This is a genomic window from Halobaculum roseum, assembly GCF_019880245.1.
Taxonomy (GTDB): Archaea; Halobacteriota; Halobacteria; order Halobacteriales; family Haloferacaceae; genus Halobaculum; species Halobaculum roseum.
In genome coordinates, this window is sequence record NZ_CP082289.1 from 111,763 (window position 1) to 161,865 (window position 50,103).

The 50,103-nt window shown below is 59.6% G+C and carries 58 protein-coding genes and 3 pseudogenes; 42 read left to right on the plus strand and 19 right to left on the minus strand.

The features are described 5' to 3' along the window. Positions 1-48 precede the first annotated feature (48 nt). Complete coding sequence (locus K6T36_RS18535; RefSeq protein ID WP_004594516.1) at positions 49-909, plus strand: hypothetical protein; 861 nt, start codon at positions 49-51, stop codon at positions 907-909. 231 nt (positions 910-1,140) lie between these two features. Beyond that, complete coding sequence (locus K6T36_RS18540) at positions 1,141-2,478, plus strand: AlbA family DNA-binding domain-containing protein (RefSeq protein ID WP_011222445.1); 1,338 nt, start codon at positions 1,141-1,143, stop codon at positions 2,476-2,478. Between the two features lie 5 nt (positions 2,479-2,483). On the opposite strand, the gene K6T36_RS18545 is transcribed toward K6T36_RS18540, so the two are convergent. Beyond that, positions 2,484-3,233: a hypothetical protein gene (locus tag K6T36_RS18545; RefSeq protein WP_011222446.1), complete on the minus strand. Its 750-nt coding sequence runs from the start codon at positions 3,231-3,233 to the stop codon at positions 2,484-2,486. Between the two features lie 221 nt (positions 3,234-3,454). Between K6T36_RS18545 and K6T36_RS18550 the strand changes: the two genes are divergently transcribed. The 3 genes and pseudogenes from K6T36_RS18550 to K6T36_RS18560 form a co-directional block, all read left to right on the plus strand. After that, positions 3,455-4,375, plus strand: coding sequence for a transcription initiation factor IIB (locus K6T36_RS18550; protein WP_049938512.1), 921 nt, complete (start codon positions 3,455-3,457; stop codon positions 4,373-4,375). Positions 4,376-4,638: 263 nt separating this feature from the next. Continuing rightward, positions 4,639-5,508 (plus strand): biosurfactant protein 1, encoded by an 870-nt coding sequence (locus K6T36_RS18555; RefSeq protein WP_011222448.1) that lies wholly within the window; start codon positions 4,639-4,641, stop codon positions 5,506-5,508. A gap of 93 nt (positions 5,509-5,601) precedes the next feature. Continuing rightward, positions 5,602-5,762: pseudogene (locus tag K6T36_RS18560) on the plus strand (transcription initiation factor IIB family protein); the annotation flags it as partial. On the opposite strand, the gene K6T36_RS19110 reads toward K6T36_RS18560, so the two are convergent. Beyond that, entirely contained in the window at positions 5,759-6,247 is a 489-nt protein-coding gene (locus K6T36_RS19110; protein ID WP_011222449.1) for a hypothetical protein, read from the minus strand. The pseudogene K6T36_RS18560 and the gene K6T36_RS19110 sit on opposite strands and share 4 nt — an antisense overlap. Positions 6,248-6,264: 17 nt before the next feature. Beyond that, positions 6,265-6,816 carry a DUF7342 family protein gene (locus tag K6T36_RS18570; RefSeq protein WP_049938513.1) on the minus strand — a complete coding sequence of 184 codons (552 nt, stop codon included), beginning with the start codon at positions 6,814-6,816 and terminating at the stop codon, positions 6,265-6,267. Positions 6,817-6,951: 135 nt separating this feature from the next. Between K6T36_RS18570 and K6T36_RS19260 the strand changes: the two are divergent. The 12 genes and pseudogenes from K6T36_RS19260 to K6T36_RS18625 form a co-directional block, all read left to right on the plus strand. After that, positions 6,952-7,084 (plus strand): annotated as a pseudogene (locus tag K6T36_RS19260) (biosurfactant protein 1); the annotation flags it as partial. Positions 7,085-7,151: 67 nt separating this feature from the next. Continuing rightward, on the plus strand, positions 7,152-7,340 hold the full coding sequence (locus K6T36_RS18575) for a DUF8012 family protein (RefSeq protein WP_004594506.1): 189 nt from the start codon (positions 7,152-7,154) through the stop codon (positions 7,338-7,340). Positions 7,341-7,426: 86 nt separating this feature from the next. Further along, complete coding sequence (locus K6T36_RS18580) at positions 7,427-7,807, plus strand: hypothetical protein (protein WP_004594505.1); 381 nt, start codon at positions 7,427-7,429, stop codon at positions 7,805-7,807. Positions 7,808-7,874: 67 nt separating this feature from the next. Next, a complete protein-coding gene (locus tag K6T36_RS18585) occupies positions 7,875-8,537 on the plus strand; it encodes a DUF6735 family protein (RefSeq protein ID WP_004594504.1) in 663 nt (220 codons plus the stop codon). 37 nt (positions 8,538-8,574) lie between these two features. Then, entirely contained in the window at positions 8,575-8,859 is a 285-nt protein-coding gene (locus tag K6T36_RS18590; RefSeq protein WP_004594503.1) for a DUF7967 family protein, read from the plus strand. 61 nt (positions 8,860-8,920) lie between these two features. Beyond that, complete coding sequence (locus tag K6T36_RS18595) at positions 8,921-9,670, plus strand: helix-turn-helix domain-containing protein (protein ID WP_004594502.1); 750 nt, start codon at positions 8,921-8,923, stop codon at positions 9,668-9,670. 59 nt (positions 9,671-9,729) lie between these two features. Further along, the gene (locus K6T36_RS18600) at positions 9,730-12,093 is read left to right on the plus strand and encodes a heavy metal translocating P-type ATPase (RefSeq protein WP_222923974.1); all 2,364 of its coding nucleotides are present in this window, start codon (positions 9,730-9,732) and stop codon (positions 12,091-12,093) included. A gap of 120 nt (positions 12,094-12,213) precedes the next feature. Then, entirely contained in the window at positions 12,214-12,636 is a 423-nt protein-coding gene (locus K6T36_RS18605) for a DUF8025 family protein (protein ID WP_011222452.1), read from the plus strand. Between the two features lie 108 nt (positions 12,637-12,744). After that, positions 12,745-13,245, plus strand: coding sequence for a DUF7995 family protein (locus K6T36_RS18610; RefSeq protein WP_011222453.1), 501 nt, complete (start codon positions 12,745-12,747; stop codon positions 13,243-13,245). A gap of 6 nt (positions 13,246-13,251) precedes the next feature. Then, positions 13,252-13,617 carry a DUF7568 family protein gene (locus K6T36_RS18615; RefSeq protein ID WP_135306299.1) on the plus strand — a complete coding sequence of 122 codons (366 nt, stop codon included), beginning with the start codon at positions 13,252-13,254 and terminating at the stop codon, positions 13,615-13,617. A gap of 72 nt (positions 13,618-13,689) precedes the next feature. After that, positions 13,690-14,085 (plus strand): DUF7567 family protein, encoded by a 396-nt coding sequence (locus tag K6T36_RS18620; RefSeq protein WP_011222455.1) that lies wholly within the window; start codon positions 13,690-13,692, stop codon positions 14,083-14,085. An 82-nt stretch (positions 14,086-14,167) separates the two neighbouring features. After that, on the plus strand, positions 14,168-14,743 hold the full coding sequence (locus K6T36_RS18625) for a hypothetical protein (protein WP_128904646.1): 576 nt from the start codon (positions 14,168-14,170) through the stop codon (positions 14,741-14,743). Between the two features lie 13 nt (positions 14,744-14,756). Here the strand turns inward: K6T36_RS18625 and K6T36_RS18630 are convergent, their stop codons facing one another. Beyond that, on the minus strand, positions 14,757-16,121 hold the full coding sequence (locus K6T36_RS18630; protein WP_128904647.1) for a restriction endonuclease: 1,365 nt from the start codon (positions 16,119-16,121) through the stop codon (positions 14,757-14,759). Positions 16,122-16,243: 122 nt separating this feature from the next. Here K6T36_RS18630 and K6T36_RS18635 point away from each other — a divergent pair, with 122 nt between their 5' ends. The 9 genes from K6T36_RS18635 to K6T36_RS18675 all read left to right on the plus strand — a co-directional run bounded on the left by K6T36_RS18635 (position 16,244) and on the right by K6T36_RS18675 (position 21,167). After that, positions 16,244-16,648, plus strand: a complete 405-nt coding sequence (locus K6T36_RS18635; RefSeq protein WP_128904648.1) for a DUF6166 domain-containing protein — start codon at positions 16,244-16,246, stop codon at positions 16,646-16,648. Between the two features lie 19 nt (positions 16,649-16,667). Next, positions 16,668-16,946 carry a DUF7389 domain-containing protein gene (locus tag K6T36_RS18640; protein WP_128904649.1) on the plus strand — a complete coding sequence of 93 codons (279 nt, stop codon included), beginning with the start codon at positions 16,668-16,670 and terminating at the stop codon, positions 16,944-16,946. Positions 16,947-16,985: 39 nt separating this feature from the next. After that, positions 16,986-17,657, plus strand: coding sequence for an IclR family transcriptional regulator (locus K6T36_RS18645; protein WP_128904650.1), 672 nt, complete (start codon positions 16,986-16,988; stop codon positions 17,655-17,657). Positions 17,658-17,730: 73 nt separating this feature from the next. Further along, on the plus strand, positions 17,731-17,952 hold the full coding sequence (locus tag K6T36_RS18650; RefSeq protein ID WP_128904651.1) for a DUF8129 domain-containing protein: 222 nt from the start codon (positions 17,731-17,733) through the stop codon (positions 17,950-17,952). A 53-nt stretch (positions 17,953-18,005) separates the two neighbouring features. Beyond that, complete coding sequence (locus tag K6T36_RS18655) at positions 18,006-18,305, plus strand: hypothetical protein (protein ID WP_128904652.1); 300 nt, start codon at positions 18,006-18,008, stop codon at positions 18,303-18,305. A 155-nt stretch (positions 18,306-18,460) separates the two neighbouring features. Further along, positions 18,461-19,147, plus strand: a complete 687-nt coding sequence (locus K6T36_RS18660; RefSeq protein ID WP_128904728.1) for a DUF6166 domain-containing protein — start codon at positions 18,461-18,463, stop codon at positions 19,145-19,147. Then, positions 19,147-19,302, plus strand: coding sequence for a hypothetical protein (locus tag K6T36_RS18665; protein ID WP_164932745.1), 156 nt, complete (start codon positions 19,147-19,149; stop codon positions 19,300-19,302). The genes K6T36_RS18660 and K6T36_RS18665 overlap by 1 nt, the downstream gene beginning before the upstream one ends. Beyond that, a complete protein-coding gene (locus K6T36_RS18670) occupies positions 19,299-19,835 on the plus strand; it encodes a hypothetical protein (RefSeq protein ID WP_128904653.1) in 537 nt (178 codons plus the stop codon). Before K6T36_RS18665 ends, K6T36_RS18670 begins: the two co-directional genes overlap by 4 nt. A 171-nt stretch (positions 19,836-20,006) precedes the next feature. Further along, positions 20,007-21,167 carry a hypothetical protein gene (locus K6T36_RS18675; protein ID WP_128904654.1) on the plus strand — a complete coding sequence of 387 codons (1,161 nt, stop codon included), beginning with the start codon at positions 20,007-20,009 and terminating at the stop codon, positions 21,165-21,167. Positions 21,168-21,209: 42 nt separating this feature from the next. On the opposite strand, the gene K6T36_RS18680 is transcribed toward K6T36_RS18675, so the two are convergent. Further along, the gene (locus K6T36_RS18680; protein ID WP_135306298.1) at positions 21,210-21,764 is read right to left on the minus strand and encodes a peroxiredoxin; all 555 of its coding nucleotides are present in this window, start codon (positions 21,762-21,764) and stop codon (positions 21,210-21,212) included. 101 nt (positions 21,765-21,865) lie between these two features. Then, positions 21,866-22,210: a winged helix-turn-helix transcriptional regulator gene (locus K6T36_RS18685; RefSeq protein ID WP_128904656.1), complete on the minus strand. Its 345-nt coding sequence runs from the start codon at positions 22,208-22,210 to the stop codon at positions 21,866-21,868. Positions 22,211-22,288: 78 nt separating this feature from the next. Here K6T36_RS18685 and merA point away from each other — a divergent pair, with 78 nt between their 5' ends. After that, complete coding sequence (gene merA, locus K6T36_RS18690; RefSeq protein WP_134671652.1) at positions 22,289-23,743, plus strand: mercury(II) reductase; 1,455 nt, start codon at positions 22,289-22,291, stop codon at positions 23,741-23,743. Between the two features lie 2 nt (positions 23,744-23,745). On the opposite strand, the gene K6T36_RS18695 is transcribed toward merA, so the two are convergent. After that, positions 23,746-24,300: an ArsR/SmtB family transcription factor gene (locus K6T36_RS18695; RefSeq protein WP_128904658.1), complete on the minus strand. Its 555-nt coding sequence runs from the start codon at positions 24,298-24,300 to the stop codon at positions 23,746-23,748. Between the two features lie 131 nt (positions 24,301-24,431). Between K6T36_RS18695 and K6T36_RS18700 the strand changes: the two genes are divergently transcribed. After that, the gene (locus tag K6T36_RS18700; RefSeq protein ID WP_128904659.1) at positions 24,432-26,708 is read left to right on the plus strand and encodes a heavy metal translocating P-type ATPase; all 2,277 of its coding nucleotides are present in this window, start codon (positions 24,432-24,434) and stop codon (positions 26,706-26,708) included. On the opposite strand, the gene K6T36_RS18705 is transcribed toward K6T36_RS18700, so the two are convergent. Then, positions 26,705-26,911, minus strand: coding sequence for a heavy-metal-associated domain-containing protein (locus K6T36_RS18705; RefSeq protein WP_128904660.1), 207 nt, complete (start codon positions 26,909-26,911; stop codon positions 26,705-26,707). The two genes, K6T36_RS18700 and K6T36_RS18705, sit on opposite strands and share 4 nt — an antisense overlap. A 285-nt stretch (positions 26,912-27,196) precedes the next feature. Here K6T36_RS18705 and K6T36_RS18710 point away from each other — a divergent pair, with 285 nt between their 5' ends. The 3 genes from K6T36_RS18710 to K6T36_RS18720 all read left to right on the plus strand — a co-directional run bounded on the left by K6T36_RS18710 (position 27,197) and on the right by K6T36_RS18720 (position 29,663). Beyond that, complete coding sequence (locus K6T36_RS18710; RefSeq protein WP_128904729.1) at positions 27,197-28,198, plus strand: DUF6610 family protein; 1,002 nt, start codon at positions 27,197-27,199, stop codon at positions 28,196-28,198. Between the two features lie 75 nt (positions 28,199-28,273). Beyond that, a complete protein-coding gene (locus tag K6T36_RS18715) occupies positions 28,274-28,621 on the plus strand; it encodes a DUF8013 domain-containing protein (RefSeq protein ID WP_128904661.1) in 348 nt (115 codons plus the stop codon). A 112-nt stretch (positions 28,622-28,733) separates the two neighbouring features. Beyond that, positions 28,734-29,663, plus strand: coding sequence for an ArdC-like ssDNA-binding domain-containing protein (locus tag K6T36_RS18720; protein WP_128904662.1), 930 nt, complete (start codon positions 28,734-28,736; stop codon positions 29,661-29,663). A gap of 124 nt (positions 29,664-29,787) precedes the next feature. Here K6T36_RS18720 and K6T36_RS18725 read toward each other — a convergent pair whose 3' ends face one another. Together K6T36_RS18725 and K6T36_RS18730 are read right to left on the minus strand one after the other, a co-directional pair. Next, positions 29,788-30,483, minus strand: coding sequence for a nucleotidyltransferase domain-containing protein (locus K6T36_RS18725; RefSeq protein WP_092893729.1), 696 nt, complete (start codon positions 30,481-30,483; stop codon positions 29,788-29,790). Next, a complete protein-coding gene (locus K6T36_RS18730) occupies positions 30,480-31,151 on the minus strand; it encodes a helix-turn-helix domain-containing protein (protein ID WP_135306301.1) in 672 nt (223 codons plus the stop codon). The genes K6T36_RS18725 and K6T36_RS18730 overlap by 4 nt, the downstream gene beginning before the upstream one ends. Before the next feature lie 228 nt (positions 31,152-31,379). Between K6T36_RS18730 and K6T36_RS18735 the strand changes: the two genes are divergently transcribed. The 3 genes and pseudogenes from K6T36_RS18735 (at position 31,380) to K6T36_RS18745 (ending at position 33,385) form a co-directional block, all read left to right on the plus strand. After that, positions 31,380-32,198: a hypothetical protein gene (locus K6T36_RS18735; RefSeq protein ID WP_103992931.1), complete on the plus strand. Its 819-nt coding sequence runs from the start codon at positions 31,380-31,382 to the stop codon at positions 32,196-32,198. Between the two features lie 172 nt (positions 32,199-32,370). Continuing rightward, positions 32,371-32,694: a DUF6788 family protein gene (locus K6T36_RS18740; protein WP_004594473.1), complete on the plus strand. Its 324-nt coding sequence runs from the start codon at positions 32,371-32,373 to the stop codon at positions 32,692-32,694. Positions 32,695-32,787: 93 nt separating this feature from the next. Then, positions 32,788-33,385, plus strand: a pseudogene (locus K6T36_RS18745) (DUF8170 family protein). A 454-nt stretch (positions 33,386-33,839) separates the two neighbouring features. Here the strand turns inward: K6T36_RS18745 and K6T36_RS18750 are convergent. Both K6T36_RS18750 and K6T36_RS18755 read right to left on the minus strand, forming a co-directional pair. Continuing rightward, a complete protein-coding gene (locus K6T36_RS18750) occupies positions 33,840-35,096 on the minus strand; it encodes an orc1/cdc6 family replication initiation protein (protein ID WP_004594472.1) in 1,257 nt (418 codons plus the stop codon). Between the two features lie 637 nt (positions 35,097-35,733). Further along, positions 35,734-36,762 (minus strand): Cdc6/Cdc18 family protein, encoded by a 1,029-nt coding sequence (locus K6T36_RS18755; RefSeq protein WP_222923975.1) that lies wholly within the window; start codon positions 36,760-36,762, stop codon positions 35,734-35,736. Positions 36,763-37,121: 359 nt separating this feature from the next. On the opposite strand from K6T36_RS18755, the gene K6T36_RS18760 reads away from it, so the two are divergent. After that, on the plus strand, positions 37,122-37,874 hold the full coding sequence (locus K6T36_RS18760) for a hypothetical protein (RefSeq protein ID WP_222923976.1): 753 nt from the start codon (positions 37,122-37,124) through the stop codon (positions 37,872-37,874). Between the two features lie 7 nt (positions 37,875-37,881). Here K6T36_RS18760 and K6T36_RS18765 read toward each other — a convergent pair whose 3' ends face one another. Next, positions 37,882-38,082, minus strand: a complete 201-nt coding sequence (locus K6T36_RS18765) for a hypothetical protein (RefSeq protein ID WP_222923977.1) — start codon at positions 38,080-38,082, stop codon at positions 37,882-37,884. 462 nt (positions 38,083-38,544) lie between these two features. Between K6T36_RS18765 and K6T36_RS18770 the strand changes: the two genes are divergently transcribed. Genes K6T36_RS18770 through K6T36_RS18785 form a run of 4 tightly spaced genes read left to right on the plus strand, consistent with a single transcriptional unit; the run spans position 38,545 to position 41,865 of the window. Then, positions 38,545-38,928: a histone-like protein gene (locus K6T36_RS18770; protein WP_222923978.1), complete on the plus strand. Its 384-nt coding sequence runs from the start codon at positions 38,545-38,547 to the stop codon at positions 38,926-38,928. Then, positions 38,918-40,408, plus strand: a complete 1,491-nt coding sequence (locus tag K6T36_RS18775) for a hypothetical protein (protein ID WP_222923979.1) — start codon at positions 38,918-38,920, stop codon at positions 40,406-40,408. The genes K6T36_RS18770 and K6T36_RS18775 overlap by 11 nt, the downstream gene beginning before the upstream one ends. Continuing rightward, positions 40,392-41,591, plus strand: a complete 1,200-nt coding sequence (locus tag K6T36_RS18780; RefSeq protein WP_222923980.1) for a hypothetical protein — start codon at positions 40,392-40,394, stop codon at positions 41,589-41,591. Before K6T36_RS18775 ends, K6T36_RS18780 begins: the two co-directional genes overlap by 17 nt. A gap of 40 nt (positions 41,592-41,631) precedes the next feature. Then, positions 41,632-41,865: a hypothetical protein gene (locus K6T36_RS18785; RefSeq protein ID WP_222923981.1), complete on the plus strand. Its 234-nt coding sequence runs from the start codon at positions 41,632-41,634 to the stop codon at positions 41,863-41,865. A 5-nt stretch (positions 41,866-41,870) separates the two neighbouring features. Here K6T36_RS18785 and K6T36_RS18790 read toward each other — a convergent pair whose 3' ends face one another. The 3 genes from K6T36_RS18790 to K6T36_RS18800 are packed head-to-tail and all read right to left on the minus strand — an operon-like array spanning position 41,871 to position 45,910. Beyond that, positions 41,871-42,419 (minus strand): TATA-box-binding protein, encoded by a 549-nt coding sequence (locus tag K6T36_RS18790; RefSeq protein ID WP_222923982.1) that lies wholly within the window; start codon positions 42,417-42,419, stop codon positions 41,871-41,873. 2 nt (positions 42,420-42,421) lie between these two features. Next, positions 42,422-42,934, minus strand: coding sequence for a hypothetical protein (locus K6T36_RS18795; RefSeq protein WP_222923983.1), 513 nt, complete (start codon positions 42,932-42,934; stop codon positions 42,422-42,424). 33 nt (positions 42,935-42,967) lie between these two features. After that, entirely contained in the window at positions 42,968-45,910 is a 2,943-nt protein-coding gene (locus K6T36_RS18800; RefSeq protein ID WP_222923984.1) for a type I restriction-modification system subunit M, read from the minus strand. Between the two features lie 55 nt (positions 45,911-45,965). On the opposite strand from K6T36_RS18800, the gene K6T36_RS18805 reads away from it, so the two are divergent. Then, complete coding sequence (locus K6T36_RS18805) at positions 45,966-46,214, plus strand: DUF8139 family protein (protein ID WP_222923985.1); 249 nt, start codon at positions 45,966-45,968, stop codon at positions 46,212-46,214. 2 nt (positions 46,215-46,216) lie between these two features. Continuing rightward, positions 46,217-46,663, plus strand: a complete 447-nt coding sequence (locus K6T36_RS18810; protein ID WP_222923986.1) for a hypothetical protein — start codon at positions 46,217-46,219, stop codon at positions 46,661-46,663. Between the two features lie 33 nt (positions 46,664-46,696). Here K6T36_RS18810 and K6T36_RS18815 read toward each other — a convergent pair whose 3' ends face one another. Next, the gene (locus tag K6T36_RS18815) at positions 46,697-47,671 is read right to left on the minus strand and encodes a hypothetical protein (RefSeq protein WP_222923987.1); all 975 of its coding nucleotides are present in this window, start codon (positions 47,669-47,671) and stop codon (positions 46,697-46,699) included. A 372-nt stretch (positions 47,672-48,043) separates the two neighbouring features. On the opposite strand from K6T36_RS18815, the gene K6T36_RS18820 reads away from it, so the two are divergent. After that, positions 48,044-48,316 (plus strand): hypothetical protein, encoded by a 273-nt coding sequence (locus K6T36_RS18820; RefSeq protein ID WP_222923988.1) that lies wholly within the window; start codon positions 48,044-48,046, stop codon positions 48,314-48,316. An 84-nt stretch (positions 48,317-48,400) separates the two neighbouring features. Here K6T36_RS18820 and K6T36_RS18825 read toward each other — a convergent pair whose 3' ends face one another. Further along, entirely contained in the window at positions 48,401-49,096 is a 696-nt protein-coding gene (locus tag K6T36_RS18825; RefSeq protein ID WP_222923989.1) for a nucleotidyltransferase family protein, read from the minus strand. Then, positions 49,093-49,767 carry a helix-turn-helix domain-containing protein gene (locus K6T36_RS18830; protein ID WP_222923990.1) on the minus strand — a complete coding sequence of 225 codons (675 nt, stop codon included), beginning with the start codon at positions 49,765-49,767 and terminating at the stop codon, positions 49,093-49,095. Before K6T36_RS18830 ends, K6T36_RS18825 begins: the two co-directional genes overlap by 4 nt. Positions 49,768-50,103 lie beyond the last annotated feature (336 nt).

Here is a 50,103-nt window from a genome sequence, read left to right on the forward strand (position 1 = left end):
TCGCGGTGGCGGCGCACGAGCGCCTTCAGTGGTATCTGGAGGATACCAATGTCAAGTAACAACTCGAGTCGCAAGGTCGTTACGGTGGATGAACAGGCATTCGAACGAACCGAAGACGCCGGCGTCGACGAGGACGGCTTCAAGGTCGTCGACGACAAACCGGAGTTCCGAGCGACGGTTCAGCAGGAAAAGCAGGCGAAGGTGGATTCCAACCACCCAGACGGCATCGTCCAGGACTTCTCGCACCTGCCCCTCGCGCAGGAAGAGAAGATTCGCGCCCGGGAGGCCGAACTGGACCACATCAGCGCCCAGGCGGAACTCGGCACCCAAGACGGGCGGGCGAAGCGAACTCGCAAGGTCGTCACCGAACGGCGACAGCGTAAGCGGGCGGAACGCACCCCGGACCGGACGGATCCGCGAGAGCGTCTCTCCCGGATGGAGCTGGCGAAGGTGAACCAGGAAGCAGACCGGATGGCACAGCGGCTTCGCACCGGTCACAGTCGGGCGGCCGTCTCGCGGGCGCTCGCAAAGCGGGTCGCCAAGGGGCAAGACATCACCAAAGCAGTGTTCGACACGATGGATGCACTCAAGGCGGCCCCCGGCGCCATCTGCCCGATCGAGGACGTCCCGGACGTGCAGACGGATGAGGTGAGCATCGAAGGAGAAGTCGTTCAGCTCTGGGATGCTTCCAGCCGGAAGATCGCTCAAGTGGGCTTGGTCGCGGACGACACCGGGAAAATCAAGTTCACCTCGTGGCGAAAATCGGAGCCTGCCTTCGTCCAAGAAGGGGACACCGTCCGAATGCGGGCGGTTAAGAAGAACTGGTACGAGGGACGATGTTCACTCGCCGTGACCTACGACAGTATGATCGTCTTCCCAGAACGCGACCGCCGCTGGTGGGAGGAGTAGGGGCAACGCCCTTTCTTTTTTCGTGAGTGCCGGACCGGCCCAGGCCCCACCGCCCCACCCACCGCTCCGTGCTCGCTCCCGCTGGTCGCTGCGCGCGCAGCCACAACCTCAAGAACCGAGCTGAGATGTATGTCAGAATTCGGGAATTCGCTAACCGCGTGTATCCGTCCGAAATAAAAAGCAACTACCGCCTAGAGAGGTTTTTAGGCTGACTAGAAACATAGAGGGAATATGGTTAAATCGGGAGACGTGGATCAGCGGTGGCAGGATCTATTGCGTAATCCACGAGAAGAGGTCCATCGTGAAATCAAAAGCTGGCTTGATCTGTCTGATAATGTGGACAAGGCAAACGTAGCAAAAGCGATGCTCGCATTAGCGAATTCTGGTGGGGGTCAGATTTTGATTGGATATGAGGAGGTCGGTGAATCATGGGAACCGGATCCATCTCGACCACATCCGATTGACCACTACGATCAAGATACGATTAATGGGATCGTTGAGAAGTTTGCTGAGCCCCAGTTTCACTGTGAAGTATACCATATTGAACATCCAGAATCTGGTGAAGTCTTTCCAATTATCGATGTACCGGGAGACCATCGGGTGCCGATTCGATCAGACAGTGCTGGCCCTGAAGACCAACACGTTACCTACAACACATATTATATTAGGCGGCCAGGGCCAGAAAGTGCAGCACCGAAGACAGGACGTGAGTGGGACGAATTGATTCGGCGGTGTGTCACTGCCTCACGTGATGATCTGTTAGATCGAATGCGAACCGTACTGACGGGGTTCGAAAAAGGAGCAAGTGAAGAAGAGATTGATCCGCTGGATCAGCTTGCTTCGTGGACTGAGGCTATGCGGGAAGACTGGGAAGCCAACGTGATGGACGAGTACGGAAATATGGATAATTCACCCTATCGTCACGGGTACTGGTCATTTGCTTACAGTCTGGATTCTGAGTTTGATCAGCCATCTCTCTCTGAGTTCTTAGATCTACTACGGGAGGTGAAAGGTCATGAAACGGGGTGGCCGGCGTGGCTGATCAGCGAGGATCAGGTACATCCCCGCGATGAGACAATCGAAGGGTGGTATACCGGCGGAACATTCGATGACCCAGCGCACGCAGACTACTGGCGTGCATCCCCAGACGGGATGCTGTTCTTGCTTCGTGGCTATCAGGAAGACAGCAAAGATGAACTTGAGCCAGGTACAGTTTTGGATTATATTCTCCCAATCTGGCGAGTCGGTGAATGCTTGCTACATGCGAAGCGGTTGGGGCGAGAACTCGGTGAGGAAAACACGTCGGTCACCGTGCAAGCCCGATGGACGGGACTAGAGGGACGAACACTGGGCTCAATTGAAAATCGCCGTGGACTTTTCCCTCCGATTGAAAGAGAATCACATCAAGCGACAGTTACGGCCAGTCAACGCTTCACTGTTCAAGATTTTGAAGACGCTCTACCGGAAGTGGTTGAGACCTTGACCCAACCGCTATACCAGATCTTTGATTTCTACGAGCCGCCATCCGATCTAATCCAGAATGAGCTGGACCGGATGCAAAGCCAGTAACAACGCTACTCTAGATGTTCATCCAATTCCCACGCACCTTCATCATCGTAATAGAAACCGGGATGATATCCGAACTGAGAGTTTGATAATGGTCGGAAAAGCGGTGTGAGTTGGTCACGGATACCGTCTTCATCGGACAGACTGAGAGGTGTGAGGCGCGAGGTGCGGTTAGGTTCAGGAAATGCTTCAACCCGGTCAACCTGCCGATGTTGGTCTATTGTCGCGTTCGTGAGATTTGTCCCACTGAGGATTGCATACACCTTCTCGCTGTGTTCATCAGGAAGGACGTCACGATAGAACTGGAGGACGGTGACGAGACTTAATTCAAGATCCTGTGAACTGACTGCATAGTCACAGTCGTATGAATGACCGGTTGGATAGCAGAGCCCGCTCCCCCGGGCCTCATATATGCCAGTATCATACAGAGTTGCCACTGAACTCAGGTCTTTTCGATTCTCGTAGCGAGCGACAATATGGTTCCATGTCGGATCCGCGTGTTCAAACAGTCTATCGGGCCGAAACGATGGTCGACACGTCGCGGGAACAGGCAGTTCCTCAAGTTCTGTGATATCGACAAGACGCGATCCATCAAGAGCACTTTCAGGAACAATATGGAACAAGAGCTGTGGAATTGCATCCTCTGAATTAAGCATATCGAAGCGCTGAAGGTGGTATTCGCGATATAATGTCGACCGATCAACCGCCGGATATTCACGGTTGAGTTCATGGAGACGCCGAAGATGTGAATCACTCATATGCTCCCCCTCTCACCTTAGATAAATATGTATTCGGTCCCCTGTTGTGGCCTTGAGTGCCGCCCCAGTTCCTGCATAGCCAGTTCATTGGTATAAGAATCAGACTCGGTCGCTGTACGCCATCGGTTCCGAGATATCTGAACCGTCTTGTAGAGGTTTATTCCACCCATAATGGGTGAAGGATTCGCTGTACTGGCGAGTTCCTGAACATGGTGAGAACGATGACTACCAGAGACATCTACGAAACTGGCTTCGACGAAGACGTCCAAACAGAGTCGAGCGCTACCCAGTGTCCAGAGTGTGACGGCCGGGTCACTACGAATGCGGTCGAAACGATCTGCGAGGACTGTGGACTTGTTATCGAGGAACAACGTATCGATCACGGGCCGGAGTGGCGGGCGTACGATGCAGACGAGCGCGAGCGAACAGGCGCACCACTCACTACAGCCCGTCACGATCGAGGCATCTCGACCGAGATCGGCCACGGAACCGACGCACACGGGAACGAACTCTCTGGTCAGAAACGCCGGCAGCTGGCCCGGATGCGACGTGAGCAGACCCGTGGTCGCTGGCGGTCCAAAGCGGAACGGAATCTCGCACACGGGTTGGGCGAGGTACGCCGGCTGGCGAGTGCGCTCGAGCTCTCTGAGTCGATTCGTGACCAGGCGTGCCAGCTCTTCCGGAGCGCTCAGAGCGAGGATCTGCTTCGAGGCAGATCCATCGAAGCCATCGGTGCAGCGAGTATCTACGGTACCTGTCGATGTAACCAACACCCGCTTCTCCTCGAGGATGTCGTCGACGCCGCCCGAGTCGAGTCCGCTCGTGTCACCAACGCCTACCGAACACTGAATCGCGAATTAGAGCTCCCAGCACCACCAATGCGCCCGACGTCGTTCATTCCACGCCTGATCTCGGCGCTGGAGTTAGACCACGACATTCGTCGGCGCGCGAACGAACTCGCAGAACGCGCCGAGGGGACAACCCTCACGAACGGCTGTCAGCCATCGGGCGTCGCGGCCGCCTGTGTCTATCTGGCTGCCCAAGAGCAGGGCGCGTTGATTACCCAATCCACCGTCGCGTCGGCAGCAGAGGTGTCAGTCGTGACGCTCCGAAGCCGGCGAGACGAACTCCAAGCGATCTGAGACGCCTCCGGTAGAGGAATACCTACATACAGGCAGAGAGTCTACAAGGGGGTATGGATCTGGACGAGACTGTCGAGTATCTGTCGACAGAACTCGATATCGAGCGGAGTGAGCACGTTCGCGAGGTCGGTCGAGCGGTCGCCGAGCTCCGTGACTGAATCGGTCTCAGGCGGTCAGATTTATCCCGTCGTCGCCGAATCCGTCCCCGCATTTTCTCACCCCTGAGTTTAAATACCAAACCGGGGGAAACGCGGAGCGAATCGATGACTGACCACAACTCAGACCGAGAGGCGTTCCAACCTGTCGGGGAGGGCGCTCTGGTGCCGGACCCAGCGCTGGATCAGCCAGCAGACGGCCAGCCAAGCCGCCAGCGTGAAGCCTCGCATTCGGGTGGGTATCCGGACGGAACAACCGACACAGACCGATCCTGTGTCTCCTGTGGCGCATCGATCCCGGCGTCGCAACGAAAATGCCGGTTCTGTCTCGAACACGAACTTGACGGCGCGTCGGAGTCGGGTGCTGCGAGTTCCGAGCAGACACTGCGTGGTGTGATCCACTTCCTCGTCGAATCGGGGACGTTCTACGGCGCCGTGGCAAGGGGAGCAGCAGCAGCGACACTTCTCTCGTCAGGTCACGACCAGCCCATCGACGACTGTACGCTCATCTACGATCTCGACGACGAGCCCGCACCCCAGCTAACCGAGCGCTGGCCTACGCTCCCCGCTGCTACTGAGGTGACCGCAGCGGCTGGCGACGCGTTACTAACAGCGGCCCGTGAGCGGACAGCGTGGAACGAGAGGAGCGATCGTTCTCAGACGGAGATTCCACGCGTCTATGACGAGCGTGGCCAGGGAATTCGCGATGAGTCGTCCCTCGAGCACACGCTCGACGACAGCGATCAGCTGTGGATCGTCCCAGCAATCGCTGTGGAAACAGTACCCCGCGAAACGAAATCCTCCAGTACCAGAGCTGAAATCCCGACCGTAACAGCCCTCGAGTGCCAGCACTGTACGAAAGAAACAGAACATCGCTTCAGTACACGCGAGTCGCTCCCTGACGAGACCTGGACGGGCCAACCAATCTGGGAGTGCCAAGTGTGTGGCACAGGTCGCTACGGGCCTGCTCCCGAATAGGGCAGTAGGAATCTCACCGTTTAACCAACAGTCTCCGATGGAGATGGCTTCTGTTGGTTAACACGGTGAGTACCCGCAAGTCCGACGTCAGTCATAGCGGGCGTTCATTCGGCAGGTTCGCAGCGGCCTGTCTCTACAAAGCGGGGCGGGAACAGGGGGTGTGGGTAACGCACCGTGACATCGCCAAGTCCGGAAACGTCACGCCGACCACGGCCTGGACGCATCACCAGAGGTTCGATGAACTCGCTGTCTAGACGGGCCAGGTAGGGAGCGAGGGCGCTCCATTCTTCCAGTGGATCGCATCTAGCGCGGGCGGGAACTGCTGTAGTCGGTCATCGAGGACGGCGAGTGGGTGCGCATCGAGAAACGTCGCCTTGTGCCGATCAACCGGCGTGTCTTCGTGATTGAGTTGGATATGACAGGGCCCAAGGTCCGGATGGTCGGCATCTTGGTGGAATCCGAGCATCAGATTTCGGTCCGGTTCGACCCAGTTTATGCGGTAGTATTCGTGGTCGACGCCGGCGGGGTACCAGAAGCGAATCTCCAGTCGTGCTGTCGCCGCGTCGTACGAGTCACTCAGGAACGTCGTCGGATCGACACCCGCGATGACGTACCGGGGTCGGCGTCGAGACGGGCGATAGCGGACCTCTTCACACCCTGGCTGGTTCGTCAATCGGTCGTGAACGTCGCGGAGGAGGGTCCGCTGTGTATAGCGGTCGCGACCGGCAAGAAAGATCATTCTGTGAGAGAGGAGGGTTAGCTCGTGGCGCGGTCAGCCACGTCGGTCATCTGCTCGCGGGCAGCTTCGACGTCGGAGTAGAGTTCCAGTGCGTGCTTGATGAGGCGGCGATCCTCCTCGTTCTCACGCCAGAACGCGATGACGTCGCGGCGGTCCCGGAGCTCCGCACTTGTGAGGTCGCCGTCGGCGAGCGACTGTTCAAGCTCTTCCCACGTCTCGACGTCGTAGGTCGCCTGCCACTCCTCGATCTCCTCGGTAATCGCGGCCAATTCACTCCGCAGCTCCTCGCGGGTATTTTCCTCGATGAGCGTGCGGATCTCCTCGAAGAGCAGTCGCGTGTAGTCCGGTTGGTAGCGCGTCGTCTCGCCGGCCTCGACGCGACGCAACTGGCCCTGGTCGACGAGGTCCTGAAGTTCCTCGTTGGTCGTGCTCCAGGCGGCGTCGGCCTGCTCGCTGATCCAGTTAACTGAGCGGGGTTCGCGAAGTGACTCGGCGACCGCCCGAATGCGGTCGCGGGCGCTCATCGACTCAGTCCACGATTGGACCCCATCTCGCGAGGATTCGGTCATGGTTGGCACCTCTTGGGACAGTGTTCGCGCCCTACTCCCATATATGTTTGTACTGTCTCGCATAATCAAGAATGCCTTGCGGGCGAAGGCGTCCGGACGTTGAAATGCGATACCGACAGAAGGTATGGCCAACCGATGTACGACCGATATTCTGACGTTGAGGAACTACGGCCGACCGGCGAGGCATCCCACAGCCCGGACACAATGTTGGACGACGGGTGTGAGAGTGACCTCCTGGCGGCAACGCGTCGCGACGAGCACTGGTGGCGACCTGATGCGACGACGACAGTCACGTGGAGTGTCTATCCGCGCCGGCGAGTGGTGAGGCGCTACCGATGAATCAGCAAGTCGAACAGGGCTACTGGATGCATCGTGTACTCAGCAATCTCAGCCGCCTCGACGTCGAGCGGTTGGACGACGCGGATCGAGAGCGAGTCGAGACTGCAAGAGACCTCCTGGAAGAAGTGAGCCTACTCACGGGACCAGAGGACGGGAGCGGACCAGACGCCCCAACAGACGACTGATCGTCATCGCCGTCGACGCCAGGGGCACTTCCAGTGTCGGTTTATCGCCCCCCAAGAGGGGTGCGGGGCTTCCCGCGAGTCCAGACATGGCGACACTACAAGCTGCGACGACGTCAACCGGCGCGATCGTATCGGATCCACAGGCTGTCCGCGAACTCTGTGAGAGCTACTGCTTCGGGACGCTCGACTGGGAGGTCACCGACAAGGGCGAACTCACCATCTGGGGGTACGATGACTTCGAAGTGTACGAGGCGCGGGAGAACGGCCTCCCGGACTACGAGGGCGGCATCGTGACCCACGAATTCTTGCGAGAACTTGCCGACCACCTCGAAGCTGACGAGGAACTCGACATCCAGACAGCGGGGTTCACGAAGTGTCGCTTCCCAGTGCTGGCGAAGCGGTACGTCGTTCGCGACGGCGAAGTCCTCTACGCGGATCTCAGTTCCCCCGAACCAATCGAGGAGTAGCGTTGTTCGTCCCCCGAGAGGGGTGCGGGGCGATCCAGTAGCGGTCGCCCCGTGAGGTGATTGCTCGATGGGCCACCGCGCACTCGTTGCGTACGAACGCACAGACGGACAGTACACGCTCCACTACAGCCATTGGGGCGCAGCGAACCTCAAGCTCAAGCACCGAATTTCGGCTGAGTCGCCGTTCGGTGGCGACGACACCAACTCCAAGTGGGCGAAACAGCTGCTGGCTGAACTGGCCGATGGCCTCGAGGCAGATGCGGTCGACGGCTACCTCGCTGACGAGGATCGACCGTCGACGGTCGTCGAGCCGAAGCCCCGCGCCACCGGGCTCACCCTCGACGAGATCATCGCTGACCATCTCGACTACCTCCACCACGAGGCGTTCTACGTGGTGTCACCGACCTTCGAGGTGACCGCCTACCGGACGCTGTGGTTCGGCCTGCAGTACGATTCAGAGACAATCGACAACGGTGAGACGGTCGGGAACGGGGCGCTCGCGACCGTTCGGTGGCACGACGGCGAGCCGGTCGGCGACGGCCATCTGAAGGGGCAGTTCCGGGCGCTGAAGGACGTCGTCGGCGATATGGTCGACAAGGGGGTGTTCACGCCGTCGACGGCGAGGCAGTACCTCAAGCAGAAACTCGGCGAGTGGGTCGGCGAGCGCCAGGAACTGCGCATCCCTGGTGGTGAATCACCGTCGAAAACTGCGTCAGTCGACCGATTATAACGCCAATCCCTTTCTGAGTCCCCACGAACGTCTGGATATGTCAGATCGGGCTGATGACGAGGTGCGAGTATGGCTCGTCGAACGTACCTACTCCGATGATGAACAGAACCTAATCATCCTCACCTACGCGACACCCGACGGCAAACAGTATTATCGGAAAGAGCGGGCACTCACGTCCTTCACCGATATTCGAGATACGACAGCGGCAGTCGATGCGGGGCCCGGCAATCTCGGCACGGTTGATGACCCCGATCTCCAGGACCAATACGCGGCCGAAGCGCAGCGAATGCAGGAGGTCCACGACCCGAACGACGTGATCTGATGCTCACCAGTAGACGTAGTCCCGTGCCATTGGTTATGTCGGAGGAGGCCGTAGACGGGGTATGCGCGAACTCGTCTTCGCCCTCGAATACGAGCCGGGGTGCAATAGGGTGGCGGATGCCCTTGCCGACTACCCCGACGCCCGTGTCCGCTCGCTTTCGTTGCACGCGACTGCCGACCAACTTTGGCGAGTCGACCATGCCACCGGCACTCCGGACGCACTCGACGCCATCGAGGACGCGTTTCGAAACAGCGACTACTACGCCGACTGTCTCGCCACCGAGGACTGCGGCGCCACCCAGACCACCCGCGTCCTTGACCGCACGGACGACACGCTCGTCCTCTACTCCGACTGGGAGCGAACCCCCACCTGCGCCTCGGTTCCCCACATCGCCCGCGACCATCTCGGGGACGGCGTGCTGTTCGAGACCCGTCATGAGGGCCGCCACTACACGTGGCGACTCATCCACTCGGGCGACGGCGACGTGGCGGCATTCTTCGACTCCCTCGAGGTTGCCGTCGAAGAATGCGCTCAGATGGAGATGCTCCGCACCGCGGACACGACGACAGCAGCTGGAGGAAGCGACGAAACACCGAGCGGATTACCCCCGGCGCAGGAAGCCGCCCTCCAAGCCGCCGTCGAACACGGCTACTACGAGTCGCCCCGCGAGGTCGATGTCGGCGAGTTGGCCGAGCATCTCGACGTGCCTCGGTCAACACTTACCTACCGGCTCCGTCGGGCGGAAGAACATTTGGCGAAGCAACACGTCGCCGGCGAGCGGGTAGCGGAAGAACGGCTGGCATCGCACTGACACCGCGGTTGGAATATTCCAACAAAGACATATCGAACTCCCGCTCCTACCGTGAGGTGATGACAGAGAATTCCGATGTGGATACAGCGGGACCACCGAACGGCGGCGGGCAGCGGGAGTTGACTGCCCGTCTCACGGTCCCCGAGATGGACTGTCCGTCGTGTGCGCAAAAAGTCGACAAGAGCCTCCAGCGCGTCGACGGCGTCGTTGAGGCCACGCTCCAGCCGACCACCGGGACAGCTACCATCAAGTACGATCCGGACCGGACTACCAAAGCCGACGTCGTCGCGGCGATCGAAGCCGCCGGCTATGACGTGATCGGCGGAGCAGACGACGAAACCGACGAGTCTGCCGACGGCGTCGATATCGCGCCACCTTCGGAGGTCTGGACGAGTTCTCGCGCGAAGAAGACGTGGCTCGGCGCAGCGTTCGTCATCCTTGGTCTAGTCTTCGAGTTCCTTCTCACCGGCCAGAACGCCGCGATAGCGAGCATCCTCGACTACCCGCTACACATCGCAGATGTCCTGTTCCTCGGTGCCGTCGCGGCCAGTGGCATCCCGGTCGTCCGCAGCGGGTACTACTCCGCGAAGAACCGAAGCCTCGACATCGACCTCCTGATGGGGACAGCGATCATCGCCGCAACCGGCATCGGCTACTTCGTCGAGGCCGCGACGCTGGCCGTCCTGTTCAGCATCGCCGAACTGCTCGAGGACTATGCGATGGACAGGGCACGGGATTCTCTGCGCGAGCTGATGGAACTCTCGCCCGACGAGGCGACCGTCCGTCGCGATGGTGAGGAAGTGACCGTTTCCGTCGAGGAGGTCGACGTTGGCGAGACCGTCGTCGTCCGCCCTGGCGACAAGATTCCGCTCGACGGGACGGTCATCGAAGGCGAGAGTGCAGTCGACCAGTCGCCGATCACGGGCGAGAGCGTCCCCGTCGACAAGACCACCGGCGACGAGGTGTACGCCGGCGCGATCAACGAAGAGGGGTACCTCGAGGTAGAGGTCACCTCGACCGCTGGCGATTCGACGCTCTCGCGTATTATCGAAATGGTACAGGGCGCACAGGCGAAGAAGACCGAGTCTGAGCAGTTCGTCGACAGCTTCTCCGGCTACTACACACCCCTCGTCGTCGTGCTGGCAATCCTGACCGCCGCTATCCCGCCGCTGGTTATCGCTGATCCGGTGGCGGTGGACCTAGCCGGTTACGGGTTCACCTTCGCGGGCGACTGGCAGACGTGGTTCATCCGTGGGCTCACGCTGCTGGTGATCGCCTGCCCGTGTGCGTTCGTCATCTCCACACCCGTCTCGGTGGTGTCGGGCATCACGAGCGCCGCGAAGAACGGCGTCCTGATCAAGGGCGGAAATTACCTGGAAGCGATGGGCGAGGTCGACGCCGTCGCCGTCGACAAGACCGGGACGCTCACCAAGGGCGAACTCGCCGTCACCGACGTCGTTCCGGTGGGTGACACTACGGAGGACGATCTGCTCCGTCGCGCCGCTGGGCTGGAGCAGCGCAGTGAGCATCCCATTGCTACGGCGATTCTCGCCCGTGCTGAGGAGGCGGGCGTGGGCAACCTGCCCGACCCGACGGGTTTCGAGAGCCTCACTGGGAAGGGCATCCGCGGCGAGATCGGCGGCGAGACGTACTATGCGGGCAAGCCCGCGCTCTTCGAGGAACTGGGCTTCGACCTCGCTCGGGCACGCCGCGAGACGGACGGCGGCGTTATGACGGAAGAGGCGACCGAGGGCGAGAACGGGGCGTTCGCCGAGGATGCCCTCTCCGCGCTGGAGCGGGAGGGCAAGACTGTCGTTATCGTCGGGACGGAGTCGAAACTGCTGGGTGCGATCGCCATCGCCGACGAGGTTCGCCCGGCCTCGAAGCGGGCCGTCGAACGCCTGCACGAGCTGGGCGTCGAGCGCGTGGTGATGCTCACCGGCGACAACGAGGGCACCGCCCGCGCAATCGCCGAGCAGGTCGGGGTCGACGAGTATCGCGCAGAACTCCTGCCCGACGAGAAGGTCGACGCTGTCGAGGAGTTACAGGCAGAGTACGGTGATGTCGCGATGGTCGGTGACGGCATCAACGACGCGCCCGCGCTCGCCACCGCGGAGGTCGGCATCGCGATGGGCGCGGCCGGCACCGACACCGCTCTCGAGACGGCCGATATTGCGTTGATGGGCGACGACGTCGGGAAACTCCCGTACCTGTACGACCTGTCGCATACGGCCAACGGGGTGATCCGGCAGAACATTTGGGCGAGTCTCGGCGTGAAGTTCCTGCTCGCGCTGGGCGTGCCACTGGGGCTGGTCAGCGTTGCGTTGGCGGTCGTTGTCGGTGATATGGGGATGAGCCTCGGTGTCACCGGGAACGCGATGCGGTTGTCGCGAATCGAGCCCGATCGGTTCTCCGACACCTGACTCTGCGGCGGGAAGTGCGGGCAGGACGCTCCTCTTTCGCGACTTTCCTGCGCTCTATCGAGACAATTTGCAGTTTGTCTGGGGCAGTAGAGACTGAGCCCCACCGCAGGCTCTGATTTGATGCCCGAGAATCCAGACGACGATCCACTCCACGATTGCGAGTTAAGTCCCGACGCAGTCCTCGGGACGCGCACCTTCCACGATGTCCTGTTCACTGACGATACCGAGACGCCGGTAAACGTGCTCACCGGCGAGACACCCGCACATTCGCAGGCGACCGTCGAGGAAGCGAAGGCGTTCGCTACGAGTATCGATACGGACACACCACAAATCGCGCTCCCGGCCTCTGTCGAGACGCAGATCGAAACCCAGAGCCAACCCTACACGGCGGCCGCGTTCTTCCACTTCAAGGCGACCGGGTCGCTCGAACTGCACCGTGCCTACCACGCCGCCTACGACTCCGACGCGTTCAGCACCGACTTCGAGGCCGACTACGAGTCGGGCGACCTGACGATCACCGTCGAGCAGACTGCCGATTCCTGAACGCGGTCTCCCGAAGCGAGGTTTTTCGAGCGCCGGCGATGGGTGCCGGCGCACCGAGCAGACAGCGCCGAGCGGCGCCCGGTGAGTCGGCACTCCGAGGTGAACCAGATGCATATGGTCATCTACGCGCTGGTGGAAGCACCGACACAGCACGACGCCCTGGTCGAGGGGAAAGCAGTCTTCGACCGTCTCGTCGGCGCGAATCCCCACGGCTGCGCCGTGTTTGATTACTACGTCACGTTCGATGAAGACGACACGACGGTCGCCGGGAAGGCCCGCTGGGGTGACCTGCCGACGGCGGCCCCCATCAACTCAGAGGAGGGCGGTGAACTGCTCGACCGGGCTTGGAAGGCCACGAAAGAGGAGTTTCAGCGGAATCTCGACCGCGTGAAGGAGGCGCTCGACGAGCTCAGCGACGAGGCGATCATGCGCGACGAGGACCTCGCCCGCCACGCGTTCCACCAGGTCGGCGCGTACGAAGGGCCCTCAATCCCGATGTACGACCAGCACGCCCAGGGGATTCGGCATCGAGGCCAGCTCGACCGAGTCCTCGAGGAAGACGAGGACAGCCAGACGCTCTGGATCGTCCCCGCAGACGTTCATTTCTGACCAACGATGCCACGAATCACCAACTGGTCACGAGAGAGTCGCTCACCAACACTCGCGTATCGAAACACCGAGACTGGAGCGCGAGCTGTTCTACACCGGGCGCCGGATTCATACCGGTACAAGTGGCGCGGAGCGATCCTCGTCGACGGCTACCCGATCTGGTCGCGAGGCTTCGAGACGAAGAAGGCGACAACGTTCCGGGATGCGCTTCGGGAGCGGCCAGCGCCCGAACTGAACTGTCCGGAGTGTCCAAACGACGACGTCCTCGTCGGTGAGAAGACAGCTGATGGAGCGACGGTACAGCGCTGGTACGACTGTCCGGACTGTGGGTACGAAGCCCCCTCGCGCATCGTCTACGGCCCTGAACGCTGAGGACGTACACACGCAGGGTGTTTTTCGGCCGGGGCGGAGAGAGTGACCCGGTCGAACCGGGTCGGTCCAACAATGAGTCTCGAAGTACTCGACCGACACAGCGAGGCACTGTTCGAGTTCCTCTGGTGTCCCGTCTGCGGGCAGGAAGTGTTCACCCACATTCCCTTCGAGGGAGTGTTCTGCAAGAACTGTAACACGCAGGTCGTCCTCCAAGAGTCTCGAGAAGACCGTGGCTACGAGGAGGCTGTGCTCGCGTGCTTCGACACCGACTCAACGTGGAACCTTCACGTCGACGAGAAGCTCCGCCGCGACCTGCCTGACGGCTCGGCACGGGCAAAAATCCTCGGTGCACCGGGTGCCTATGAGATCGACTGGTGGAGTCCAGCACCTGGGGAGGATTGGGAGCCGGTCGAGCGTGGTGAATTCGACGACGTGGAGGAACCAGACGAGGTGTCACATCTCGCGTAGCGGATTGCAATCCCGCTACGACTGTGTGGTGTTGTTTCAGCGCCGGCGATGGGTGCCGGCGCACACGCGCCGGCGAGTACCGATGTCGACACGGAGCCAACTCCGATTCGTCCAACGAGTCGAACAGACCGGTGAGACAGATGGCAGCGCCGACCGCGTCGCGCAGGTGTACCGGCATTCGGACGGGTATCCCGGGAGCGTCCTCCGGGATCTCGCACAACTGAAAGAGCTTCTCGATGCGACCCGCGCAGAGCGGGGACCGGGCTACACGGCGGCGACCTTCGTGTTCCTCGACAAGCTCTCGACGGTCGACCTCTACCTGGATGGCGACCCAGAGCGAACGATCGACGCGGCTCAGCCAGCGGATCTCCTCGAGCCGTCCAATATGGAGCACCTGGACCAGCCGCTGTTCCTGCTGGGCCACGGCGTCGAGAATCCGGCCGACGGCATCCACGGCGACGAGGAGTACCTCTACGTCGTCGAACTCCCGACGGAGAACCCGTTCGACGAGCCGACCGAGTGGACAGTCAAAGTGAGCGGTCATTCCGCATTCCCGCGCTGGGATGGGCCGACCGAGGAAGCCTTCGAGCGGGCTAGCTGGCAGTTCCACGGCCCGCTTGAGCACGCGCTCGAAGAGCTGGTCGCTGAGCCGGCGTGAACACCGAGGCCGCTTAGATGATGCCGCCGATGACGAGTAGTCCGACGATGAGCAGCAGCGTCGCGACCACGCTCCCCCCGGCCAGCCACTTGTTCTCCATCGCCTTTTCGTGAAGCGGCATTTCGGCGTACTCCTCGCGGAACGCCTCGAGATTCTCCTCGTCGTAGAAGTACTTCGTCTTCAGCGCGAACCGTTCCGTCACCGCACAGCCCGTACAGATCGACTCACCTTCCAGCCGCTCCGTTTTCGTGTGGCTGGTGCAGGCGATCGCCCCGCAGTTCGGACAGTACGTGTACGTTTCGTCGATGCCGCTCGTGTCACAGTGGACGCACCGATGGATGCCGTCCTCGGCGGTCATTCGTGAGGGGCCCGCCGCGTAGTACTCATAGGGATAGGTGTACTTCTGGTGGTCGGTGGTGTGCCGAACCTCGGGAAGGTACACCGGCTCGATCGACTGGACGGAGATGTCCGAGCGGTTCGGCTCGCAGGTCTTGTTGTAGGTGACGTTGTTGTCGCCGGTGTAGGTGACCGTTTTCGTGTGGTGCTGCTGGAGCCGCTCGACGGCCCACTCCTTGTACTCCGTCTGAGTCTGGCCGAACCGCCGCTCCTCGACGTCGTCGAACACCTCTCCGAACTGCTCGGCGTCGAGATCGACCGTCGCGTGGAGGTTCTCGGTGACCAGCGTCGCGACGTCCTCGTCGACGACCTGCGGCTGCCCGCGTTCGGCGTGGGCAACGAATCGCGTCCGATCGTTAATCCGGTGGATGACGCCCACCGACGTCTCGAAGACGACGTTCGTGTCCGCGGTGACCGCCACCACCGGCCGGAACGTCACCGATGAGTGTGGGTCTGGGAGGTCGGCGGCCTCGATGTTCTCGACGTCGCGGAACGCCTCTTCGACGGCCGCGTCGACGTCGGCGGCCGGGTCGTAGGGACGTAGCGTTTCGTCGCAGAGAATCTCGATGCGACCGTTGTAGAGGTCGAGGCCGATCTCGTCGGCGATCTCCCGGAGGTCCTCGCCATCGAGCAGCTCGATTGGATGGGGGTCGTCGTTCTGCTGGAGGCGGTCGGCGTACTCCTGAGCCGGGTTCGTGAACCGGCCGGTCGTGACGACCATCCCGCGTTTGGGGCCGTCGAAGTCGAAGGTCGCGATTGCTGAGTGGAGCTTCTGGACGACCGGCCGTCCGACCGTCCCCGTGTGCTTGCACTCCACGATGATCGCGCGCCGGGTGCCGTCGACGACCTCCTCCATAATAACGTCGCGACCCTCGTCGGCGGTTCGGTCGGCCTGACGGACGTTCTCGTAGCCGAGATTGCGGAAGACATCCTCTATTACGTCCTCGAACTCGAACCCTGAGAGGTCGTCCAGTACAGCCATTCCGATATACCTGGACAGTACGTTGCAACTGTCAAATACGTTGCCGAACGCTTCGCCGTCCTGTTTATGAACCCCCGAGAGGGGTGCGGGGGTGATCAAACGAGCCTCCCGCGAACCAACCTATGAGTGGAATCAGCGACCCACGCTCACACGTACAGTCACGGACCACGGCTGATCCCGACGTCATTTACGTCGGTTACCGTCGTCGAGGCCGCGCCATCGTCGAGAAGCAATCAGACCAACAACAGCTCACGCCAGAGCGGAGTCTCGAGCTGGCAAATCACAGTCCTTCGGGCTTCGAATGGGGATATGGTGGCAGCGGGCCGGCCCAACTCGCACTCGCCCTCCTGCTCGATTACACCGACGATGAGGAGGTAGCGCTTTCGGAGTACAAGGCGTTCAAGACCGAAGTAGTGAGCCAGCTAGAGTGTACAGGACCCGACGGCTGCTGGCGACTCACCGGACGCGAGATAGATGCTACCCTTCATGAGATAGTCGACGACCCAGTTGCACCGTCCGTCAACTAACGATCACAGAGCGCAATCAATGTCAGAACACACTCAGCAGCCTCGTGTGGACTCAGAATCGCAACAGAACCGTGAGCGTCAGGTGCCAACCGAGTACGTCGAGCGAAGCGATGTCGGCGTCTCACTCACCGTCAAACTCACTCGCGGTACTGGCACCCGCGATCAAGACAAGATCACGGCCAAAGTGAAGGGTAAGACGCTCGAAGACGCCCGCGAGGATATGGAAACCCTCCGCGAGTATATCCACGACCTCGCTGAGGACACTCGCCAGATCCAGCCAGCCGACCCACACGAATAGTACTTTTTTGACTATTGCACAGAATTGTGTAGCCGCAGGATGTACGAAGTGTGCGGTGAGAAGGAACTCAAGGTTATCCTCGCGCTTGATCCAGGCGATTCCATCTCAGGCGTCGCGCGGAAGATCGACGAGAACCGGGAGACGATCCGTCGCGTCGTGAATAGCCTCGAGGAGGCGGGATACGTCGCGTACGACGATGGGCTTCATCTCATCGATCAGACGCTCCGAGACGCCGGTCTCGAGTTCCTGACAGCGTCAGCGGACATCTCGCCGCCGTCAATCTCAGAAGCCTATGTCCTCCCGCAGTTCACGGGGATGGAGTATGCATACACTGGCATCGATGCGGTCTACGTCTGGACTCGCGGTGGCTACCAGGTCGCTCGCGACCCAGAGGACTATCCGCTGTTCATCGCCGTCCACGAGTCTGACCTCGATGCCTGGACGGCGTTCTTCGATCGGTTCGAAATCCCGACTGCGGAAGAACGCCTGCCTGCTGCCGACCTCGATGGTTCGATACAGGTGGTACTCAAGCCGCGGCCACAGATCGAGGCCGAGATGGTCGACGGACGGCCTGTCATCCCACTCGAAGAAACTGTGGCGTTCGCAAACGAGCACTACGCGCACTTCCAGTCAGCGCTCGACATGCTCGGCCGTATGTACGACAGCGTCGACACTGACGCGAACTACCGCCAAACTGACGTGGAGTTCTGACAGGAGATTTCTTCGACTGGGAGGGGCCTGGCCGCTGTTTGTTGCCGCCTTGAGAGAGCGGAGGCGAACAAAAATGAGCGATTCGTCAGATCTATCCGTCGAATCAGACGCTCTCACACCGAAACAGCGTCTCGAACCGCCAAATACCCGTCTCATCAATGCTGGTATCGCGACGATTCATGACATGGAGACGCTGCGAGCCTGCGTCGCCTACGAGAATGCGAATCAGCAACGGATCCCGATTCTTCGCCGGCTCAAAGATCGGGCCAGCGAAATTCGCGCAGAAGACAATTGACGCAGCACTCGGGGATGTCTGTCGGAGCCTCGGTGGGTGGAGGCTCGAATGAGATGAGCGATCAAGCCGAGATCGAAATTCAACGACAGACCGCATTCGGCGACGATGGCCAACTCGAAGTAACTGAAACGAGCGTCGAGACCTCACTCGAGGACTTCGGTGCTGACGTGGATCATCGCGACCGGGATTCACGTCTTGATCGGCCCGAGGCCAGTGTGTTCGGCGTCGACGATCGACCCGCAGTTGAGCAATCAACCGAAGGAGATCAGTCAACACTCTTCGCTGATACGGACGAGGATCAGCAGACCCTCGCTGGCGACGATGCAGCCGCTCGCTGTCTATTCGAAGAATAAACAGTCCCTATTGATTAGTTATCTGTAGAAATGTTATAGTTTGAACTATAATAGTCTGAGTTCTAACTTTGAAGCGACGCTGAGGGGTTAATAGCCGGTGGTAGTTTTTCGACCCCCAGCAGGGTGCGGGGAATCCGAACGCCCGCATGCAACCGATGGAGATGAATTCGACTACCGACCCACGAGCAGTCGTACAGGATGCGAGTGAGCGATGGCAGGCGAGTGCAGACTGCGTTGAGTACGTCGGAATGCGTGTCGACGGAACGCCAGTGGTCCTGAACCTCACCGCACACGAACGCCTCTCCCCAAATCGAAGTCTCGGTCTCGTGCGGCATAGCCCGGCGGAATTCGACTGGGGCTATACGGGAAGCGGACCGGCACAGCTCGCCTGTGTGCTCCTCCTCGATTACACCGACAACGAAACTGTCGCCCAGCAACACTACATCCAGTTCCGCAACGACGTGGTCAGTCAGCTGGTGTGTGATGGCCCGGCCGACTGCTGGCACCTCACCGGGGAGGATATCGAGGCGGCACTCGCCGAATTCGAAGAGTACCGAGCACTCACGCCAGATGGTGGGGCGCCGTCATCGTCACTGCCGGCGAATTGGAGTGCGGTGAGCCGGACAGATCGGACAGTCTTCCAACGTCGAGATATCGACCACTACGTCGTCCGCGCCAAAGGGAGCGAAGAGTGGTTGATCATACTTTGTGCGCAGGGGGACCGGGCGTATCCCGCCCCGCTTGACCATCGAACACTTCCGGTCGAGAACGACCCTGTCTCTGCCGTTCAGGCACTCGTCGCTGAGAGTAACGACCTCGTCGAGCCAGAGGAGGCCAACTGATGGAGAAATTCCGACTTTCGCGAGCAACGTACCAGCTCATCGAACGCGCTGTCACGGCGCTGGAGTGCATCGGCCGAGAACTCAAGCGATACAACGACCGGCACGAGCGAATAGCTGGGAAAGACACAGACGAGACGAATCCCGGCGAATCATGACTGGCGAAGCGACGCTTGATGACTTCGAGAGCGAGACATCATCCGGAGAGTCCGGCTCGCTCTCACTGGAAGAGCGACTCCTCACCCCGATCTCGCCGTCAGTGGGACTTCGGCTGATTCCCGGTCGTGGTGATCCGCTCTATCTCCAGAACCGGGGCACTGAGCGGTATCTGTTCCGCGACGAGCACAACCGATGGTTCATCCTTCAACCCTCGGCGAAGGACTCAGAAGAGGCGTTCGTCCGCTGGGTGTATCTCCCAGCAGACCGGCCCGAACGGCTGGCACAGTCGGCGCTTCGTCGACGGACAGTGATCGGCTATGATTACGTTCAGCGGTCGGCCGCACCAGATCCAGTCAGATCGACGGTGACGGCGATGTTCGTCACGGAACCGTGGTCCGACACCGCCTACGAGTGTGGGTCGTGTGAGGCGCTGTTCGACACGGCACAAGAGCACGCCCTGCACTGCTGGGACGCACATCCGTGGGTGCCGAATCCTGAACAGGTGCGCCGTCGACGCCACGCCGACGAGTGAATTGAAGAGCCGAAGCCAGGTGTCGAGACCGTCCAGATGTTTAACCAACAGTACTGGATTCGTGGGCGGGGCGTTGGTTAAGAGTGGTTGTTTTTGCGCCCGTGAGAGGGGCGCAGGGCGCGTGATGAGAGCGCCGTCGCGAGCGACGAATTCGATTTCGAGGTGACTGCAATGAAAGACCCAGAATCCAGAACCGTGTTCGCTGGCGTCGACGGACGAACCGATACAGAACTACCCGACTGGTACCGCCGGAAGAAAACGGTCGACGAACCGAAGTCCTTCGCCGAGACGATTCGTGACCTCCCGCAGGCCGTCGAGACGACAGTCGCATACCGGAATCCCTACTCCGACGAGTGGGTCGAAACGGAGCGCTTCAACGCCCTGGTCGAGCCGACAAGAGCGCGCGACCACGCGACAGACGGCGAGCCCGACGCAGACCCACTATTTCACGTCCCCACGGACAGTTACGCGATCATCAACCCGGTGGATGTGTACAGGCCCTTGGAAGAGGTCCTTCGCGAGGAGACCATCGACGGGTCGCCGCTCGGGAACGTGATGTTCGGCGAGATCCGGCGCTACCGGGGCGGCGGCGAGGTCCATATGGACGTGATGTTCGACGGCCTCGAAGTCCGGCTGCCCGGGCGGTCAGACCCGATCACGATGGGCGTGACCTCCGGCTACGACTTCTTCGGTGAGCACGCCGTCTACGTCGAGGGATTCGCTCAGGACGGGTACTGCTCGAATTCGATGCGCTCGCTCACCGACAAGGAAGTCATCAAGCACGTCGGGGACGTTCGGGACTTCCGGACCTGGTGGGAGGAGATTCTCGCCCAGGTCGAACTCGTCGCCGACGACCTCTTCGAATTCATCCGAGATGCGCAGGAGATCGATCTCGAGTTCTCCGAGCTCCCGTTCACCGTCACCGAGTTTTACAGCCTGCTGGGATTCCCGGACTATCTCGCAGAGCGTGCTGCCGAGGATGCCGAGGCGAACGCTGCGTCGCCGTTCGAGATCGATATGTGGACGCTGCACTCCGGCGCGACGTACGCGCTCACTCACTTCTTCCAGGGCAAGGAGGGTGCGTCGCTGGACGGCTACGTCCGCACGGCCAACGACATCCTGTTCAACCCCGAGGGTACCATCGAGCGCGTCGAGCGAGCCTACGAGGAGCAGCTCGAGGCGGACGGCGACGACGGGTCGCAGGCGTCGCTCGCCGGCGAGCGTGCGCTCGCGAGCATCGAGCGCGTCAGCGATGATCTACAGGAGAAGGTCGACCAGTTCGAGGAGCGTGAAGATGCGCTGCGTGAGCGGTTCCAAGAGGCGATGGGCTGATTGTCGGAGCGGCGTTCACTGAAACTGTCCTCAAACAGCCGTTTACGTGAGCGGTTCCGGTTCCTCGTTATATTCGACGACTAATTCGACATCATCAGGACCGAATTCATCGCGTTCCGCTTCCAGCGTATCAAGAGCGTCTTTAACCGGGAAGAAATCCGGCTTCTCGAGTGCATCTTCTGTGGCCCAAGCGTATCGAATCGTTTGCTCCGAATCGATGAGGAACACGGCACGCTGTGGAACGCGCTCGTGGTTCTCCCATTCGTCATAACAGACATCATATGACTCGGCAACCCGCCCGGAACTATCACTAAGTAACGGGAAATTGATGCCGTATTCCTCGGCGAATGCTCGGTGGGCGTAGATGCTGTCCCCAGAAATTGCCCAGACATCGAGCGCCGGCGTCAGCTGAAACCACTCTGCATCGCGGATCGCACACAGTTCGTTTGTACAAACAGGACTGAAATCAAATGGGTAAAAAACTAGCAACGCAGCCCGATCATCCGCAGTTGTCTCATCCAAGCTGTACTCGGTTTGTTCTCCGTCACGGAGACCTGGAAGAGTGAATGACGGTGCAGACGCTCCCTCGTTTATCATGCGTCACAGTAGCACACGAAGAAAGGATAGTCTTGGGGCTAACACCCCCACCTGAATGGAGTAGCCTCAAATGTGGGATGAAATTCACTGGAATCCGTACGTCAGGAGTTCGCCGTCGCCCACTCAAGAAGGGGTTCTAATCTCGAACGAATCTCATCCCCTTCGTCAGTTAGCGCGTATTCGACGCGTGGCGGAATTTCGTTGTACTGCGTCCGTGAGACGATCCCTGCCTCCTCGAATTCGTCGAGGCGTTTCGAGATTGTCGACGTGCTCGCTGTAGGGAGGTGCGCCTCGATCTCCGCGAACCGCAGCGAATCGTGTGCGCCGATGATACTGACGAGTTGCATCGCGTATTTTCGGCTCAACGTGTCGATAACTCCTGTGAGCGGACAATAGCACGTCCCCTCAACATCGCACGTTGGCGCCGGTGAAGTAGTATCTGCCATAGCTTCGTGGCCTCCAACCTACTCTATAGCTTCGGACTCTGGAGTATAAGAACTTCCCGTCGTAAAGTTTCGGTATAGATGACTCACACATCCGACTATGATCTCGTGATTCTCGGCGGTGGCGCCGCAGCTTTCGCCGCGATCACTGAAGCGAGCCGACGGGACCTCTCGACGGCGATGGTGAACACCGGCTTGCCCATCGGCGGAACCTGCGTGAACGTCGGCTGTGTCCCGAGTAAGCATCTGCTTGCCGTCGCCGAGAGCGGCGCTGCAGCGTCGGAGAATCCCTTCGACGCCGTTCGATACCCTGAGGAACCGACTGTCGACTGGGCCGACGCACTCGACGGGACCGACGACCTCGTCGAGGGATTCCGGCGGGAGAATTACGTCGATGTCGCCGAGCACTTCGAGACCGACATCTACGAGGGGTACGGCCAGCTGGTCGACGACACAACCATCGAGGTCGTCGACGGCGCCGACGAGGGCGCGCGCATTACTGGAGAGAAGGCGCTCGTCGCGACTGGCAGTTCACCGTGGGCGCCGCCCATCGACGGCCTCGAGGAGGTCGATTACTACACGAGCGAAACCATCCTCGAGGAGCGCGACCTCCCCGAGAGTATCCTAATGCTCGGTGGTGGGTACATCGCGCTGGAGTGGGGCCAGATCCTCCACCGTGTCGGCGTCGACGTGACGATTCTCCAGCGCTCCGAGCGCGTCCTCTCGGACATGGAAGGCCAACTTGGTCGCGAGATGCAGCGTGCATTCGATGAGGAAGGCATCGAGATACTCACCGATAACGACTTCCGGCGCGTCCGCAGGCCAGCAGCTGACGGCGGCGCCGAAGCGATCCAGTCGGGCGTCGCCGTCGAAACAACCGTCGACGGCACTGAGCGAACGGTCACCGGCGACGCGCTGTTCGTCGCGACCGGGGTCCAGCCCAACAGCGAGGAGATCAGTCTCGAAACGGTAGGGGTCGAAACGAACCCCGATGGAACGATTCGTGTCGACGAGTACTTCCAGACGACGAATCCCGACATCTACGCGGCGGGCGACGTGATCGGCGAGCCCGAACTGGAGACGGTCGCCGCCAAGGAGGGCAATCACGCCGTCAAGAATGCCTTCGGCAACGAGGGCGTCAGCATCGACTACGATGCAGTCCCCGCAGTCGTGTTCACCAGCCCCGAAGTCGCCGCCGTCGGGACGACCGAACTCGAGTATATGGACGAGCACGGCACCTGTTCGTGCCGGACCGTCCAGATGGCGGACGTGCCGCGGGCGAAAGCCGTGAAGAATACTGACGGCCTCGTCCAGGTCGTCAAACACCACGAGACCGACGAAATCGTCGGTGTCCACATGGTCGGGCCGCGTGCCGCCGACATGATTATGGAAGCCACGCTGGCTGTGAGGTTCGGACTGACCGTCGACGACATCATCGATACTGTCCACCCGTTCCCGACGTTCTCCGAGGCGTTCAAGCAGGCCTGTCAGGCGTTCCGTCGGGATACGTCCAAAATGAGCTGCTGTATCGAGTGAGGTCAGTCGTCGGTCGAGAACACGTCCTCGAGCGTGCCGCTCTCGCCCAGTTCGATGAGGGCACGGTTCAAAAGTTCGCGAACGATGAACTCCTCGTAGTGCTGGGTATCGCAGTATTCACAGGGTTTCATCTCGCGGGCGACCGCCTCGATCTCAGTACCGTGGTCCGCGTACAACGTCTCGATGAGGGATGTCAGCTCCTCGGATGCGGTGGACTGCGCCCCTGCAAGGGTTTCGTCGGCACCCTCCGGGAGCTCGTACGAGAAGACTCGCGTGTTCGACTTGTAGTACTTCCGCGTCCCCCCACCAGCTTCCTCGAGACGGGCGATCTCAACCATCCCCGCGTCCTTCAGGACATTCACGTGGTGGCGGACCGTTGTTTCCGCCTTCTCCTCGCCGCGACGATGCAGTTCGTCGTGAATCTCCTCGATCGTCAGTTCATCGGTCGCGAGCATATCGAGGATCTTCGCCCGGACGTCGTTCTCCAGCGCCTTCGCTTTTTCCGGGTCTGTCGTCACGACTTCGCGGATCGGCACATCAGATTCGAGGAGCGCCATTCTTGTGAGGAGATAGGCGAACAACGACAGTAAGAGTAACGCCACTCTCCCGACATCGGTATTAGGACTTTGATACCGCTATAATTATTGTCGTAATGATTTTCCGCGTCGCGCGATAACCACCACTCACGATGGGAACGACACACGAACAATTCAACGTCGGGGGAATGTCCTGCTCGTTCTGTGCCGAGAGCATCGAGAAGGCCTACGCCCGGACCGACGGCGTCGAGGACGTCGACGTGAGTCTCGCCCACGAGGAGGTACTCGTCCAGTACGACGATGACCGCCTGAGCGAGGTGGCGGTGAAGGACACACTCCGGGACCTCGGCTACACCATCCGAGATCCGGACAAGGCAAAACGATACGAGCAGCAGCAGGCCGAACTCACCGACGGGAAGCGGCGTCTCCTCATCGCTGGCGGCGCATCTCTCGTTGTCGCAGCCCTGATGGGGTGGATGATTCTCGTAATGGGACGCTTCGAGTCGGCATCGCTCGCGATGGACCTGGTGACGCTGGGGCTAGCGCTCGGGACGATGTTCGGTCCCGGGCGCTACATCAAACAGAAGGCGTTCCAGAGCCTTCGTCGGAGGATCTTCAACCAGCACGTCCTCCTAGAAGCGGGCGCCTTCGCCGGGCTCCTCGGGGGGTTACTCGGCCTGTTTGTCTTCCCGAGCTTCCCGACCGTCCACTTCTTCGCCGTCGCCGTGTTCATCACCACCTACCACATCCTCTCGGAGTACACCAGCCTCATCGTCCGCACGCGGGCTTCCCAAGCCGTCCAAGGCCTTCTCGACCTCCAGCCCGACACGGCACGCCGCGTCAGTGATGACGGTGACGTCGAGGAAGTCCCCCTCGACGACCTCAACGTCGGCGACTACGTCCGGGTCAAGCCTGGCGAGAACATCCCCGTCGATGGGATGGTCGTCGAGGGAGAGTCCACGGTCGACGAGTCGGTTGCCACCGGTGAGTCCATCCCCGAGGAGAAAACGGTCGGCGACACGGTGATCGGTGGCAGCGTCAACGAGACCGGGACGCTGCTTATCGAGGTGACTGCAACCGGGGAGGACGCGTTCCTGAATCAGGTGGCACGCGAGATCGAGGAGGCGCGGGCGATGAAACCCGGCATTATCCAGCTCGCCGACCGCGTCCTCAAGTACTTCGTCCCAGGCGTCTTGACGATTGCCGCGCTCTCGTTCCTCTTCTGGGTGGTCGCACCGCTCGCGTGGGGGGCAGACCCCAATGTCCAGCGAGGGGCGTTCGCAGCGCTGGCGGTCCTCGTCCTCGGCTATCCGTGTGCGCTTGGGATGGCAACACCGCTCGCCCTGATTCGGGGTGGCGGGAAGGCAGCGAACCGTGGCATCTTGATGCGCTCCGGCGACGCCTTCCAGATTTTCCCCGACGTCGACCACATCGTGCTGGACAAGACCGGCACGATCACCGTCGGCGAACCCGCCGTCAGTGCGGTCGTCGGGTTCAACGCCGACGAGGAAGACGTACTCGCGACGGCGGCCAGCGCGGAGGCCTTCTCCGAACACCCGCTCGCCGATGCGATCCTCGAGTTCGCTGACGAGCGAGATGTCGAGTACGCGGATCCCGACGTCTTTGACTCGGTGACCGGCAAGGGCGTCCGAGCGATCGTCGGCAGCGACGACGTGTTGGTCGGGAAACCCGGATGGCTCAGCGATGAGGGGATTGACCTTTCGAAGAGGAGCGACGATATTGAGCGACTTCAGGGCCGCGGCCTCACCGTTGCCGGAGTTGTTCGTCACGGTGACCTACTCGGCCTGATCGGCATCGGTGACGAAATCAAAGCAGACGCCGCCGAGACCATCCGGCGGATTCGCGACGCCGGCATTACGCCCGTGATGATCACCGGGGACAACGAGCGCACCGCGAACGCGGTCGCCGAGGAGGTCAGTATCGACCGCGTCATGGCCGACGTGTTGCCCGACGAGAAACGCGAGGAGATCGGTCGCCTGCAGGAAGCCGGCCACCGCGTGGCGATGGTCGGCGACGGCATCAACGACGCGCCGGCACTCACACAGGCGGACATCGGCATCGCCATCGGCGCCGGGACCGACATCGCCATCGAATCGGCGGACATCGTCCTGATGGGTGACCGGCTCGGCGGCGTGATGGACGCCTATGAGATCGGGAACGAGAGCTATCGAAAGACTCGCCAGAATCTCGTGACGGCCTTTGCGTTCAACGGCATCGGCGTCGCCGCCGCGACCACGGGGCTCGTTCACCCGGTGTTCGCGATGCTTGCGATGGTGTTGTCCGTCTCGGCCGTCCTCGCCAACAGCTTCGCTGGTCAGCTCCTCTCCGGTGAGGGTGTCAACACCGAATTCGCTCTCAAAGAACGCACCGACGGCGAGCGTGGAGACGGCCGAGTGACAGCCGATTAAGCCTTTACGTCATAGCCAGCCTGTTCGATTGCCGCGTTCACGTCGTCGTCTGAGACTCCATCCTTGAGGACGACGTCGACCGTGTCAGCGTCGTGGTCGGCCTCGACCCGATTTACACCATCGAGGTTTCGCAGGGCGGTCTCCACGTTCTGTTCGCACCCGTTGCACGACATCCCGATGACGGCGATCGTCTTTCGCTCCATACGGGCCTGTAAACACTCGCGGGGGATGACCATTACGGTAACTGTTGTATCGGTTTTATCTCTATTAGAGGCGGGGCGTCATCGTCCGGAGAGTTGTTTGTGTCGGCCCCAAAGGGGTGGAGGCTCTTCGAGAGGAGGGGACCACTGACGACGAAGAGTAAGTCCTGTCCTTAACCAACAATCCCCGCATAAGTTTCCCTGTTGTTGGTTAACAGACTGTACCTCGGTTTGTCAGGCCCCCAGAAGGGGCGCGGGGCGGCCAACAGCGGCCTCGTAACTCCAATCATGTCCCTCGAGCTGAGCTCCAGCGCCAGCACGGCGAGCGACATCGCTGCCGCCAGACAAGCCGACATCGTGGCGTTCCTCCATCGAGCGCCGTTCACTCTGGATGCCTATGAGCTCGGTTTCCTTCCCGGCTTTCGGGAGGACTGCGGGTATCAGGAGACCCAATATCAGAATCTCACCCTCCCCGTCGGGATGCTCGACAACGACTTCCAGAACCCCGATCTGGATCGATTCGTCGAGCGGTTCTTCGAGTACGAGCCACAGGTCGGTGTCATCGGCGACATCTACGAACCTACTGACGTTGACGCCCACATCGCTGCTGCTCGTGAGATTCAGGACAGCTTTCCCGATGCCGAGGTCATCATCGTCCCGAAATCCCAAGCGGTGATTGACACGATCCCAGATGATATCATCCTCGGCTATTCGCGAGGGTACGCCGATCGCCTGGCGCACGAGTTCTCCGACCCAACCGATTGGAGAGGGCGGCGCGTCCACATCCTCGGTGGGAGTCCGCCCAAGCAGCTCGACGCCATTCGACAGCTGACCAGGCCGACACTCACCGACGAGCCACCAGCCGACATCGTCGGCCTCGATTGGAACGGGCTGCATCGCGGCGCGCAGTTCGGGGAGTTCTGGACGGCTGACGGCTGGGATGATAGCGGTCGTGACGCCTCCCACGTCACAGTTCGGAAGACGGTGCGACACAGTCTCGCCCGCATCAAGGCCTTCTGGCAGTCCCACGGCGTCTGGCCTGACTCAGCGCCACATAGCGACATCCTCGAAATCGAGTACGAGGGGCCGTCACCAACCGACCTCGATAGTGCTGCGTGTACCGAATGTGAAGCGAACGTCTGGACGACTCGGCGCGGTCCCTTCATCGCGGAGTATGATACCGGCGTGCTCTGTGGCTACTGCAGCTACGAGTGCTACTTCTCGCATCGCCATCGGAACAACCTCGAGGAGATCGCCGGCGAGCAGAGCGTGTACATTCCACCGGCGTGACGCTACGAGTGGTTTTTCGCGCCCCGGAGGGGGCGAGGGCTCGATCCAAAAAGTCCTCCGAGAAGGTGATTTTCCGTGAGTCAACAACAGCGTCCGAACGATGTCTCGATCGACGATATTCCAGTCGACGTATCGAACACCCAATCAGGCGAGGTCGACCCCGCTGAGGTACCCGAGGAAATCCGATCGATCACTCGTGGACTCGCAAGCGAGCAACCGCCGACGAATCCGCTCGTCGTCCTGAAGGCCGCCCGCTGGTGGTATATACATGGCAAGGGCGGAACCGATCCCGCGTTCCAGTGGGCGATCGAGTGGGTTCGACACCTCGCGACGGACACGCCGAGCGATGTCGACCAGTTCGACGCGTTCCTCGAGTACCTCGTCACGGTCGGCTTCGCTGACGAGAAAGCAGCGCTCCGATAGCAGCCCCGATCTAAACCCCCCGAAGTCGCGCCGATGTTTATCGTGCGCCCCCGAGGGGCGCGGCGCGTCCTGACTTCTCGGAGACGTCGTCGTACTCGATGTGATGCAATCCATGATGACAGCCAGTGAGTCGGGAGTCTCGTTCGAGGAGACCGACACCCGACACGACGAGATGCACAGTACCATCGAAGACTGGATCGACGAGCTCGTCGCAGACGTCGACGAGGCAAAAGCCAGCCAACAGTTCCAAGAGTGGCTCGATGTCCAGTCCCGATTCCACGACTACTCCCATCGCAACACCCTCTTGATCAAGCTCCAGTGTCCCGAGGCAACCCGCGTAGCGGGCTACAATACGTGGCGATCGGAGTTCGACCGGCACGTCCAAGAGGGCGAACAGGCGATCTGGATCTGGGCACCCATTATTACGAAGCAGTGCCCCGAGTGCGAGAACTCACCGAGCTACCACGAGCAAAGCGACTGTGACTACGACGAGACACCGGCCGAGGAGTGGTCCAAAGGACTGGTTGGATTCAAACCAACTGCAGTCTTCGATGTGTCTCAAACCGAGGGCGAACCGCTCCCCGAGCTGGAAACCGAGGCCACTGGTAACGCCGACGACCTGGTGCCAGCGCTCCTTGATGCGGCAGCTACTCTCGATGTCGACGTCCGTGTCGTCGACGCTGCTGAGTGGGAGCATGACGACGCGAAAGGCGTCTGCAAACACCGGAATCTCGACGAGTGCCAACCCGTCGTCGAAGCGAAAGATAGAGCGAATCAGGCCGACCTCGCGGTGACGCTGATTCACGAGTACGCCCACGCACTGCTCCATTTCGATGTCAACGACGAACCCGAGCGCGCAAAACGCGAGGTCGAAGCCGAAGCCGTTGCGTACATCGTCGGGCGGTATTTCAACCTGGATACGAGCGGGTCAGCGTTCTATCTTGCCGCGTGGCAGGACGACGATGCGGAGAGCATTCAGGAGCGTCTCGGCCGGATCAGTTCCACCGCGCAAGAGATAATCGGGACGGTCGCCGAGGACTGAACACGCCTTCTCCAGCTGTTAACCAACGGCTTGGGGTACTATCCCACTCTGTTGGTTAATTCGTTCGGCGTCCGACCCTGCGCGTTTCGATCGATTCCAAGACAAACCCCACCGACAGTCGATGTTATCGTTCAGAATCGATTCGGCGCTGCTGGTCACGAAGGAACTCAACGACGGCATCGATATCCTGTTCGGGAACCGTTTGCTGTTCGAAGACTCCTTTGAATGCATCTGCGAAATCCTCCGACGTGAGGCGGTTGAGGACAGTCTCGATGCGACCAGCGAGCTTCTCGGACTCTCCGCGATGCAGATGGGTCGCGATCCGGTCGAAATCCGCGCCAGCAGCCAGCACCACCAGATCCCGAGAGTCTGCCTTGCGGCCACTGTGGAGTTTCACCGCGAACAGCAACTCCCGTTCCGGAATCCTGGCTGTTACCGGGCGCCCGGTTCGCAGTTCCTCGGTGACAGAGTGCTGGGCCAGATAGCGATACGACCATTCAGCTTCCGTCTGGCGACAGCCCAGCGCGTCCACCATCGCGTCGAACTGAACCGGATTCCCGATATCTTTCGTAAACCGGATAGTCCGGCCCTCGTAGAGTTCGTTTCGCTCGACATCGGCCGTTTTCTCGTAGCCGCGGTCGGTGAGAAGGTCCGTGTAGTCGTCGACCGCTTGGGCCGGAATGACGACGTCGACGTCCGTGGTGAAGCGTTGATTGAACGCCGCGATCGCCCACCCACCGACGAGCACGTACGGCAGGTCAGCGTCGATGACTGCCTCCAGCGTATCCAGTAGTTCGTCTTCGCGTTCACCGAGGCTCATGCATTGAGACGCGGATCCTCGTGGGACGCGTCGATATCGCGGTCGTACTCGTCGGCGATCATCTCCAACGCCGGCTCGTAGTTCACCCGGTACTCCAACATGTGCTCGATCGTCTCGTCCAACGGAATAACCGGATTGCCGTCGACCCACTCGCGAGTGATGCCCCCACTCGTCGGGAACAACACGTACGAGACGGCCGCGTCGGAGTCGGTCGCGTCCGGCCGCTCTTCGATCCGGCTCGGAATCCCGAACTCATCGAAGAACGCCGTCCACCGTTCGATATCACGGTCGGCAACCTGGATGAAGATCGGATAGTCGTCGTGGCCGCGGGCGATCTGATAACCGCCATGGGTCCAGACGTAGACGCCGTCGATTTTCGTGTACGCAAAGGGCATCCCGGCGAAGTGCGGAATGACGTAGCCGTCGTCGATCGAGGGGGGAACAGCGCGAGAGATGGCCGCGACGAGATCGTAGTAGCGATCCCTGACAGCGTAATTCTCGATGTAGACGCCGTCCTCACGCCGGATGAAGCCTGCGTCCTCCAACCGCTCGATCCAGTCGTAGACCCACGAGTAGGAGCCGTCGATCTTCTGGGCGATTCGACGAATCGAGTCGCCCGGCCGGGCCGCGACCATGATTTTCGCCGCGGTCTCGTCGACGTACTCCATCATCGCTAGTTATCGGTATCGCATCTAACGGTATTAGTCTTGTCCCCCGTATTCCCTATGACGTTATCGCTATACAGATATACCATTCTTGGCTCCGGTAATCCGATCCGGCTCAGAATTTGAGCGGAGATGAATTAACCAACAAAGGATACGATGGATCGCTATTCGTTGGTTAAGTTTTTCAGCGCCCGCCGAAGGGCGGAGGCGCACTCCTGTCTCCACCGACCTATGACCGACCGATATCTAACGACCGTTCTCGACGAGGCAGAGCGAGTCGCAGAGCACCATGAGCAGGTCGCCCAATCTTCGGACCATCCGGAACACGAGTATCTCAGGTACGCCGTCCTTCGGCTGCTCGAAGGAGAGGCTGACGACACATCGGTGGAAGTACCGCAGGTTGACGGCGTGACTGTCGGCTACGGAGAGGACGACGCGATGTGCAACAGTTGGGACGACGACGTCGAGTGGTGGGAGACGGTTCCGCCGCAGGAGGAGTGTACTCGGTTCCGGGTGTTCTACCCCGACGAGTACGACGCTGTTCCGCGAGTCATCGTCGACGTGATGGCAGCACTCGGGGCGTGGCGTGTCTGGACTGGGAGCGCTGCCGCCTGTGGCTCCTACGACCATCGCGAGCGGCGGGAAGTCCACTATCTGTGGCCGGAGGGCCATCCAGTTGAGGCCCTGCTTGCGGATCGTCTCCAGGATCCCAAGGCTGCGGTTGCTCCAGACGGCGGCCGCACCGGCGACGTACGCGATCGGATGGTCGTCACGGAGCACTCAACCCAGCACGACGACCTCGAGCCGCGAACCAGACGTGCCGTCGACGAATCGATGGCCGTCTCGCTGCTCGAAAAGGGTGGCCGCTATGAGGTCCGATCGGCGTCCGGAAACTGGTATGAAGTCGACGTGATCAGCGAGTCGTGTACGTGTCCAGACTGGCGGAAGCGTACGCCCGAGGGCGGCTGTAAACACCTCCGGCGAGTCGATCAGGAGATCAAGCAGGGGCGGGTCCCACGACCTGATGGGCGTCTCCCCTCGAACTCGTAGGATCGCCCAGCGTTCGAGATCTCCCGAGGCTACTGTAACATCAGACGAAACTCCTTGATGGAGAGTTTCGAGTATTGATACAGCTGCTGGAGAACCGGTGAGAGCCGTTGGTAGCGGCTTAACCAACAAAACTATGCGGTTTGCGCCTTTGTTGGTTAACACAGATCGGCCCATGTCCTACGAGCCACCGACGCCCCCAGCGGACCTCCCCACCGACGTCATCGACACACTCAACGACTATTCACCCGAGCTGCTCCGAGACGTTGCCCACTATGCCGAGGACCTCGCCGAGCATCGCGAGCGCCAGGCCCGCCTTGCCGAAGCGGAGGAGGAAGACGAGATCGACGAGCGACCCGATGACCTCCCCGATGATGTCCCGACGAAGGCGACGATCACGATCAAGGAGATCAACGATAACCGCTACTACTACTGGCAGTGGCGGGAAGGAGATCGCGTCAAATCAAAGTACAAATCCCCAGTAAATCCGGACGAGTAGACGGACTAGTACCTCAGTCGGATGGCCAGTTGTTCGGGGAGACACCCCGTCTGCGAAGTGAAAGACGCAGGGTACGAGAGAAGTCCCGAGTTGATGAGTGAGGATCCGGTCACTGTCGACGAACTCGTCGAGAAAGCCGACGAGTATCTGCACGAAGCCTCACCCACACCGGAAGAATACGAAGCGCTGAAACAGAGTGTTGCGGAGCTCACGCCGATCTTCTCAGCTGAGAATTCGTACTTTGTCCTCGGCAGCTACGGGAAACCCGAAATCCGTCCTCTCCAGCTCGTAAAAGATCGCCTCAACCGACAGCCCGGTGCGTACGCGTTCCTGATGATCGACATTCGAAGCGAGTGGACGAATACCTACCTCAAGTTCCGGCTGCTCGCCGATCATACAGACGTCATCCTGGGCGTCACCGAACACGCCCAGGGCTGCTTCCTCGTCGAGCAGGGCTACTTCACAGCCCTTGAGGAGTACTTCGCGAAGACGCACGTGTTCAAACACGACGTACAATACGATAGATGTGGACGCGATCGACACAAACGTAGCCGTCGAGAGTCCCTACAGTGGAATGCAGACCGCGATCTTCGAGATGCTCAACGATGCTAGGCGTCTCTGCCGGTGGACGACTGAGGACGACCTCGTCGAGTGTACCGAGGCTCTCGTGAGTGATCAGGAATACCCGTAGACAGAGACGAATCGGTTACTCCCACCCCCGACGTTTCTGTCGTTTCTCCACGAAATCCTGTTCACCGATGGCCCAGACAACGAATGAACTCGAACAGGAAGACATCCCCCGTTTTCGAGTAGTAAGTGCGGGGTGAATCCGTGCAAGATTGGGTCTTCGAACCACGAACCCTTACGCGATAAGTAGCCCACTGAAGAGCGATTGCAAATGCTCGTAAATGAAATTTCGTTTAAATGCTGTCAGACACTCCACTATTGCCAGTAAAATCGGAGGACAAGACGCTATTTGATGAAATTGGCAACGGTGGTCCTGATAGTAACTAGTCGGATTGATTAGAACAAGGAAGTTACTGGCAACACCGGAGAGGGTACTGGAGAAACTGGCACTGACGGTTGCGCGGTTACTGGCAAAAGTGGAGAGGGTATTGGCAGTACTGGTGTTGGCGGTTGAGAAGTCACTCCAGAACCCGATGCCGCTTGGCAGTTTCACGAATGTCGTTGAGCTCACCTAGTTCGCTCTCGAGTGCGTCGAGGGCCGACGACAGAGAGACATCAAGCTCGTATTCGTTGTAGTTCCCGCGTCCACTCGACGAGTCGACCAACCGTAAGATCCCGTGGAGGCTCAAATCCGACAGGTGGTCGTGTACTCGCCTGCGTTTCAGTGGTTCACTGCCGTGATTACGAAGAACCTCTCGATAGCGCTCATAGATCAGTTTCGTCCGTTCGGGTGTTTCTCCCTCTGCCGCTAGCTGACAGACAGTCAGCAATACATATTGCCCCTGCCGGGTCAACGAATGCATCCCTTCGACAACCTGTTGTCGCTGGATCTGATGCTCGGCCTCCCGAACGTGGTCTTCGGTGATTTTCGCCTCTCCACCCGCCATCGCGTCGTTCTCGGCGATATCAGCTGCTTTCCGGAGTAACCGTAATGCCTGCCGAGCAGATCCCGAGTCCTGTGCAGAGAATGCTGCGCACAATGGGATTACATCTGATTCGAGGACATCGTCGTAGAGCGCGATATCGGCTCGGTGCTTGAGAATATTCTGCAGTTCAGTCGCGTCGTACGGAGGGAACAAGATTTCCTCTTCGCAGAGAGTGTCCTTGACTTTCGGAGAGAGGTTTTCTCGGAACTTGAAGTCGTTCGAGATGCCGACCACACCGATTTTCACATCGAGATCCAATTGCGAGCGTGCTCGTGGAAGCTCGTACAGAATATCGTCATCCGAGCCGATGTTATCGATCTCGTCCAGAACCACGAGAATAGTCCCACCGATCGACTCAAGGTCGTTGTAGAGTTCGTTGAAGATGCGTTTTTGTTGATACCCGGTTTCGCTCATCGGTTCGCGCGAAGACGAGACTGTGGTGAGAGGGTGAGAAGGAGAGCGAATCTCGTTCACGAGATTGACCGCTACCTGATAGGATGTGGTGCAGCCAGTACAGTTGAGTTCAATAACGTTGAGATCGACGTCGTCGTACTCTCCGGCGGATTCTTGCAGCTCCTCAAGAAGATCGTGCGTAGCAGCTGTCTTCCCGACGCCGGTAACGCCATAGAGAAAGACGTTGTTCGGTTGCCAGCCCTGAATGACGGGACGGAGAGCGGCCGCATATTCGTCGAGTTCTTCGTCCCGCTCCTCGAGTGTCTCTGGCTGGTAATCATCCCGGAGGACGTCTTTGTCTTGGATGATGAACGATTCTCGATTGAATCGGCCCATAGGCGGACTCAAGACGAAGAACCATCATAAAACCATGGGTTCCAGTATCACCACTAACCCACCACTCGAACCAATTATGCCAGTGTCGCATCCACTTATAAAACACACACACTCCACTATTGCCAGTAAACCTTTGCAACAACTGGAGGGGGTCAACGACCCCCTCTCTAATTAGCGATACTCTTAATACATTGTACGTTAAACCATACCCGCACTAACGAAAACTCCACTAGTTGTAGTAGGTTTAGATAACAGTAACTAGACTAGAGACGTGACAGTTTCTGCCCTCCCGTCCATTCTCCCCTCGTTACTGGCAATGGTGGAGTGAGAGAGGTACTTAAACGACGGTATTATTGGCAATACTGGCAACTCTGGTCGCCCTCTCCCTGCTACCATCGTTGCCTGGCCGATATTCCAGTCGAAATCTACCCTTCCCGACACCAGTCGATGATGACCGTGGACCTCTTTCGGTTAACCAACAAATCGTATGTATTAACCGTCTGTTGGTTAACTGCTCATGGCCTATGCTCGATTCGCAGTCGGCACTCAGTACTAGTATCCCGTGATTTCGGCGTTTCGCGATTCCGCAAGGGTTCGCTTGATTGCCGCTCGATCTCACCCAATCGGAGACAGGATATTACTGCATCGGCGACGCAGCTTCCGAACCGACGAGTGAGTACTCCCGGTCCCGGCTCGTGCCTTCCGCATCGACGAGGTTGTACTGGACCATCTTGGAGAGATACGTCCGCACTGTCCGTTTCGTCCGAGGATCGTCGACCTTCTCGGTATAGCGGTCGTGAATCTCGCTCGGCCCGAGTGGCTCGTGATCGCGAACAATGTTGTAAACGACGCGCTGGTGTGGCGTGAGTGAATCGATGCTCTTCTGCTTAATCTGGGCCCGGGCATCCTCGGCGGCGTCCAGGAGAATATTGTCGGTGATGCGCTCGTGGTTCTCGCGATCGGCCTTGCCGGCGGCCGTTCGGAGGATGCCGATTGCGAGGCGGGCGTCGCCGGCGGCCGCGTCGGCGATCCGGTAGAGCTGGTCGTCGGTGATGACGTCCTCATCGAGTCCCCACTTCGCCCGCGCACTCAGAATGTCGTACAGCTGCTCGTCGTGGTACTTGTCCATCCGGACGTGTTCGCTGGAGCGCAGCCGGCTCACGAGGCGGTCGTCGACGCGGCTGAACAGTTCCTCTTCCTTGTTCGCGATGCAGATGATCGCGAACTGCGGGAGGCTGTGGAGGTCGTAAATGACGCTGGGGTCCTCCAGTTGGTCGACCTCGTCGAGAATGACGACGGTTCGTGGGCCGTCATGCTGCTGGAGGCGATCAACCAGTTCGTCGTGGGGCGTCGACTGCCGGTGGATGTCGATGGTCGCGCCGAGGTCGTCGAGGATCTGGTAGAGCGTCCGAAATCGGGTGTAGTTACGCCAGCAGTTGACGTAGGTGGCCTCGACGTCGAGCACCTCCTCACGTAGGCGTTCGGTGACGAATTGCGAGATGCAGGTCTTGCCGGCGCCGCTAGGTCCAGTGACGATGGCCGTGTCGGCGGGTTCCCCGTTCGTGATGGGCTCAAGAACGCTGGAGAGGTGGTTGACTTCGGCGTCGCGATGCTCAACTTCCCGAGGGACGAACCCGGCGCGGAGAACGCGAGCATCGCGGATCATCTTTGCTTGATAGACTGGTTTTCTGGCTAGTACTAAAAACGTGACCGGGTTGCTTCCGGAAACGCTTCAATTAGTCCTCTCCGACCTATGGATATTCCTGCGCTGTAACGCGGTTCGGTTTGTGGAAGACCCAGTTTTCCGGGAATTTCCGGAATGGATTTCGGGCGGGATTGTGTGACACCGGGATTCTGCTAGTCATCGGCGTCGTGCTCCTCCCAAGGGAGGGGGTATACCTGGCTTGAAACCTCTTGCAAGGGGGTACGTCGGGTGCATTCCTCATTCGGACTTCAAATCACGATATTTTGATACCTAAGCCCCAGCCGAACGTTTACCTGAGATGACCCCCTCATTTCGGCAAAGTGGGCGTTATAAGCGCAATCTCGTCGAATCCAATCGTCTCCGGCATCATAGTCGCCGTGGTGAGCGGCATAATCGTCAAACTCTACCAAAAGCGACAGAAGCGGAGACAGCGAGCGCGTGAGTGGTACGAGACCTCACTTGGGATGCTCGGTCGATTACAGCAGGCTGCGCATCGGGCCACCGAGTATCAAGACGAGCCTGACTACGGCTCACTCCGCGAAAGACTAGAACCGCTCACCGAGGAGATGATTGAACACGCCAACTCCGCTCCATCAAAGGTGAGTGAACAGGCCCGGATCGATATGGCCACCCTCTCCGCCTTCGCCACAGGACTCGTGATTATCAGCGAACAATCCGAGGAAATGGACGTGTTTGATCTGTACGAGACCATTCAGAAAAGTGCTCGCGAGAGCTACGACGGGGAGTACGATATGGACGACGTGGATGAGATTTTCGGTCCGTTTGGCATCGATGAGTTTATCGAGGAGACCGACAGGGAAATCGAGATGGACGAGGAGAGAGCCGAGGAGTTCTTGTCAAACTTCGCGCCGGAGTCCATCGAGGCTGGACGCCCGACAACCGTTGAAGAGGCCCTGAACATGCCGATTGGAGAGGTTGATGAGATAGTGAGTGACGAGGGGTATCTAGAATCGATGCTTGAAGACTCTCTTGAGGCTTACGTCCGCACGGCCCTGCTCAACGTCATTGAGGATATCCACGGAATGATGGAAGCGAGGAAGGAAAGTGTCTGAACCGAGGTCACTCGCGCCGCCACTCCTCGACATCTCTCTCCTGCCTGACGCACTCGAAACCGGTGGCCTGCATAATGTTCCGGGTGGTCGCCCGAACCTTGTTGACGAGGAGTTCGTCGACGGGTAGTGTTTGCGCCATAGTTGACCGCGAGCCTGTTGCCCGCTCGGTGATCGATCCGTCGCTGAGGAGTTCGATTTCGGTGCTCAATTCACCAGTTGCCCCCCTTCTCAACACCGCGTCAACCTCCCAAGTCTCCGCCGCTTGAGTCCGTCCATGTCGTATCGAGGCCAGTCCATCAGCACCTCCAGGAGCCGCTCGCCTTTCCGAAGCCGAGTAGCGTGCCACGCGATCTGCTTCCGGACGGGCGCACGGAGTGGATCAGGGTGGGATTTGTCGTCCGAAGATTGCTTTCGACGCGAGAACTCGTCGTACTCGCCCAGCAACACTTCGCGCCGTTTTTCATGCCGATTTGGACGTACAGCGCGGCGTCTCGAAGTTCGCCGTCTCGGCCGACACCGTGAGGAAGGTACTATACCTTCACGTTCCACGTTAATATACGCTGTCTGACCATTTAAACAGAGTCCGAACAACTGATGTACAGATAGAAACAAAAGTAGAGGCTTTCCGAACCTAGAAAGTTCTATCTGACCGGAATGACAGGTAGCAGTTATGGCAACCGAGGGAGAGGATTCCGAACAAGCAGAAATTGAGGGAAGTGACGACGGGAAAGTTCCTCCTCCGGTCAAGCCAACCTCGTTAAAGCGGTTCGTCAAGCAGCAATCCGATATGAATGCGGGCGGTGATGCGGTCGAGGAGCTGCAGCACCATCTGGAGTTCGTCGCCGAACGAATTTGGCTTGAGGCCAGCAAGCACGCCGAGGACGACGGTCGGAAGACCGTGAAAGAGCGGGATGTCCAACACGCCATAGACGAGTTCACGGAGCCACACGATCTGATCAAGAAAACGGTCGAGGACTTGGACTGGATGAAACGAAACCTCGAGAGGCAGGTTGAACAGTCCATCGTGTACGCCGAGGATAGATATGACGACTGATCAGTTCCTCTTCCGGGACGGCTACTCCATTCCCGAGAAGATCAGTCGCATCCCAACTGCGAAAATCACGGCGGAGACACCGGAGATTGACTCGCGCCTCCAAGACCTCTCCCTGTCGGAGAGCGAGGTCAGCCGGATGGGGAAGAACGACTTCTTCGATGAGGCCGAGGAGCAGCTCACTACTTCGGTCTACAAGAGTCTCGTATCCAAGCTCTTCGACAAGTACGGCGAGAAGGGCGACAAGTTCAACATGCAGCTCTTCGTCGCCGAAGAATCCCTCTCCCGCGAACACCTCTCCCGCCGTGCCGATCAGTACGACGAGGAGCGGATTGACCACGACTTCGACTCCCTCGTGGAACCCATCGTCCTCACCGATCACGAGGAGGACTCCGACTCCATAGACCTCCAGTTCCGAACGACGGCCCACCTCGAAGACATTAATCCAGACGACAAGATCCCGATCCAGATCATCGACACTGAGTCCGGCGACACCGTGGAGAGGTACGGTTCTGACTACCACATCAAGGCCCCGGCCCGCTATCGTGTCGAGGCTCGCGTCTACACCGAGACCGGCCTCATAGCGGTGTCGAATTACTCCAAGATCAAGGATGGGTTGAAAACCGACATTGCGAAGACCGTCACCGAGATGGCTCGGAGCGGAACGCAGACCGGGATCGGAAACACCAGTCGACTGGAAATGAACGAGACAGAACTTCTCCTCCTCCTGCAGGAGATGGAAGGCGACATCTCGGGTCTCGGCTACACCCTCGAAATCGCCGGCGTCGACACGGCGGACTTCACCGGCCAACGTGACGAGGATATGGTTGACACTGATGTCATCCGTGCCGCCGACGAGGCCGGCCACATCAGGAAGATCAAGTTCTACGTCGATCATCCTGGCGCAGACCCCGGCGACGAGCGCGACGTGATGCTCCGCATCTTCGACGACGGCCACCTCACCACGTCCAAGCCCGTACCCTCCGATCTGCTTGACGCCATCGTGCTTCAAATTAACACTATCCGCGGGTACGACGGTTTCCTGACTCCCCTGATCGAACTCATCCACTCCTACGTCGGCGCGAAGTTCCGCGGAAAGTCCTCAATGATGCGCAACACCCACATCTCAAAGACCAACCTTGCATTCAACAACCTCATCGAGGAGTACTTCGAGAAGCACCAGACGCCGACCGAGGAACTTCGGCTCTACAAGTCGATGATAGCCAACATCGGGATCAAGCTCTGCGACGAGGGCATACCAAGGGCCGCGGACGTGGACGAGGTCTCCGAGGTGGACGAGTTCTACGATCTCGAAGGTAAAATCGAGGAGTTCTTTCAAGATTACTCTCAACGCTCACTCGGAAAGACCAACATCGACTACGATGAACTGTCGAACCACCTTGACCACCTGCTCCGACAGGACTGGGAGAGCCCGGTCGAAATCATCGAGTACGCGATAGACCTGTATGATCTTAGCCGATGAGGCCGACGTGCTCGAAGAGGCCTTCTTTCGGGCCGACGTGAGCGACGTCTCCGCACTCGAATACCGGGAACAAGACCTCGAGGACTACGCCGAGTACCTGCACATCGAGCGTGACATCCTCCCCGACATTCGTCCCTACTTCTCCATCTCCGAGGAGCAGCGGTGCGAGCAGCACGGCATCCCAACAACCTCCTGCGGGTGCGGCGAGTCACGACAAGTGCAGGCTGCCATCTACCATCTAGATCCCGAGGCCCTCGTCGAGGACTGGGTGGCCGCCGTGAGGGACAGCGACACCTTCGATTCCATCGAGCTGGAGAAGATAGACTCCACGAGGTACGTGCTGAAGGCGTGGCTTGATCGCACCAAGATCACCTTCCAATGCTTCTTCGACGGGGACGAGATGGAGAGGCACGACTTCAAGCCGCAGGCGATGGAGTTCGGCGTCTCGTTCTTCGGCGATCAACAGGTGGTGGAGCGCGAGCATCGGTACTCGTGGCGCGAGTTCCTCGAAGACGACTTCAGGGATACGATTACCACCGATGTCAAGCACCTCAAGGAAGCCATCGGCTCGGACTTCTACGAGTACCGCCCGCTGGAAGAATTTCGCGATCGCGTGCGGCAGAGCCTCCGTGACTACTTCTCCGAGTCGGGATACGAGGTGCGCCGAGAGGTGGGAGAGGTCTGCGCCGTCGAGACCACCCAGTACGGCATCGACACGGGGAAGACCGACTTCGCGGCTCGCCGTGACGGGTCGAAGTTCATCGTCTGCCATTGCGAGAAGACGCCGGGGTGGCACGTCCACCACTTCTCGGACGGCCGCATTGAGTCCGCCGAGCAGACGCCGATCATCGAGGATATGACCGAGAAGATCGAGGGGAAGATCAACACGTATCAGGACATCCGCCTGAACAAGCAGACCGCGTCCAAGTTCGTGACCCTGCTGGCCACCTTCTTCTCCATCGGGTTCGTCGTCCTCTTCCTCGACAGACTTGGGCTCATCTCCTCCGTCCTTCGGGAGCAGTTCCAGCTCGGCGGGAGCCTGCATCTGATCGCGTTCGGTCTCCTCATCTTCGATGCCCTCGCGGCCATCGCGCTTGCGGCGGTGGTCACTCGCCCGTACGTTCGAGACGCGCTGTTTAGCTGGAAGATCGAGCCGTTCGACGGCGACGATCGTACCACCTAACTACAGAACGCTAATCAGACACGTCTCCGATACATCGAATATGGCTGATGACAGAACCGAGGGCGTCATCGTCCACCTCGTGGACAAGCACGGCGAGGGAGAGATAGAGCGCGAGTACGACGACTGGGAGATCGTCGACGAGGGATGGATCAGGTGCATCGGCCCCTCGCACGGCGGCGAACTCGACAGCGGCCACGTCCCGGTCGCGTACTACCCGCCCGAGCGAGTCGTCTCGGTCGACGTCTACGAGAGGCCCTCGCGGAAGTCGGTCTGACGGGGCTACGTGGACGCGATCTCGTCCACATGTTCCTTCAGCGTGTCGAGCGCGTACTCCGCCTCCTCTCTGCTCCAGCCGCCCGTCACGATCACCTTCCCCGAGCCGAACACCAACAGAACGCAATCGAACCTCTCGGGTCTGTACACCACGCCGGGGAATTGCTCCGGCTCGTACTCGGTGGACTCCAAGCCGAGTGAAACGGCCAGCGCAGACAGGTTCACGTCACGCTCGAGGTCAGTCATTAACACCGAGGTGACGTGCTCGAACTCGTACTCCGGCACGTCCACGCCGATCTCGTCCAGCACGTCGAGGAAGGTGTCCTCGGCGGCCGCCAGCTCGTCCTCCGACGCTGCGCCCCGGACTTGGAACGTGCCCGTGCGGTAGACCGTGTACGCCGGGCCGTCCTCGTCCAACCGCAGGGTGACGATGCTGTCGCTGGTGAAGTTCGCTTCGACTGATTGCCCGAGCGCGTTCTCAATCTCGGCCACGAGAGTCTCCAAGTCCACCTCGCGTCCGAGACTGCCGCTCCCCATCGTGCTGACCGTCTCCATCTCTACTCCCTGATGGCGTCGATGAACCCGTCCACGTCACCGTACTCGGCCTCGAGCGACTCCAGCCGCTCGTCGGTCACGCGGATGAAGCGGACGGGGAAGCGGTTGCCGTAGTCGAGCAGTTCCTGAACATCGTCGCCGCTCACCGAGACGGAAACCGGGTCATTGAGGAACACGAGCAAGTCCCAATCCCGGTTCTCGCTCTCGTCGGCGTCAAGAATCTCCTCCCGGATGGCGTCGCCCAACTCCGGGTTGTGCTCCTTCCCAGCAACCCTCGCCGCATACTCGTACTCGTTCTCGCGCGTGTAGAAGAGAAGCCAATCGCCCTCATCAATCGATTCCCACGCCGCCTCGATGGACGAGGTGAGACCCCACATGCGAGCGTTGTTTCCTCGGTCGACGTCCGAGTGGTTAGAGTAGAAGCTCCACCCGACACCGTCGAGAACCGTCCGCTCGAAGTACCTGTAGACACCGCCGCCCCGCGTCGCCGGCGCGAGATACAACTTACCGCTCATAACATCCTATAAACGGAAATCATACTTAAGCGGTCAGAAGTCGCTCAACGTCGTGCTTTCGCGGGCCTCTGACACGCCCGCGATGTCGATCACCTCGCGCTCCTCCTCGGCGCGATCAACCAGAACCTCGGTGTGCTGACCGGCGCCCTTCTCTCGCATCGTGATCATCAGCTCGACGGCCTGCTTCACGTCCTCTACCTTGTCCTCCAGCCCCATCGCCGACAGGACGGCCCGATCAAGCTCGTCGCGCTCCTCCTCGACATCCGACGCCTCAGGATCGGGGCCGTGCCGCTTCTCACCCTCGATCAACTCGTCGAACGCCTCGATGATGTCCTCGCGGTCGTCCTCGTCGATCTCGCGAGGGTCTAACAACGGCAAGTCCCGCGCCTCGTACAGCATCAGGTCAATCCTGTCCATCCCCTGACCGCCAGTCCACCTGCCGCCAAGCTCGGCGTTCAGATGCATCAGGCGGGTATTGAGGATGGCGCAGAGCAGCTTCGCGTCGACGCCCGCCTTTGGTTGCACGTTGTAGAACTTGTTCGTGCAGACGCCGTCGCTGTCCGCGGCCCACGAGGCACGGAACGTCCGCCACGTGAACTCCGGCACGAATATCGGCGGGTACGGGAGATCGCCGAGATCGAACCAGATGTCCCTCGACTTCATCGACGCCCGCTCGTGGTACCCCTGATCTTCGCCCCACCCAATGTACTCCACGAGCGTCTCGTGCCCGTTGTCCTTCAACCAGTCCTTCACCCGCGCCTCCTTGTCGGTGGTCATCACCGACTCGTCGTCGCCTGACGCGAACCGCTGCCCGATGTCCGACTGCGCCTCCTCCACGAGATCGTGCAGGTCAACCATCCGCCACTCCTCGCTGATCGGGCCGTCGAAGTCGATCTGCGTGATCTGCCCCGACGCCTTCAGCAGCGGCGTGGTGTACTCCTCGATGCCGAGATCTTCCACGTCCTCCGTCTTCCGGCAGAAAAACGGGTTGGCTCCCGTCTTTTTCCCGTACGAGAGATCGGCCACGTCGGACAGCTCGGTGTCCGTCTCGCCGAGGGCCTCGAAGTAGACTGGCGGCGCGATGAAGAACAGGTTCCATTTGTCCTCGCTGTACAGGTCTTCCTGCGTCCGAGTGACGAGTCGGTACTCGTCGGTGCGAATGATCTGCTCGGCCTCGTAATCGTCCTCGACGATCTCCACGATGTCGTCTATGTCGAGCGACTGCTTCACCCGCAGGAACTTCGTTGTGTTGTTGTCGCGCTCGCTCTGCGTCGGCTGCTTCTCGATGATGAGGACGGTCGAACCGATCAGCGCGTCCTCGAACGCCTGCTTGTCGAACTTGATGACCGCCTTGATCTCGTAGTTGTCGAGGATGAACTCTTGCAAGTCCTCACCGTACGACGTGTCCAGCCACCGGTCACTCGTGATGAAGCCGAGACGGCCACCGTCTCGAAGGAACTCGGTCGCGTGCGTGACGAAGTAGGCGTAGATGTCCGCCTTGCTCGATATATGGTCGGCATCAACGTACGGAAGGTGCCAGCGAACCCGTTCCTTGTCGTCTATGGACTCGTGGCGGATGTACGGCGGATTCCCGACGACTGCATCCATATCGTCCGGAGTCATAATGTACTCCTCGCTGGACTCACCGGACGCATCTCCAACCTCGCCCTCGTACTCTTCGGTGGCCGGAAGCACCTTGAAGAAGTCCTTCACCCGAATCTGCACGTTTTCGGTGTGTGACGAGAGGTCTTGGATGGCGAGGTTGATCGCCGAAAGGTGTGCCGGGAATCGGTTGATGTCGATTCCGTACAGGTCATCGAGGATTCGCGTGTGACTCCCCTGCGGTTTGGCCAGCATCTCGCGCTTCCGGTGGTAGGCCGAGACCGGGAAGCCACCCGAACCGCACGCAGGGTCAAGAACGTCGGCGTTCGCGTCGCGGATGGTGAGCCGCGTGATGAGATCACAGATCGCGGGCGGCGTGTAATACTCGCCCATATCGTGCCGCCTCTCGGCGGGGATCACACCCTCGTAAATCCGCCCGATCACGTCCGAGTCGAACTGCGTTAGGTCTTGATCGTCCAGCTCGATGATGAAGTCGCGGATGCGCCCGGCCACCGGATCGAGCGGAATCTCGCTGAAGACCTCGTCGTGCTCGAAGATGGCCTCGAAGTCAACGTTCTCCACCACGTCGGTGAAGTAGTCCTCCAAGTCCTCCTGCACCCGGTGAATGCTCACCGCCAGCGGCTTCACGTCATCGGCGTACGCATTCGAGTCTTCCAAAATTCGGTAGAAGATGATCTTGTTGACGATGAGGTACGCCGCCTGCTCCGCGAAGTTCTCCTGCACCTCCTCACGCTCGTCATCGTCCATCTCGTCGTACTCGAACCCCTGCGCCTCCACCCACTCGATGAAGTCACTCCGAAAATCCTCGCTCTCCTCGAGGTGGTCAGAGAGTGACGACTGCATCGGCGGCGTGATCTGCTCGTGCAGTGAACGAACCCGCTCGATGAAGGCGTCGTCGAGACTGTCCCACTTCGCCTCACCCTCCTCTAGCCGAGCGATCTCGTCCAGAATCGAGTCCGCGAACTTCTCCAGACTGCTGATCTCGTACGACTTGGTGCTCCGCTCGAGCAGTTGCGCACCCTCCTCGAACGTGTTGAACAGTACGAAGCGGTCACCGTTGAACGTCGCGAAGTACCGCGAGCCGATCTGCGCCGCGTAGGAGAACGCCTGCTTGATGACCTTCGGCGAGTAGGGGTCAATCTCCCGCTTGTTGCTCCCCTCCGGCTTCTTCGCCTCGATGGTCAGTACCGGCTCGTCGTCATCGTCGAAGACGATCAGGTCAGCAAAGCCATCGATGCCGTCACCGAACTCTGGGGAAACCGTCCCGTAAGTCCTGTTGCCCCGTCTTGGCCCGTCCTCGATCGCGTTCTGGAGATGGTGGTAAAGATCGAAGTGGATGGCGGCCTCGCTCATATCACCCATCTGCACAGTCCACCATTTAAGTTGTTTCGCAGAAAGTCGATGACAGATGGAGGACATCCCGCAAACGGCCGACGAACCCTACTCGCGGGGAGACGAGGTGCGGGTCTACCTCGGCCCCGACGATCCCGACTCGCGCCACCACGGGAAGACCGGGACGGTCGTTGATGTCCTCGAAGACTCTTTCGCCGAGGAAACCGAGCGCAATCTGGACTCATACTCGTACAGGATCGAAGTGGACGGTCGGGAACTCGACGTGTGGTTCCGCCATCGAGACCTCGTGCCGGAGACCGGGTGAAGATGGGGCGGAAAGCATCAATCTTCGTCAGAGTTTGGGGGAGACTCCTCCTCTACGGCACACTCCTCATCGGCGGTGCCGTGGCAGCCACCGGTGTGATAATGATCTTCTTCGTTTGGCCGTGGCTGACGGGTGCCTACCTGCACGGTGGCGTGAGCAACCTGCTGGCGGAGCAGCGGGTGATACCCTCCCCGTGGCCCATCGTCGGCTGGGCCTGGCTTCTCGTCGCCATCACAGGCGGGATCGCCCTCTATCAGACGCTCACCCTTGGAGACGACGACGGAGATGAGTGGGACGACGTGGAGCTGGAGCAACTGGGATGTTGTACGAGCTGTGGGGCCGAAATAGAACGACTCGTCGAGCAGGAGAGGAACACGGCGTACGACGAGGCCGTGAGAAAGTGCCCCGAGTGCGACGCCATCCTCGGAGTTGTCGGCACCACCGCGTGACCGCCGAGGACGCGTCGGAGTGTCCCACGAGCTCTATTCGTACTCGCTTTCCGGGCCGAAAATCTTCGGCGTCGCCAATCTGTCCTGCCACTCCGGCTCCACGCCCAACTCCCTCAGGATCACGAACATCACCATCTTCCGCATATCGACCAGAATGTCGTTGTTATTCTTCAAACGCGCCTCCTCGATGTGATGCAACACCTTGTTCCGGATTCCCCTCGCCTCGATGACAATCTCCTCCACCTCATCCATATCGAATCCCAAGTCCAAGTGCTCCACGTAGTCAAGTATCTTGACCTTCGAGCTGTCCTCGTAAATGTCGTTTCTGCCGAGCAACCACCTCAAGTGCCGCAACTGCGCGTCCGTGAACTCGTCCTCGAAGCCGTCCAACACAAACTCCCGAATCCTGGTCTGCTCACCCTCGTCAAACAGGGTCTCGCCGCGGGTCTTCTTAGTGCGATTGTAGTGCTTGTTTGCGTTCGCCTCCAGCACCATCCACAGACACGTGTGCTTCAACGCCATCACGTTGCTCGCCTCTGCCTCCAAGAACATCGAGATGTTCCTGAACACGTCTCTCCTGTCCGGCTCGCTTAGCTCATCCAACGTCTCCAAGGCCACCTCCACCAACGCCCCGATGTTTGCGTTCCAGCTTATCCCGCCTTCATAAACCGCCCTCACGAACCGCATCTGCGTGTTGTCCAGCGGGAACTGATACGTGCTCATCCGCCGAACTTTGTCAGGCGAACCCTCCGGGTGGTACGTGTCCCACCGCACGTCTCGACTCTGGAAAAACGAGTAAACGTACGTCAAGCATTCCGCCAGCTCCCTCGCCCGCTCCTCCTCGGCCTCAATGAAGCAGATGGCCGTCCGCCAGTACCCCGTCCTGTACTTGCTGCCGTCTTCAGTGCGCTCCTCTTCGAACCCTTCGACGCCCTCTATCGGTTCGATGCGGATCGGGAACGAGTCGCTGTCGTACACCTCATCTCTCGGAATGTACAGGTTCTGCATCTCGAAAACGTATGTTTCCATTTATACGGGAAATAGCAGATTGTGAAATATTACTGGTTTCGGTCCTCCACTTGTCGACAGGACTTTCCCACGACAGTTTGTCGAGCGTTCACCACACAGGGTAGCTGTCTTACGGATTCTTTGAATTATGATATTGCTGAGGATGCGTTCCACCATCTTCAGGAACACGAGACAACCCCACTCGAACATTAATATCTCTGGTTTCTCTGCGAAACCATATCTCTCGCAGTCCGTAAAACAACGCTTCTGAACACCTGCTTGTCGAACTGGCTGTCGGAGGTGGTAGTAGTCGATAGAATTCTTTCCAAGCCCGTCAGGTGTGATCGTCTTCAAAGCGCCCCTCATCCAAATATGATCTCAGACCCAGTGGATATTCTCGATGACCTGGCTGACCAGGTCGCCGAGGAATTCGAGGCGTACAGACAGCCGGACGAGTCCAAGGATGTCTCACTCGTGCTCAAGAACAACGACGAGGAGCGTTCGACGCTGATCGTCCACCTCGGTAGGGAGATTGCGGAGTCCCTTGCCGACCGCATTGATGAGTTCCTCCGCGAGCACGGAGCTCGAACTGAACGGGAACGACACTCAGCTACGGATGTCCGTGTGTTAGCGACGGTCGACTGACATCGCCCCTCCAATTTTTCGACTGACTGCAAGCGCCGCTGAAGGGCCCTATCTTCCCTTCCGAGCAAGGGGGTCCCGACCGCTTCAGCTCAGGTGGTTAATCTGTGCAGACAGATACTCTTGGAGAGCGGTGACCGTTTCTTCTGAGACTGCTGAGGCCCCGAAGTCACTCCGAAATCCGTGTTTGAGTTCGTCACTCTCCAAGATCTCCAGTCCACGCTCAAGCTGCTCTCGTAGCGCATCGTCGTCCCCTCGCCGAAGGTGAGGCGTGACAGCGTCGAGATCGATTTCTTCTGCGACTGCCAGGACGTCTCGGAGGTCCGTTTCTCTGCCGCTGTGGAGCTTTGCCGCCACGAGGACGGCCCCATCGATCACTCTGGCTGTCGTCGTCACTGTGCCTCCGCTCACCTCCTGTTGGTGGCTGTGGTCGTACAGGTAGTCGAACGACCACTGTGCCTTCGTCTGGCGACACGCGAGTCCGTTCACCAGGAGATCGAAGCCGATCGGCTGCTGCGGCGTGAGCCGCTTCTCGTACTCGATTACTTCGGTGTCGTAGAACCATTCTTTGGCGTGGCTGTCCGTTTTCTCGAATCCCCGCTGTTCGAGGAACTCGACGAAGTCAGCTTTGGAATCCGGCGCGACGACGATATCGAGATCCGTGGAGAAGCGAGCATTGAACGCTGAGACAGCGTAGCCGCCAACAAGAACGTACTCGTGACCCTGTTGGGTGAGCTCCTCGAGCAGCTCGATGAGTGCGTCACTTCGGTTGTTGAAGCTCATGGCTCTGCCCGTTCAGTCTCTCGATACGTGACGCCGAGGTCGAGGTCCTCGTACATCCGGTCGAGCATCGCCAGCGCCGACTGGAACTGGGCGTAGTTCTCGCGCATATACTCGATTGTCTCTGCTCTCGGGATCACCGGGTACCCTTCGACGTACTCGATATCGAGTGACGTGCGTGGCTCGAGGACGATCTGCAGCGGACCGTCCAACTCGTCTCCGGGCTGTCGCTCGAAAGCAGTGGGGAGGTCGAACGACTCGAAAAACGCCTCCCAGGCGTCGACGTCCTGCTCACGAACAGCGAGGAACAGTGGATAGTCATCCGGATTCCGCCCTACTTGGTAGCCGCCTTGGGTCCACACGTAGACGGCGTCGATCCGCGTAAACGCGAACGGCCAGTCGCCGAACTGTGGGATAACATAGGTTTCCTCGATGGAGGGTGGACTGACGCCGGCGCTGGCAGCGACGAGATCGAGCGCTGCGTCGCGTACGCGCTCGTCGACGACAGTGAGGCCGTCGTCATAGGAAACGTAGCCTGCGTCTTCCAGCCGATTGACGGCCTGTCTCACTGTCTCGTAGGGCGTGTGGAGGTGTTGGGCGACACGGCGGATTGAGTCACCACTCTCGATGGCGAGGATGACCTGCGCCGCGGTGTCGTCGAGCACCTCATACATCTGGTGGTTACCAATAATCCGGTAACAGTTAAAAGTCTTACTAGAGGACGGGGTAGACGGCTCTGTCTGAGTTCTATCACTCGGGATTCTCCCATTGAATGACTGAAGAATGTAGATATCATAGCCAATCTGCATAATGTGGATAATGTATATAATGCAAATTGGACTTCTTCAATTGGTTCGTGTGGGTGGCAAAGATTGCGATGAATACGTATGAAATGCTGATAATCTAAATTATGTAGATTGCGTAGGGTCGACGGTGAGTATGCCAATTGGGATTGTGCCAACAATCTACGTAATGTACAAAATGTAGATTGTGTAGATGGCGTACGCAAT

Excerpts from the sequence above, each read along its gene's own strand:
- K6T36_RS18535 (WP_004594516.1), top strand. The coding sequence starts at position 49 with ATGTCAAGTAACAACTCGAGTCGCAAGGTCGTTACGGTGGATGAACAG.
- K6T36_RS18540 (WP_011222445.1), top strand. The coding sequence starts at position 1,141 with ATGGTTAAATCGGGAGACGTGGATCAGCGGTGGCAGGATCTATTGCGT.
- K6T36_RS18545 (WP_011222446.1), bottom strand. The coding sequence starts at position 3,233 with ATGAGTGATTCACATCTTCGGCGTCTCCATGAACTCAACCGTGAATAT.
- K6T36_RS18550 (WP_049938512.1), top strand. The coding sequence starts at position 3,455 with ATGACTACCAGAGACATCTACGAAACTGGCTTCGACGAAGACGTCCAA.
- K6T36_RS18555 (WP_011222448.1), top strand. The coding sequence starts at position 4,639 with ATGACTGACCACAACTCAGACCGAGAGGCGTTCCAACCTGTCGGGGAG.
- K6T36_RS19110 (WP_011222449.1), bottom strand. The coding sequence starts at position 6,247 with ATGATCTTTCTTGCCGGTCGCGACCGCTATACACAGCGGACCCTCCTC.
- K6T36_RS18570 (WP_049938513.1), bottom strand. The coding sequence starts at position 6,816 with ATGACCGAATCCTCGCGAGATGGGGTCCAATCGTGGACTGAGTCGATG.
- K6T36_RS18575 (WP_004594506.1), top strand. The coding sequence starts at position 7,152 with ATGAATCAGCAAGTCGAACAGGGCTACTGGATGCATCGTGTACTCAGC.
- K6T36_RS18580 (WP_004594505.1), top strand. The coding sequence starts at position 7,427 with ATGGCGACACTACAAGCTGCGACGACGTCAACCGGCGCGATCGTATCG.
- K6T36_RS18585 (WP_004594504.1), top strand. The coding sequence starts at position 7,875 with ATGGGCCACCGCGCACTCGTTGCGTACGAACGCACAGACGGACAGTAC.
- K6T36_RS18590 (WP_004594503.1), top strand. The coding sequence starts at position 8,575 with ATGTCAGATCGGGCTGATGACGAGGTGCGAGTATGGCTCGTCGAACGT.
- K6T36_RS18595 (WP_004594502.1), top strand. The coding sequence starts at position 8,921 with ATGCGCGAACTCGTCTTCGCCCTCGAATACGAGCCGGGGTGCAATAGG.
- K6T36_RS18600 (WP_222923974.1), top strand. The coding sequence starts at position 9,730 with ATGACAGAGAATTCCGATGTGGATACAGCGGGACCACCGAACGGCGGC.
- K6T36_RS18605 (WP_011222452.1), top strand. The coding sequence starts at position 12,214 with ATGCCCGAGAATCCAGACGACGATCCACTCCACGATTGCGAGTTAAGT.
- K6T36_RS18610 (WP_011222453.1), top strand. The coding sequence starts at position 12,745 with ATGCATATGGTCATCTACGCGCTGGTGGAAGCACCGACACAGCACGAC.
- K6T36_RS18615 (WP_135306299.1), top strand. The coding sequence starts at position 13,252 with ATGCCACGAATCACCAACTGGTCACGAGAGAGTCGCTCACCAACACTC.
- K6T36_RS18620 (WP_011222455.1), top strand. The coding sequence starts at position 13,690 with ATGAGTCTCGAAGTACTCGACCGACACAGCGAGGCACTGTTCGAGTTC.
- K6T36_RS18625 (WP_128904646.1), top strand. The coding sequence starts at position 14,168 with ATGTCGACACGGAGCCAACTCCGATTCGTCCAACGAGTCGAACAGACC.
- K6T36_RS18630 (WP_128904647.1), bottom strand. The coding sequence starts at position 16,121 with ATGGCTGTACTGGACGACCTCTCAGGGTTCGAGTTCGAGGACGTAATA.
- K6T36_RS18635 (WP_128904648.1), top strand. The coding sequence starts at position 16,244 with ATGAGTGGAATCAGCGACCCACGCTCACACGTACAGTCACGGACCACG.
- K6T36_RS18640 (WP_128904649.1), top strand. The coding sequence starts at position 16,668 with ATGTCAGAACACACTCAGCAGCCTCGTGTGGACTCAGAATCGCAACAG.
- K6T36_RS18645 (WP_128904650.1), top strand. The coding sequence starts at position 16,986 with ATGTACGAAGTGTGCGGTGAGAAGGAACTCAAGGTTATCCTCGCGCTT.
- K6T36_RS18650 (WP_128904651.1), top strand. The coding sequence starts at position 17,731 with ATGAGCGATTCGTCAGATCTATCCGTCGAATCAGACGCTCTCACACCG.
- K6T36_RS18655 (WP_128904652.1), top strand. The coding sequence starts at position 18,006 with ATGAGCGATCAAGCCGAGATCGAAATTCAACGACAGACCGCATTCGGC.
- K6T36_RS18660 (WP_128904728.1), top strand. The coding sequence starts at position 18,461 with ATGGAGATGAATTCGACTACCGACCCACGAGCAGTCGTACAGGATGCG.
- K6T36_RS18665 (WP_164932745.1), top strand. The coding sequence starts at position 19,147 with ATGGAGAAATTCCGACTTTCGCGAGCAACGTACCAGCTCATCGAACGC.
- K6T36_RS18670 (WP_128904653.1), top strand. The coding sequence starts at position 19,299 with ATGACTGGCGAAGCGACGCTTGATGACTTCGAGAGCGAGACATCATCC.
- K6T36_RS18675 (WP_128904654.1), top strand. The coding sequence starts at position 20,007 with ATGAAAGACCCAGAATCCAGAACCGTGTTCGCTGGCGTCGACGGACGA.
- K6T36_RS18680 (WP_135306298.1), bottom strand. The coding sequence starts at position 21,764 with ATGATAAACGAGGGAGCGTCTGCACCGTCATTCACTCTTCCAGGTCTC.
- K6T36_RS18685 (WP_128904656.1), bottom strand. The coding sequence starts at position 22,210 with ATGGCAGATACTACTTCACCGGCGCCAACGTGCGATGTTGAGGGGACG.
- merA (WP_134671652.1), top strand. The coding sequence starts at position 22,289 with ATGACTCACACATCCGACTATGATCTCGTGATTCTCGGCGGTGGCGCC.
- K6T36_RS18695 (WP_128904658.1), bottom strand. The coding sequence starts at position 24,300 with ATGGCGCTCCTCGAATCTGATGTGCCGATCCGCGAAGTCGTGACGACA.
- K6T36_RS18700 (WP_128904659.1), top strand. The coding sequence starts at position 24,432 with ATGGGAACGACACACGAACAATTCAACGTCGGGGGAATGTCCTGCTCG.
- K6T36_RS18705 (WP_128904660.1), bottom strand. The coding sequence starts at position 26,911 with ATGGAGCGAAAGACGATCGCCGTCATCGGGATGTCGTGCAACGGGTGC.
- K6T36_RS18710 (WP_128904729.1), top strand. The coding sequence starts at position 27,197 with ATGTCCCTCGAGCTGAGCTCCAGCGCCAGCACGGCGAGCGACATCGCT.
- K6T36_RS18720 (WP_128904662.1), top strand. The coding sequence starts at position 28,734 with ATGATGACAGCCAGTGAGTCGGGAGTCTCGTTCGAGGAGACCGACACC.
- K6T36_RS18725 (WP_092893729.1), bottom strand. The coding sequence starts at position 30,483 with ATGAGCCTCGGTGAACGCGAAGACGAACTACTGGATACGCTGGAGGCA.
- K6T36_RS18730 (WP_135306301.1), bottom strand. The coding sequence starts at position 31,151 with ATGGAGTACGTCGACGAGACCGCGGCGAAAATCATGGTCGCGGCCCGG.
- K6T36_RS18735 (WP_103992931.1), top strand. The coding sequence starts at position 31,380 with ATGACCGACCGATATCTAACGACCGTTCTCGACGAGGCAGAGCGAGTC.
- K6T36_RS18740 (WP_004594473.1), top strand. The coding sequence starts at position 32,371 with ATGTCCTACGAGCCACCGACGCCCCCAGCGGACCTCCCCACCGACGTC.
- K6T36_RS18750 (WP_004594472.1), bottom strand. The coding sequence starts at position 35,096 with ATGGGCCGATTCAATCGAGAATCGTTCATCATCCAAGACAAAGACGTC.
- K6T36_RS18755 (WP_222923975.1), bottom strand. The coding sequence starts at position 36,762 with ATGATCCGCGATGCTCGCGTTCTCCGCGCCGGGTTCGTCCCTCGGGAA.
- K6T36_RS18770 (WP_222923978.1), top strand. The coding sequence starts at position 38,545 with ATGGCAACCGAGGGAGAGGATTCCGAACAAGCAGAAATTGAGGGAAGT.
- K6T36_RS18775 (WP_222923979.1), top strand. The coding sequence starts at position 38,918 with ATGACGACTGATCAGTTCCTCTTCCGGGACGGCTACTCCATTCCCGAG.
- K6T36_RS18780 (WP_222923980.1), top strand. The coding sequence starts at position 40,392 with ATGATCTTAGCCGATGAGGCCGACGTGCTCGAAGAGGCCTTCTTTCGG.
- K6T36_RS18785 (WP_222923981.1), top strand. The coding sequence starts at position 41,632 with ATGGCTGATGACAGAACCGAGGGCGTCATCGTCCACCTCGTGGACAAG.
- K6T36_RS18790 (WP_222923982.1), bottom strand. The coding sequence starts at position 42,419 with ATGGAGACGGTCAGCACGATGGGGAGCGGCAGTCTCGGACGCGAGGTG.
- K6T36_RS18795 (WP_222923983.1), bottom strand. The coding sequence starts at position 42,934 with ATGAGCGGTAAGTTGTATCTCGCGCCGGCGACGCGGGGCGGCGGTGTC.
- K6T36_RS18800 (WP_222923984.1), bottom strand. The coding sequence starts at position 45,910 with ATGAGCGAGGCCGCCATCCACTTCGATCTTTACCACCATCTCCAGAAC.
- K6T36_RS18805 (WP_222923985.1), top strand. The coding sequence starts at position 45,966 with ATGGAGGACATCCCGCAAACGGCCGACGAACCCTACTCGCGGGGAGAC.
- K6T36_RS18810 (WP_222923986.1), top strand. The coding sequence starts at position 46,217 with ATGGGGCGGAAAGCATCAATCTTCGTCAGAGTTTGGGGGAGACTCCTC.
- K6T36_RS18815 (WP_222923987.1), bottom strand. The coding sequence starts at position 47,671 with ATGCAGAACCTGTACATTCCGAGAGATGAGGTGTACGACAGCGACTCG.
- K6T36_RS18820 (WP_222923988.1), top strand. The coding sequence starts at position 48,044 with ATGATCTCAGACCCAGTGGATATTCTCGATGACCTGGCTGACCAGGTC.
- K6T36_RS18825 (WP_222923989.1), bottom strand. The coding sequence starts at position 49,096 with ATGAGCTTCAACAACCGAAGTGACGCACTCATCGAGCTGCTCGAGGAG.
- K6T36_RS18830 (WP_222923990.1), bottom strand. The coding sequence starts at position 49,767 with ATGTATGAGGTGCTCGACGACACCGCGGCGCAGGTCATCCTCGCCATC.